47 protein-coding genes (2 of these 47 only partly in view) are annotated in these 57,671 nt (G+C 47.5%); 28 read left to right on the top strand and 19 right to left on the bottom strand.

The window, feature by feature from the left end; genetic code table 11:
• Positions 1–1,255: the 5' portion of a molecular chaperone HtpG gene (gene htpG, locus T433_RS0113220; RefSeq protein WP_027456130.1), read on the bottom strand. It extends 800 nt beyond the left edge of the window; only the first 1,255 of its 2,055 coding nucleotides appear in the window; its start codon is at positions 1,253–1,255; the stop codon falls past the left edge of the window.
• A 171-nt stretch (positions 1,256–1,426) separates the two neighbouring features.
• Between htpG and T433_RS0113225 the strand changes: the two genes are divergently transcribed.
• Both T433_RS0113225 and T433_RS15565 read left to right on the top strand, forming a co-directional pair.
• Complete coding sequence (locus T433_RS0113225) at positions 1,427–1,987, top strand: NADH peroxidase (protein WP_027449708.1); 561 nt, start codon at positions 1,427–1,429, stop codon at positions 1,985–1,987.
• A 103-nt stretch (positions 1,988–2,090) separates the two neighbouring features.
• Positions 2,091–3,371 carry a right-handed parallel beta-helix repeat-containing protein gene (locus tag T433_RS15565; RefSeq protein WP_162164210.1) on the top strand — a complete coding sequence of 427 codons (1,281 nt, stop codon included), beginning with the start codon at positions 2,091–2,093 and terminating at the stop codon, positions 3,369–3,371.
• Here T433_RS15565 and T433_RS0113235 read toward each other — a convergent pair.
• Positions 3,368–3,970 carry a helix-turn-helix transcriptional regulator gene (locus T433_RS0113235; protein WP_027456131.1) on the bottom strand — a complete coding sequence of 201 codons (603 nt, stop codon included), beginning with the start codon at positions 3,968–3,970 and terminating at the stop codon, positions 3,368–3,370. The two genes, T433_RS15565 and T433_RS0113235, sit on opposite strands and share 4 nt — an antisense overlap.
• Before the next feature lie 558 nt (positions 3,971–4,528).
• Positions 4,529–8,830: a translocation/assembly module TamB domain-containing protein gene (locus T433_RS15570; RefSeq protein ID WP_052357158.1), complete on the bottom strand. Its 4,302-nt coding sequence runs from the start codon at positions 8,828–8,830 to the stop codon at positions 4,529–4,531.
• Positions 8,831–9,118: 288 nt separating this feature from the next.
• Between T433_RS15570 and T433_RS0113245 the strand changes: the two genes are divergently transcribed.
• The 15 genes from T433_RS0113245 to T433_RS16340 all read left to right on the top strand — a co-directional run bounded on the left by T433_RS0113245 (position 9,119) and on the right by T433_RS16340 (position 21,254).
• Positions 9,119–10,483: a Na(+)-translocating NADH-quinone reductase subunit A gene (locus T433_RS0113245; RefSeq protein ID WP_027456132.1), complete on the top strand. Its 1,365-nt coding sequence runs from the start codon at positions 9,119–9,121 to the stop codon at positions 10,481–10,483.
• Positions 10,484–10,489: 6 nt separating this feature from the next.
• Positions 10,490–11,632, top strand: coding sequence for an NADH:ubiquinone reductase (Na(+)-transporting) subunit B (locus T433_RS0113250; protein ID WP_027449711.1), 1,143 nt, complete (start codon positions 10,490–10,492; stop codon positions 11,630–11,632).
• A gap of 2 nt (positions 11,633–11,634) precedes the next feature.
• Entirely contained in the window at positions 11,635–12,243 is a 609-nt protein-coding gene (locus tag T433_RS0113255) for an FMN-binding protein (protein ID WP_027449712.1), read from the top strand.
• A 4-nt stretch (positions 12,244–12,247) separates the two neighbouring features.
• Positions 12,248–12,856 (top strand): NADH:ubiquinone reductase (Na(+)-transporting) subunit D, encoded by a 609-nt coding sequence (locus T433_RS0113260; protein WP_027449713.1) that lies wholly within the window; start codon positions 12,248–12,250, stop codon positions 12,854–12,856.
• A gap of 3 nt (positions 12,857–12,859) precedes the next feature.
• Positions 12,860–13,483 (top strand): NADH:ubiquinone reductase (Na(+)-transporting) subunit E, encoded by a 624-nt coding sequence (gene nqrE / locus T433_RS0113265; RefSeq protein WP_027449714.1) that lies wholly within the window; start codon positions 12,860–12,862, stop codon positions 13,481–13,483.
• 12 nt (positions 13,484–13,495) lie between these two features.
• Complete coding sequence (gene nqrF / locus T433_RS0113270) at positions 13,496–14,758, top strand: NADH:ubiquinone reductase (Na(+)-transporting) subunit F (protein WP_027449715.1); 1,263 nt, start codon at positions 13,496–13,498, stop codon at positions 14,756–14,758.
• 149 nt (positions 14,759–14,907) lie between these two features.
• Entirely contained in the window at positions 14,908–15,402 is a 495-nt protein-coding gene (locus tag T433_RS0113275; RefSeq protein WP_027449716.1) for a Fur family transcriptional regulator, read from the top strand.
• Between the two features lie 19 nt (positions 15,403–15,421).
• Positions 15,422–16,699, top strand: a complete 1,278-nt coding sequence (locus T433_RS0113280; protein ID WP_027449717.1) for an adenylosuccinate synthase — start codon at positions 15,422–15,424, stop codon at positions 16,697–16,699.
• Positions 16,689–18,053 carry a histidine--tRNA ligase gene (hisS, locus tag T433_RS0113285; RefSeq protein ID WP_027456133.1) on the top strand — a complete coding sequence of 455 codons (1,365 nt, stop codon included), beginning with the start codon at positions 16,689–16,691 and terminating at the stop codon, positions 18,051–18,053. Before T433_RS0113280 ends, hisS begins: the two co-directional genes overlap by 11 nt.
• Positions 18,054–18,066: 13 nt before the next feature.
• Complete coding sequence (gene map / locus T433_RS0113290) at positions 18,067–18,924, top strand: type I methionyl aminopeptidase (RefSeq protein ID WP_027456134.1); 858 nt, start codon at positions 18,067–18,069, stop codon at positions 18,922–18,924.
• On the top strand, positions 18,924–19,955 hold the full coding sequence (gene tsaD / locus T433_RS0113295; RefSeq protein ID WP_027456135.1) for a tRNA (adenosine(37)-N6)-threonylcarbamoyltransferase complex transferase subunit TsaD: 1,032 nt from the start codon (positions 18,924–18,926) through the stop codon (positions 19,953–19,955). The genes map and tsaD overlap by 1 nt, the downstream gene beginning before the upstream one ends.
• 33 nt (positions 19,956–19,988) lie before the next feature.
• Positions 19,989–20,504: a CinA family protein gene (locus tag T433_RS0113300; protein WP_027449721.1), complete on the top strand. Its 516-nt coding sequence runs from the start codon at positions 19,989–19,991 to the stop codon at positions 20,502–20,504.
• Positions 20,505–20,621: 117 nt separating this feature from the next.
• Positions 20,622–20,885, top strand: a complete 264-nt coding sequence (rpmB, locus tag T433_RS0113305; protein WP_027449722.1) for a 50S ribosomal protein L28 — start codon at positions 20,622–20,624, stop codon at positions 20,883–20,885.
• Between the two features lie 6 nt (positions 20,886–20,891).
• On the top strand, positions 20,892–21,083 hold the full coding sequence (gene rpmG, locus T433_RS0113310; protein WP_027449723.1) for a 50S ribosomal protein L33: 192 nt from the start codon (positions 20,892–20,894) through the stop codon (positions 21,081–21,083).
• A 12-nt stretch (positions 21,084–21,095) separates the two neighbouring features.
• A complete protein-coding gene (locus tag T433_RS16340) occupies positions 21,096–21,254 on the top strand; it encodes a DUF4295 domain-containing protein (RefSeq protein WP_081778508.1) in 159 nt (52 codons plus the stop codon).
• 156 nt (positions 21,255–21,410) lie between these two features.
• Here T433_RS16340 and T433_RS0113320 read toward each other — a convergent pair whose 3' ends face one another.
• The 3 genes from T433_RS0113320 to T433_RS0113330 form a co-directional block, all read right to left on the bottom strand.
• On the bottom strand, positions 21,411–22,550 hold the full coding sequence (locus tag T433_RS0113320) for a glycosyltransferase family protein (RefSeq protein WP_027456136.1): 1,140 nt from the start codon (positions 22,548–22,550) through the stop codon (positions 21,411–21,413).
• A gap of 71 nt (positions 22,551–22,621) precedes the next feature.
• Positions 22,622–23,611: a glycosyltransferase family 2 protein gene (locus T433_RS0113325; protein WP_027456137.1), complete on the bottom strand. Its 990-nt coding sequence runs from the start codon at positions 23,609–23,611 to the stop codon at positions 22,622–22,624.
• The gene (locus tag T433_RS0113330; protein ID WP_027449726.1) at positions 23,566–24,468 is read right to left on the bottom strand and encodes a glycosyltransferase family 2 protein; all 903 of its coding nucleotides are present in this window, start codon (positions 24,466–24,468) and stop codon (positions 23,566–23,568) included. Before T433_RS0113330 ends, T433_RS0113325 begins: the two co-directional genes overlap by 46 nt.
• Positions 24,469–24,551: 83 nt before the next feature.
• Here T433_RS0113330 and T433_RS0113335 point away from each other — a divergent pair, with 83 nt between their 5' ends.
• From T433_RS0113335 to T433_RS0113360, 6 genes are all read left to right on the top strand, one after another.
• Entirely contained in the window at positions 24,552–26,051 is a 1,500-nt protein-coding gene (locus T433_RS0113335; protein WP_027456138.1) for an MATE family efflux transporter, read from the top strand.
• Positions 26,044–27,030 carry a glycosyltransferase family 2 protein gene (locus tag T433_RS0113340; RefSeq protein WP_027456139.1) on the top strand — a complete coding sequence of 329 codons (987 nt, stop codon included), beginning with the start codon at positions 26,044–26,046 and terminating at the stop codon, positions 27,028–27,030. The genes T433_RS0113335 and T433_RS0113340 overlap by 8 nt, the downstream gene beginning before the upstream one ends.
• Before the next feature lie 52 nt (positions 27,031–27,082).
• Positions 27,083–29,428 carry an ATP-dependent helicase gene (locus T433_RS0113345; protein WP_027456140.1) on the top strand — a complete coding sequence of 782 codons (2,346 nt, stop codon included), beginning with the start codon at positions 27,083–27,085 and terminating at the stop codon, positions 29,426–29,428.
• Positions 29,429–29,898: 470 nt separating this feature from the next.
• A complete protein-coding gene (locus T433_RS0113350; protein WP_162164211.1) occupies positions 29,899–32,391 on the top strand; it encodes a C10 family peptidase in 2,493 nt (830 codons plus the stop codon).
• A 527-nt stretch (positions 32,392–32,918) separates the two neighbouring features.
• Positions 32,919–33,386, top strand: coding sequence for a class I SAM-dependent methyltransferase (locus T433_RS15575; protein WP_248616533.1), 468 nt, complete (start codon positions 32,919–32,921; stop codon positions 33,384–33,386).
• A gap of 128 nt (positions 33,387–33,514) precedes the next feature.
• Positions 33,515–34,648, top strand: a complete 1,134-nt coding sequence (locus T433_RS0113360) for a hypothetical protein (RefSeq protein ID WP_027456142.1) — start codon at positions 33,515–33,517, stop codon at positions 34,646–34,648.
• A gap of 114 nt (positions 34,649–34,762) precedes the next feature.
• On the opposite strand, the gene rpiB is transcribed toward T433_RS0113360, so the two are convergent.
• The 8 genes from rpiB to T433_RS0113400 form a co-directional block, all read right to left on the bottom strand.
• Entirely contained in the window at positions 34,763–35,203 is a 441-nt protein-coding gene (rpiB, locus tag T433_RS0113365) for a ribose 5-phosphate isomerase B (RefSeq protein WP_027456143.1), read from the bottom strand.
• A 104-nt stretch (positions 35,204–35,307) separates the two neighbouring features.
• Positions 35,308–37,320, bottom strand: a complete 2,013-nt coding sequence (locus T433_RS0113370; RefSeq protein WP_027449734.1) for a transketolase family protein — start codon at positions 37,318–37,320, stop codon at positions 35,308–35,310.
• Between the two features lie 84 nt (positions 37,321–37,404).
• Positions 37,405–38,997 carry a xylulokinase gene (locus T433_RS0113375; protein WP_044110018.1) on the bottom strand — a complete coding sequence of 531 codons (1,593 nt, stop codon included), beginning with the start codon at positions 38,995–38,997 and terminating at the stop codon, positions 37,405–37,407.
• Between the two features lie 108 nt (positions 38,998–39,105).
• Positions 39,106–40,647 carry an L-arabinose isomerase gene (araA, locus tag T433_RS0113380; protein WP_027449736.1) on the bottom strand — a complete coding sequence of 514 codons (1,542 nt, stop codon included), beginning with the start codon at positions 40,645–40,647 and terminating at the stop codon, positions 39,106–39,108.
• Between the two features lie 101 nt (positions 40,648–40,748).
• Positions 40,749–41,459, bottom strand: coding sequence for an L-ribulose-5-phosphate 4-epimerase (locus T433_RS0113385; protein ID WP_027456145.1), 711 nt, complete (start codon positions 41,457–41,459; stop codon positions 40,749–40,751).
• 45 nt (positions 41,460–41,504) lie between these two features.
• On the bottom strand, positions 41,505–42,179 hold the full coding sequence (locus T433_RS0113390; protein WP_027456146.1) for an NUDIX hydrolase: 675 nt from the start codon (positions 42,177–42,179) through the stop codon (positions 41,505–41,507).
• Between the two features lie 15 nt (positions 42,180–42,194).
• Positions 42,195–43,940 (bottom strand): sodium:solute symporter, encoded by a 1,746-nt coding sequence (locus T433_RS0113395; RefSeq protein ID WP_027449739.1) that lies wholly within the window; start codon positions 43,938–43,940, stop codon positions 42,195–42,197.
• 53 nt (positions 43,941–43,993) lie between these two features.
• Entirely contained in the window at positions 43,994–45,175 is a 1,182-nt protein-coding gene (locus T433_RS0113400; protein WP_027456147.1) for an aldose epimerase family protein, read from the bottom strand.
• A gap of 578 nt (positions 45,176–45,753) precedes the next feature.
• Between T433_RS0113400 and T433_RS0113405 the strand changes: the two genes are divergently transcribed.
• The 5 genes from T433_RS0113405 to T433_RS0113425 are packed head-to-tail and all read left to right on the top strand — an operon-like array spanning position 45,754 to position 51,539.
• Entirely contained in the window at positions 45,754–46,260 is a 507-nt protein-coding gene (locus T433_RS0113405) for a DMP19 family protein (RefSeq protein WP_027449741.1), read from the top strand.
• Positions 46,257–46,739 carry an SsrA-binding protein SmpB gene (smpB, locus tag T433_RS0113410; RefSeq protein WP_027449742.1) on the top strand — a complete coding sequence of 161 codons (483 nt, stop codon included), beginning with the start codon at positions 46,257–46,259 and terminating at the stop codon, positions 46,737–46,739. The genes T433_RS0113405 and smpB overlap by 4 nt, the downstream gene beginning before the upstream one ends.
• Positions 46,736–49,444, top strand: coding sequence for a methionine synthase (gene metH, locus T433_RS15580; RefSeq protein ID WP_052357161.1), 2,709 nt, complete (start codon positions 46,736–46,738; stop codon positions 49,442–49,444). Before smpB ends, metH begins: the two co-directional genes overlap by 4 nt.
• On the top strand, positions 49,441–50,061 hold the full coding sequence (locus T433_RS0113420) for an HAD family hydrolase (protein ID WP_027456148.1): 621 nt from the start codon (positions 49,441–49,443) through the stop codon (positions 50,059–50,061). The genes metH and T433_RS0113420 overlap by 4 nt, the downstream gene beginning before the upstream one ends.
• Positions 50,058–51,539, top strand: a complete 1,482-nt coding sequence (locus T433_RS0113425; RefSeq protein ID WP_027456149.1) for a glycoside hydrolase family 10-like protein — start codon at positions 50,058–50,060, stop codon at positions 51,537–51,539. The genes T433_RS0113420 and T433_RS0113425 overlap by 4 nt, the downstream gene beginning before the upstream one ends.
• Positions 51,540–51,650: 111 nt before the next feature.
• On the opposite strand, the gene rpmA is transcribed toward T433_RS0113425, so the two are convergent.
• The 5 genes from rpmA to miaA form a co-directional block, all read right to left on the bottom strand.
• A complete protein-coding gene (gene rpmA / locus T433_RS0113430) occupies positions 51,651–51,914 on the bottom strand; it encodes a 50S ribosomal protein L27 (protein WP_027449745.1) in 264 nt (87 codons plus the stop codon).
• 19 nt (positions 51,915–51,933) lie between these two features.
• Positions 51,934–52,251 carry a 50S ribosomal protein L21 gene (gene rplU / locus T433_RS0113435; protein ID WP_027449746.1) on the bottom strand — a complete coding sequence of 106 codons (318 nt, stop codon included), beginning with the start codon at positions 52,249–52,251 and terminating at the stop codon, positions 51,934–51,936.
• Positions 52,252–52,634: 383 nt separating this feature from the next.
• Positions 52,635–54,368, bottom strand: a complete 1,734-nt coding sequence (locus T433_RS16600) for an ATP-dependent DNA helicase (protein ID WP_027456150.1) — start codon at positions 54,366–54,368, stop codon at positions 52,635–52,637.
• A 9-nt stretch (positions 54,369–54,377) separates the two neighbouring features.
• A complete protein-coding gene (locus T433_RS16605; protein ID WP_155808519.1) occupies positions 54,378–56,798 on the bottom strand; it encodes a transglycosylase domain-containing protein in 2,421 nt (806 codons plus the stop codon).
• A protein-coding gene (gene miaA / locus T433_RS0113450) for a tRNA (adenosine(37)-N6)-dimethylallyltransferase MiaA (protein WP_027456151.1) crosses the window boundary here: on the bottom strand, positions 56,795–57,671 show its 3' portion. The gene runs 44 nt beyond the window's last position; only the last 877 of its 921 coding nucleotides appear in the window; the start codon falls outside the window, past its right edge; it ends in the stop codon at positions 56,795–56,797. Before miaA ends, T433_RS16605 begins: the two co-directional genes overlap by 4 nt.

Genomic DNA, 57,671 nt, shown 5'->3' on the forward strand with positions numbered 1-57,671 from the left:
CCTTATCTTTCTGTGTAGTCTCAATCAGGGTCTTGTATTCATCAAAGGTGAAGTACTTGCCTTCGCTGTCCTTAAACAGAGAGAAGTCTTTGGCACGATCATAGAAGTTCTCCTCGGTAAGGATGCCGTAGTTGATAAAGATCTTGAGGTTGTCCCATTTCTCCTCAAAGGCCTTGCGGTCTTCGTTGAAGATAGCCTTAAGTCTATCAGAAACCTTCTTGGTGATATAGGTCGAAATCTTCTTTACCTCACGGTCGCTCTGCAGGTATGAACGGCTCACGTTCAGAGGAATATCTGGCGAGTCGATAACACCATGAAGCAGGGTGAGGAACTCAGGTACAATGCCTTCAACCTGATCTGTTACAAATACTTGGTTGCAGTAAAGCTGAATCTTGTTCTTCTGAAGTTCCAAACTGTTCTTGACCTTGGGGAAGTAAAGGATACCTGTCAGGTTGAATGGGTAGTCAACATTCAGGTGGATCCAGAACAAGGGTTCGTCCTGCATGGGGTAGAGTGTGCGATAGAATGACTTGTAATCCTCGTCTTTCAGCGTAGATGGAGTCTTTGTCCACAGAGGCTCTACATTATTGATGATGTTGTCTTCGTCAGTGTCAACCTGCTTGCCGTCTTTCCATTCGGTCTTCTTTCCAAAAGCCACTGGGATGGGCAGGAACTTACAGTATTTGTTCAGCAGACCTTCCAACTTGTTCTTCTCAAGGAAGTCCTTGTTGTCATCGTCGATGTAGAGGATAATGTCTGAACCATGATCTGCACGTTCGGCATCGTCAATCTCGTAGGCAGGACTGCCATCGCAGCTCCATTTCACGGCCTTTGAACCTTCCTTCCACGACTTAGTGATAATTTCTACCTTCTTTGATACCATGAAAGAAGAGTAGAAACCCAATCCGAAGTGACCGATGATGTTGTTGGCATTATCTTTATACTTCTCCAGGAATTCGGTGACGCCCGAGAAAGCAATCTGGTTGATATATTTGTCGATCTCCTCCTCAGTCATTCCGATACCATGATCACTAATGGTAATAGTACCTTTCTCGGTGTCAAGGTTCACGCGAACTGTCAGGTCGCCAAGTTCTTCTTTGTATTCACCCTTTTCGGCAAGTGTCTTCAACTTCTGTGTGGCGTCAACAGCATTGCTGACCATCTCACGAAGGAATATTTCCTGATCGCTATAGAGAAACTTTTTGATGACGGGGAAAATGTTCTCTGTCGTAACCCCGATGTTACCTTTTTGCATGATATAATTAATTTAACGTCTGCTCAAGTCTTTGCAAATACCGTGCCAAAGACAGGAGTTGAAAGTTGAAATAAAAAAAGAAAGAAAAAGTGCTTTTTGTTTTGTGATTTTGATTATAATGTTTATCTTTGCAACATAGATTTAAATGCTAACCAACTAAATTTATATTTTATGAAGAAGAAATTTATATGCGCTGTTTGTGGATATATCTATGAAGGCGAGTCAGCACCCGAGAAGTGTCCTATTTGTAAAGCACCAGCTTCTAAGTTCTCTGAGTTAAAAGAGCAGGCCGGCGAAGTGACATATGCTACTGTTCACCGTCTGGGTGATGGTAAGATTGAGGGCGTGCCCGAAGAAATGATTAATGAGTTGCGCAACAACTATCACGCAGAATGCAGCGAGGTTGGTATGTATCTGGCCATGGCTCGTCAGGCTGATCGTGAAGGTTATCCTGAAATTGCCGAAGCCTACAAGCGTTATGCTTTCGAGGAGGCTGATCATGCTAGTCGTTTTGCAGAACTGCTGGGCGAAGTGGTCTTCGATACCAAGACTAATTTGGAGAAGCGTGCCGCTGCAGAGGAAGGCGCTTGTGCCGATAAGTTTGAGCTGGCAAAGCAGGCCAAGGCAATGGGCTTCGATGCTATCCATGACACCGTTCATGAGATGGCAAAAGACGAGGCTCGTCATGGAGCAGGCTTCTCTGGTTTGCTAAAGCGCTACTTTGGTAAGTAATTATATAATAAAATAAGGAATAATCCGTTTTGTCTATATGATGAAACGGATTTTTTTATTCTCAATTATACTGTCAGCACTATTCTCCTGCTCAGATGATGACTTGTTTACCACAAGTCAGTCGGCTTTGTTGAACTTCTCAACAGACACCGTTAAGGTAGATACCGTCTTTACGTCTATCGGTTCGCGGATGTATGACTTTTGGGTCTATAACTCCAATAAGGAAGGTGTTCGATTAAAAACGGTACGACTGCGAAATGGCAACCAATCGGGTTTTCGTGTAAATGTAGATGGTAGCTACCTCGACAATTCTTTAGGTTCCGTGGTATCTGATTTAGAAATTCGTAAGGGTGACAGTATTCGTGTGTTCGTAGAGTTGACAGCACCAGAGAACAAAAGCACAATGCCGCAAACGATAGAGGATGATATCCTGTTTCAGTTGGAAAGTGGCATCCAGCAAAAGGTGAACCTTAGAGCCGTTTCATGGGATGCTGATATAAAAAAAGATTGGGTCATAAAGTCAGATACCGTCGTAGAAAGCGCTCGTCCTATCGTGATTTATGGCAGTTTGACAGTAGATAGCGCCGCTTTATTGAACATCAGGAATACCACACTATACTTTCATGATGGTGCTGGGGTAGAAGTCTATGGTACGATGTTTGCCAAAAACGTGGTCTTTCGTGGCGACAGACAAGATCATATGTTCGATTATCTGCCGTATGATCGCGTGAGTGGTCAGTGGAAAGGTATTCGTTTACATAGCTCATCAACGGAAAATGTGATTCTGAATTCCGAGATTCGTAATGCCGTCAATGGCCTGGTGTGTGACTCTGCTGAATATACCGAGAGCGACTGCCGGTTGTATATGAATCATACCATCGTGCACAATAGCAAGGGACATGGGGTAGAGCTTTTTAATGCTTATGCAGAGTTTTTGAATTGTCAGTTTACCAATGCTCAGGGAGATTGCTTCTCTGTTCATGGTGGATTGGCTTTGATAGACTCATGTACTTTTGGACAATTCTATCCATTTGCTGGCGGCAGAGGCGCCGCTCTTCGCTTCTCCAATTATTATAAAGACTATAATTATCCGCTTTTAGGTCTGCAAATGAAAAATTCTATTGTCACGGGCTATGATGAGGATGTGGTGATGGGCGAGTCGAAAGATACTACTGTGGCATATAGTTATTACTTCGAGAATACACTTCTTCGTACGCCAGAGATCAAAGACTCTGTATTTCAGACTTTTGTCAACGTGAAATGGGAGAGTCCTAAAGATTCTATTCAGGGAAAACAACACTTTGTGCTGATTGATGAAGATAATCTAAAGTACGATTTCCATCTTGATTCTCTCTCGACGGCAAAAGGAATGGGCTGCTATTAAATCTTGTTGATATCTACATATCCATGCATCACGGCATAGATCGTAAGAGCCGAAACACTCTTAAAGCCTAGCTTGTCCATGATGTTTTTCCTGTGTGTAACAACAGTGGCTAACCCAATGTGTAGCTTCTCTGCTATTTCCTTGTTGATATAACCTTGCACAATCAAGGAAATAACTTCGATTTCTCGGGTGGAAAGGATGTTCTTTCTAAGTGCCTCAGGCATCTCTGGCAGATTTTTCCCGTGACTATGACCATGCTGCTCGAGCATGAGTAGAGATCTTACCAATTCGTGTTCTGGCACGTTGATACACATCGAGTGGAATTCCTTGAGCTGGCTGCTGTCTTCTCGTGACATCGTAAGAACAATCGTCTTTCTCCTGTATTCTCGGAAAAAGTCAATATGCTCAAGGACTATATTCATAGATACAAAAAAGTGCGCATATTTTTCGTGGTGATTGGCTGCCAGTTCTGCCAAAGAATTGTATGTGTCAATCTTTAAAATTGGCAATACATTCTGCAGCAACTGTTTCAGTCCTAAAACAGCTAATGTGTTCGAATCAACGATTGCAATATGTGGACGTTCCTTGTATGAATTCATAATCAGTTTGCAAAGGTACTACTTTTTTCAATTTGTACCAAGAATGTTGTTTTGAAAAAATATAAAAAAGTAGCCTAATCATTAAATTATATTAAATATCATATTGGTGGAGTGCAAAAATGTTGGAGGCTATAATAAAAATGTATATATTTGCACCGTGTTTTTCATGGTATTAGATTATTAAGGTTAATTTTGAAGATTGTGAGTCGTGAGACAGACAATCTTCTTTCGAAACCATTTGCATCGATTCTTTGAATGCAAAGGTAACAAAAGAGGAAACCTGTGAAGGTTTCCTCTTATTTCTTTTTATCAACTTTGAAATCGGGGCAGAAGCATTGGTTTCGCATGACAAAAGCGGCATGGTTAATGTTCAATACTCATTGTTTAATGAGGTAAAAGTGGAGCTATTGCGATGTTATTCGATAAGTTTTGTGTCGAATCTAGACTCTATAACGAGTGATTCTAGAGTCTAGATCTGATTATTCTAAAGTCTGGAACTAGCTATTCTAGAGTCTAGAATCACGCGTTCTAAAGTATAGGATAGGAGCAAAGGCTAAACTATTCTTTTGTTTCTTTAGTCTCTTTAGCTTTCTGTTCGTCTTGTTTTCTGGGCTTACTGATGCGGAACAGATCGCGAATACCATTAAAGTCCTTCTTCATGATGAGACCTATGCCCTGGGTGTTAAGTGAAGAACGTGTGAAATATCTATCGTTTGTTTGATTATACACCTTGAGAGCTAAGTTACCATTAGGGTACAGCAGGTAGCGCAGGCTGAAGTCGCCAATGAATGAGGGCGTTGCCTGCTTGGCATTGTCGCGGTAGCCAAACTGACCATTCACGAGTAAGCGGTTGTTGAGCATCTTACCGCTAACCAGACCTTCGTACTCGGCGTTGTTCCAACCTTCGTTGCCTGTTGAGATGTTAGCACCAAAGTTCCAGTCGTTGGAATTGACAACCTGAGACAAGAGTTGGTTAATCTGTGTAGATACCGTACCAGACAAGAAACTCTGCATCGCAAGCTGAGTTTGTCCATACTGCTGTTGTTCTGCATTATTAGCTCCTTGTGTATAGAAACGGCCTATACCTAATAGATAAAGTACTTGCTGATTCATTTCTTGTTCGCTGGTAATCACCGAACGAATCATCTGCTTTTCCTCGCTATTGACATTAGGTATGTCTAAGTCGAAGTCAATGCGCGGAGAACCGGCTGTTCCGGTGATGTTCATCAGACAGTTGACCCTTACGGTATTAGAGAAGGAGTTACCGATGTTCAAATCGGAAAGTGAAACGCCATTCACGGTGTATAGTGCCTGGAGGTTCAGGTTGGCTTCGAAAGGATCTCCTCTGAAACTAATAGTTCCGTTGGGCTGGAAGTTGAATGTTTTCTTGATGATGTTTTGTATGGTTATACCATAGGTACCTTCCTCAACACCATAGGTTCCAAACATGGTGAATGCGCCTTTGTTATAGAACTGTGCTCTCAGTATGCCATTGCCCCTAAGTGAGATGTTGTCACCAGTATTCTGGTCCATTAGAAGCTTCAGTGTGGCATCAGGTGTGGCGTTGATCAGAAAGTTGATATAAAGGTTCGATTGGTTGTTCTGGTTTGTCGAGCCCTGCTGAATCTCTACAAAGTCGTCTGTCAGGTCTTTGTTTCTCGAAGACCAAGTGATGAAGTTCTGCTGATTGATAGCATCGGGGTTTGCAGCGTTATAGCTGAAAGTAGAACCACGAGTGGGGGTCACGTTGCAATTGATAACGATTTCATCATTGTGTCCGTGCAGGTCAACTTTTCCATTCGCATAAACTGTACCGCAGATGGTGCTTCCGTCCTCATAAGTCGGGAAATCGTATGCCAGCAAGTTGTCTGCCTCAATGTCAAAATCGAATGTGAAGTTTGAGATGTGGTCGTGATGAACACCACCAGTCAGTCTTCCTACGTGATGATTGGTGTCGAAGATTTTAAAGTCCTTAAACTGAATATCGTTTTCTACTAGATGAACGGTGTCGCCCTCAATGGTATAGGTAGTGCCTAAGGCTGTTACAGAAACTTTACCATCTACGGCAACATCACCCAGTAGGTTCATTTCGCCAAACGATCCCACTACTTCAACAAAGCCATGACCTCGTCCAGAGATGTCTTTCAGAAAACTGGAGGTGAACGACTTACAGAATTCAAGACTGGTGCCTTCGGCGTTTATCTTGAGGTCGATATTGCTGTGGACAGGTGATACGTAGCCTTTGATTTTTGTTCTAGCTAGCAGGCTCTCAATGCTTACGGCGTCAATATCGATTTGCTGCTTCTGCTTGTTCCATTCTGCTTTTGCAAAGAGTGTTCCCATGCCGCCATTTTGGAAATGGAAGTCTGCTACTTCCAGATCAGCTTTTGCACCGAATTCGCCAAAGATGTTATTCGCATAGACCTTTCCAGAGGCTTTACCCGCGAAATCTACCGAATGGAAGTTGACCAAGTCAAGAATGTATTCAACGTCCATTTGATTTAGGTCCAGCGTAATGGTATCAGCAGGATTGTTTGAAGCAACACCGTCGATGTTGAGATGCTGCTCTCCATGCGATATATTAAAATGGTCGATGATCAAGTGATTGTCTGAGTACAGAATATCACATGGCTCAAGATTCCAGTCGGCTCCTCTTAGGTGCATCAATGACGGAAGCACACGTACTTGGGCTTCGGCTTTGCCTGTCTCGTTGGTGTAAAGCTGTGTAATGGTGTTGATGGTGCCATACATAGCCTGGGTGTGGTCACTGCTCCAGCGTGTGCTGTTGTCCCATGTTAAGGAATTTGTAATCAGGTTGTCGGACGCCTTGGATGTTAGCGATAATAAAGTACGGCGTCCGTTGTCCATGATTTTATTGAGTTCTAATTCGCAGAAAGCGGTATCTTTTTCTGTCGTCAGATGAATGAATCCATCCTGATATGGAGCGTCGTTATAGGTGAAAGAGGGGAACTGACCATAGATGTCTAACTCGTTGGAAAGATCATTGAGCTTGGCTTGAAGGTGCGCAGGCTTGTTAATTATTATGTGTATGCCCAATAACTTTTCAAGCCATTCGGTTTCTGTCAGATATATCTCTAGTTCAAAGTCGTTGTGGGGTTGGGACTTGGACTGAGGTAATCCGGGTAGAGTGGGGAGCTTAGATGCAATATAATTAATGAAACTCTGGGGCAAGGTCTGCCATTCAAAGTGACCTTTGAGTAAGATCTCGCCCATGTCTCCCTTAATGTTTAGGAAGTGGTTCTTGTCTTCGTTATAGCCTGATGTAATATTAAGATTCTCAATATTATAAATTCTTTTTGATAAAGAATCATTTGTGGTCATCAGAAAGTTGCTGATGTTGATATTTCCTTCTGCATTGTTGGGGTTGGTAGCCCGGAAGTTAGCGTCGATTGATGTGGAGAAAGATACGTTCCCCCACTGGTTGGATAAGTTGAGTGCTTCGGGGGCCAGTTTGGCGATAAGACCGCTAAGTCTGAAGTTGGATTTTGCTGACTTGTTCCATGCACCATTGAGGTTAACTTGTAAATTATGATCATTAATTTGAATGGCACCATCTATTTCTGTAGGACGATATGTACCATTGATGTTGATGTTGTGATAGCTATAGTTGTTGTAATCGAACCTCGATATATCAGCGTTCACTTTTGCTTGTGTAGTTGTTCCGCTGATATTGATGTTTGAAGATATAAGCCCCAGGTGATTATCGTTCAGGAGTTTTCCAAGGTTTAAACTGTCTGACTTGATAACGGATGTAATTTTTTTATCGGGCGAAATAGAACCTTTTATTGTTGCGTGACCAATGCCGGTTTGGATGGTGCCTTTAGCCTCCAAAAGACCGTTGTGTGATTGTCTAGCCTCTCCAGATATGTTGATGTCATTGAGACGCACCAATAATTCTGGAATCTCTTTGAAGTTTTCGTGCAGCTTTACGATGAGGGAATTGTCTATGCGTAGGTTGTTGATTCGTGTCTGCCACGCCAGTTTTTTAGCTTTCCAGTCTATTTGTCCGTCGCCCTCAAAGCGCAGTTCTTCAGGGATAGAGATCTTAGTGCTTTGAAGAGATACATAGTGTGAGCCACCAATGATGGTTGTCTCAAAGTCTATGGGCTCGTTGAATGGCTTTAACTTCTTGTCAATACTTGCAAGGTCAGACAGCGTGATATGCGAATGACTGAACGCACCTTGCATGTTCTTCATGTTTCCACCTTCGTAATTGATGGTCCATTGGGGGGCCAGAATGTTGGTGTTAGGCAGTTCTAAACGGAAATTACGAATAGTAGCTTGGTGATCGTTGGCTTCGTATAATGACGAGATGCGACTTACAACCAGTCCTGACTGCTCGTTGAACGTCAGTCGTTTCAGGTTGACGTTGATAGAGTCCTTCGACAGACTCTTCAACATGACGTGTGCGCTCACATCATTAATATATAGATGGTTTAAGTTTAGTTGCCCAGGTGTTACTGGCTTGTCATATCGGTCGTATTTGATGCTTGAACGCCTTACTATCAAAGATTTGATTATAAGGTCGAGTTTTGACGAAGAATTATCATCTTTAGAAGATAGAGAGTCGATGACAAACTGATAGTTGGGAACTGTCAAAGAGTCCTTCTGGTACAATACTGCGTTTGCATTGAAAAGTTGAGCGGAAGAGATCTGCAGTTTTCCTTCCATCAATGATAGCGGGTTGAACTTCACGGATAAGCGTCCTGCCTTTAGCATCTCGGTATTCTGCTGATCTTTCACCACCACGTCATCGATGATGATACGTGTGAAAAAGCCTAGGTCAACTCGTCCTATAGATACCTCTGTGCCAATCTTTTGACCTAAAAAAGAAGCCATTCTCCTTCCAATGCCATCCTGAATTACTGGCATCTGAATGAGAACTAAAAGAGACATATAGAGCGCCACGATGCTCCATATTGTCCAGTTGGTTATATGTTTAAGCCGCTTCAAACTGATAAACCGAGATAGCAAAAGTTTTGCTTTCGTCTTTTTTCAGTTGCAAAATTACGACAAAAAGTTTTTATTCCCACATTTTTCGGTGAATATTTGTTCCCTATATTACTAATTTTTATTAATTTTGCACCGCTAAAAGAATAGACTTTAATTAATTCTCATTGATTATATATGGCAAATGTTATTAAGCTACGCAAAGGCTTAGACATTCATCTTCAGGGGAAAGCGAAGGAAACGAAACTGGACCTCAAATCGAACGGCAAGTATGCTTTGGTACCCGGCGATTTTGAGGGAGTTACGCCCAAAGTGATTGTCCGTGAAGGTGACGTTGTCAAGGCCGGGGATGCCTTGTTTGTAAACAAGCTCTATCCCGAAGTTCGTTTTGCCTCTCCAGTCAGTGGTAAAGTTACCGCAGTGGAACGTGGCGAACGTCGCAAGGTGCTCTGTGTGAAAGTAGAGGCCGATGCTCAACAACAGTATGTGGATTTTGGTAAGAAGGACGTGTCAAAGATGGACGGCAAGGCCGTTGTTGACGCTCTGCTCGAAGCTGGTATCTTTGGATACATCAATCAGCTTCCTTATGCCATCTCCACCAATCCCTCGGTGATGCCGAAGGCTATCTTTGTTTCTGCACTTCGTGACAAGCCCTTAGCTGGCAGTTTTGATTTCGAAGTGAAAGGTCAGGAGCAAGATTTCGTAACTGGTTTGCAGGCATTGTCTAAGATTGCTAAGACTTATTTGGGTCTTGGTGTTCAGCCCGACCTTCAGTCTAAGTTGCAGCAGATGAACGTTGAAAAGGACGTCGAGGTAACTGTGTTTGACGGCAAATGCCCTGCAGGTAACGTAGGCGTTCAGGTTAATCACCTTAATCCAGTAAACAAAGGTGAGATCGTTTGGACTATTGGTGATCCTACAGTAGTTCTCTTTATTGGTCGTCTTTTCAATACTGGCAAGGTTGATCTTACTCGTACTGTTGCTCTTTGTGGTAGCGAAGTGACCAACCCCTGCTATGTTGATATGAAGGTGGGAGAGGAGTTGTCAACGTTGCTCAGCAACAGTTATGACAATTCTCATTCTGTTCGTGTAATCAATGGTAACGTGCTGACGGGTCGCCAGACTTCAAAAGATGGCTTCCTCGGAGCTCATACTTCAGAGATTACTGTTATCCCCGAGGGTGACGACAACGATGAGATGCTGGGATGGATTATGCCCCGCTTTAATCAGTTCTCTGTAAACCGCAGCTATTTCTCTTGGCTGTTTGGTAAGAAAGAGTATGCTTTGGATGCCCGTGTTAAGGGTGGCGAGCGTCACATGATTATGAGTGGAGAGTATGACAAAGTGCTGCCTATGGATATCTATGGCGAATACCTGATCAAGGCGATCATTGCTGGCGACATCGACAAGATGGAGCAGTTGGGTATCTACGAGGTTGCTCCCGAGGACTTTGCGCTTGCTGAGTTTGTTGACTCTTCAAAACTTGAACTTCAGCGCATCGTTCGTGAAGGTTTGAATAATTTACGTAAAGAAAACGCATAATAGACGATGAAAGCAATAAGAAATTACTTAAATAAGATTAAGCCGAACTTCGAAGAGGGCGGCAAGCTGCACGCTTTCCGTAGTCTGTTCGATGGTTTCGAGACCTTCCTCTATGTGCCTAACACCACATCGACGAAAGGTGTACACATCCACGATGCCATCGACTCGAAGCGTATTATGAGTATGGTGGTTATCGCTCTGATGCCTGCTATGCTGTTCGGTATGTATAATGTGGGATATCAGAATGCCATTGCCTCAGGTTTGGATGCTTCCTTCATGGATATGTTCATCTTTGGCTTCCTGGCTGTTCTTCCCAAAATCCTCGTTTCTTACATCGTAGGTCTGGGTATCGAGTTTGCCTGGGCACAGTGGAAGGGCGAGGAGATCCAGGAAGGCTTCCTTGTAAGTGGTATCCTGATTCCTCTGATTGTTCCTGTAAACTTGCCTCTTTGGATGCTGGCTATCGCCGTTGCTTTTGCCGTTGTTATTGGTAAGGAGATCTTCGGTGGTACAGGTATGAACATCTTTAACCCCGCATTAATGGCACGTGCCTTCCTGTTCTTTGCCTATCCTCAGAAAATGACAGGTGATCAGGCTTGGATTGCTAATAGTCCTATCTTTGGTTTTGGTGGTCAGGTGCCCGACGGATTCTCTGGAGCTACACCTCTTTCACACCTGGATAGCTATGCCTTCAATATGGATGCTGTAACAGGTTTGATTCCTGGTTCAATTGGTGAGACTAGCGTTATTGCTATTGCCATTGGTGCAGTTATTCTTCTCTACACAGGCATCGCTTCTTGGAAGACCATGTTCAGCGTCTTCGCTGGTGGTATTCTGGCAGGTTTGCTGTTCGAGAGCCTTGAAATGACTCCAATTCATTGGTACGAGCACATCGTCCTGGGCGGTTTCTGTTTCGGTGCTGTGTTCATGGCGACCGATCCTGTTACCTCATGTCGCACGGAGTGTGGTAAGTGGATCTATGGCTTCCTCATTGGTGTTGTTGCCATTGTGGTTCGTGTCATGAATCCTGGTTTCCCCGAGGGCATGATGTTGGCTATCCTGCTGATGAATATGTTTGCTCCTACGATTGACTACTTCGTGGTTGACCGCAATATTACGAAACGTTTGAAGAGAGGAGGTAATAAATGAAACTGAATACAAATTCCAATACGTACATTATTGTATATAGTACGGTGCTTGTACTGATTGTGGCTTTCCTCTTGGCCTTCGTGTCGCAGAGCTTGAAGCCTCAGCAGGACAAGAATGTGGCTCTCGATCAGGAGAAGCAGATTCTGAATTCACTGAACCTTCGTGGTCTTTCAGACGACGAAGCACATGCTACCTATGAGAAGATTGTGACCTTCGACGAGGCGCAGAATGTATATGTCTGCACTTTGGAGAATGGTGATGTGAAGTATGTTCTTCCTTTGAAGGGACAGGGCATGTGGGGTGGCATCAGTGCATTCCTGTCAGTAGATAGTGATAAGAACACCATCTATGGAGCCTATTTCAATCATGAAAGTGAGACAGCTGGTCTTGGTGCTGAAATCAAGGATAACCCTGATTGGCAGGCTAAGTTCCATGGCAAGAAGATTTTTGCCGATGAGAGCAAAGAGACACTTGCATTGTCTGTCGAGAAAAACGTGAACAACGAGACAACGGTTGATGCTGTTACAGGTGCTACCGTGACCTCTACTGCTGTGAGCAAGATGCTGCAGGAGCAGTTGACTAAGAAGTACTTGGACTTTTTAAAGAACTAAGACTATGGCACTATTAAGTAAGCAAAACAAAGAGGCTTTCACTAATCCGTTGAACCTCGATCATCCCATATTGGTGCAGGTACTGGGTATCTGTTCTGCACTTGCTGTAACCAGCCAGCTGAAGCCGGCTATCGTGATGGGTCTAGCTGTGACTGTTATTACAGCCTTCTCTAATGTGATTATCTCAATTATTCGTAACACCATTCCTAACCGTATCCGTATTGTGGTACAGTTGGTTGTTGTTGCAGCGCTGGTAACCATTGTTTCTCAGGTGCTCAAAGCCTACGTTTATGACGTAAGTGTACAGCTCTCAGTATATGTTGGTTTGATTATTACCAACTGTATTCTGATGGGTCGTCTTGAGGCTTTCGCTATGCAGAACAAGCCATGGCCTTCGTTCCTCGATGGTGTGGGTAATGGTATCGGCTATGCTATGATTTTGGTTGTCGTGGGAGCTTTCCGTGAGTTCTTCGGACGTGGCTCATTGCTGGGCTTCCAGATCATTGACTGTAAGGACTTTAACAATGGTATGATGACAATGCCTGCCATGGCTCTGATTTTGGTGGGATGCGTCATCTGGATACATCGTGCATATTTTTATAAGGAGAAGTAATTTATGGAACACGCAATATCATTATTCTTTAGGTCGATCTTTGTCGACAATATGATTTTCGCATTCTTCTTGGGGATGTGCTCGTTCCTTGCCGTTTCGAAGAATGTTAAGACATCGCTCGGATTGGGTATGGCAGTTACTTTTGTGCTGCTGGTCACTGTCCCAGTTGATTATCTGCTCCAGACCAAGGTGCTTAGTGAAAACGGCATCTTCGGCATGGACCTCTCTTATCTGTCGTTCATCCTCTTTATCGCTGTTATCGCAGGTATCGTGCAGTTGGTAGAGATGGTGGTTGAGAAATACTCACCATCACTTTATGCAGCCTTGGGTATCTTCTTGCCCCTGATTGCTGTGAACTGTGCCATCATGGGTGCATCACTCTTCATGCAGCAGCGCATCCTGCTCGACCCCTCAGAGACTAAGGCCATCACCAGCGTTGTTGACGCTTTGGTTTACGCTTTTGGTTCAGGTATCGGTTGGACAATAGCTATCGTGGCTATGGGTGCTATTCGTGAGAAGATGCAGTACAGCGATGTTCCCAAGCCTTTGCAGGGACTCGGAATTACGTTTATCACCGTTGGCTTGATGGCTATGGCTATGATGTGCTTCAGCGGACTTAAAATTTAAGAGGAGGACAGTATGTTTATTTTAAATAGCATTATCGTGTTTCTGGTGACGATCATTGCCATCGTCATCATCCTGCTCGTTGCGAAGAAATATCTGTCTCCCTCGGGCAATGTGAATATTGAGATCAATGGCGAGCGCACTATCAATGTGCCTCAGGGTAACAACCTGATGGCTACACTCAATCAGAATGGCATCTTCCTGCCTTCTGCCTGTGGTGGTAAGGCATCATGCGGCCAGTGTAAGGTACAGGTTCTTGAGGGCGGTGGCGAGATTCTCGACTCAGAGAAGCCTCACTTCACCCGTAAGGAGATCAAGGATCACTGGCGTCTGGGATGTCAGTGCAAGGTGAAGGGCGACCTGAAGATTCATGTAGATGAGTCAATTCTGGGTGTTAAAGAGTACGAGTGTACTGTTATCTCTAACAAGAACGTGGCTACCTTCATCAAGGAGTTCAAAGTGCAGCTGCCTGCAGGTGCTCACATGGACTTCCTGCCTGGTTCTTATGCTCAGATTAAGATTCCTGCATTCGACTGCATCGACTATGATAAGGACATCGACAAGAGCCTGATTGGTGATGAGTATCTGCCTGCTTGGGAGAAGTTCGGTTTGTTCCCACTCAAGTGTAAAAACCCTGAACCTACTATCCGTGCTTACTCAATGGCAAACTATCCTGCCGAGGGCGATGTGTTCATGTTGACAGTTCGTATTGCCACACCTCCTTTCAAGGCCGATCGTTCAGGCTTTATGGAGGTTAACCCTGGTATCGCTTCGTCTTATATCTTCTCACTGAAACCCGGTGACAAGGTTATCATGAGTGGTCCTTTCGGTGACTTCCATCCACACTTCGACTCGAAGAAGGAGATGATTTGGGTAGGTGGTGGTGCCGGTATGGCTCCTCTGCGCGCTCAGATTATGCACATGACCAAAACGCTTCACACCACCGATCGCGAGATGCACTACTTCTATGGTGCACGTGCGCTGAATGAGGTGTTCTATCTCGAGGACTTCCTCGGATTGGAGAAGGAGTATCCCAACTTCCACTTCCACTTGGCTTTGGACCGTCCAGACCCCGCAGCCGATGCTGCTGGCGTAAAGTACACTCCAGGTTTTGTTCACAACGTGATGTTCGAGACCTATCTGAAGGACCACGAGGCTCCCGAGGATATCGAGTACTACATGTGCGGTCCTGGTCCTATGTCAAAGGCCGTTGTCGGCATGCTCGACTCTCTGGGTGTAGATCCCGAGAGCATCATGTATGATAACTTCGGTGGTTAATGTTTGAAATAGCGTAACTATTATCAAATAAAAGGGCAACTTTACGACTGGTAAAGTTGCCCTTTTCCGTTCTAGTTCAGTAATTTTTGTTTTTTTCAACTTTTAGATTTTTCTATTCACTCCTTTTTTATTAACTTTGCAAGCGGTTTATGAAAGCAACAGAGAAGAAGGACAGTGTGCGATTGGCTGTAGAGCGCATACTGACTAGTTATTTGGAGATGAATAATCATCGCAAGACGCCAGAACGCTTTGCGATATTAGAGGCTGTTTACAGTTTCAAGGGCCACTTCACACTCGAGGAACTTGGCCAAAAGTTGAACGATGTTTATAAGTTTCCAGTTAGCCGTGCAACCCTCTACAACACCATCAATCTCTTTTTGGAATTGCGACTCGTGGTACGTCACAGTTTTCAGGGCGCTACAAAATATGAAGCCTGTTATGCCGATGATAGCCATTGTCACCAGGTATGTACCGTTTGTGGAAAGGTGACCGAAGTCCGCGCTCCCGAGATATCAATGGCCATTGATCAGATGAAGCTAAAGCGATTCCATAAAGATGGATTTACGCTATATATTTATGGCATCTGTTCTACTTGTCAGGCTGCTCTGACCAGAAAACGTAATAGTATGAATGTTAAACATTAAAATTAAACGATAGATTTCGATGAACACAGGTAAGGTAGATGTCCTGCTGGGTTTGCAGTGGGGCGATGAAGGTAAAGGAAAGGTAGTTGATGTGCTGACTCCCAAGTATGATGTGGTGGCCCGCTTCCAGGGTGGTCCTAACGCTGGTCATACCCTTGAATTCAATGGTGAGAAGTATGTGCTACGCTCTATTCCTTCAGGTATTTTCCAGGGTGGCAAAGTGAATATTATTGGTAATGGTGTCGTTTTGGCTCCAGACCTTTTTATGGACGAGGCTAAAGCCCTCGAGGCAAGTGGACATCCACTTCGTCAGCGCCTTCATATTTCAAAGAAGGCCCATTTGATCATGCCAACCCATCGTGTTCTTGATGCTGCCTACGAGGCACAAAAGGGAAAAAATAAGGTAGGTACCACTGGTAAGGGTATCGGTCCTACCTATACGGATAAAGTTAGCCGCACAGGTCTTCGCGTAGGCGATATCTTGGAGAACTTCGAGGAGAAGTATGCCGCTGCAAAGGCTCGTCATGAGGCTATCCTGAAGTCGCTCAACTTTGAGTATGACATTACTGAGGTTGAGAAGAAGTGGATGGAGGGCGTTGAATATCTTCGTCAGTTCCCCATCGTTGATTCAGAACACGAGCTTAATAAGTTGCTTGCCGATGGTAAGAGCGTACTTTGTGAGGGTGCTCAGGGCACGATGCTCGATGTGGACTTCGGTTCTTATCCCTTCGTGACTTCTTCAAACACTATTTGTGCTGGTGCCTGCACCGGCCTCGGTATCGGTCCTAACAAGATTGGTGAGGTATTTGGCATCATGAAGGCCTACTGCACACGTGTTGGTGCTGGTCCTTTCCCCACTGAGCTCTTTGACGAGACAGGCAAGAAGATTCGTGACCTCGGCCATGAGTATGGAGCAGTAACAGGCCGTGAGCGTCGCTGCGGTTGGATAGACCTTGTGGCACTGCGCTATTCTATCATGGTCAATGGCGTTACTCAGCTCATCATGATGAAGAGCGACGTGCTCGATGGCTTCGATACCATCAAGGCTTGCACCGCCTATAAAGTGAACGGACAGTTGACACGCGATTTCCCCTATAATATTGAAGAGGGCATTGAGCCTGTATATCAGGAGATGCCAGGATGGAAGACCGACATGACTCGTTTCACCAGCGAGAGTCAGTTCCCTAAAGAATTCAATGACTATATCGACTTCCTCGAGAAACAACTGGAGACACCAATCACCATTATCAGCATTGGTCCAGATCGTGAACAAACTATCATAAGAAATGGCAAATAAACCAAGCATACCCAAAGGAACACGCGACTTCGGCCCTGTAGAAATGGCCAAGCGCAATTATATCTTCAATACAATCCGTAGTGTCTATGAACTCTACGGATTTCAACAGATTGAAACCCCTGCACAGGAGACCCTTCAGACGTTGATGGGCAAGTATGGCGAAGAGGGTGATAAACTGCTTTTCAAGATTCTGAACAGTGGCGATTATCTGTCAAAGATCGACGATGCCGAACTGCAAGAGCGCAACACGTTGCGTCTGGCATCAAAGATTTGCGAAAAGGGCCTGCGCTATGACTTGACAGTGCCCTTCGCACGCTATGTGGTGATGCACCGTGAAGAACTGCAGTTGCCTTTCAAACGCTATCAGATGCAGCCTGTATGGCGCGCCGATCGTCCTCAGAAAGGTCGCTATCGCGAGTTCTATCAGTTTGATGGCGATGTGGTTGGCTCAGACTCACTCTTAAACGAGGTTGAGCTGATGCAGATAGAGGACGAGGTATTTACACGCCTGGGCGTACGCGTACAGATTAAGATTAATAACCGTAAGATTCTGACGGGTATTGCCGAGGTTATTGGAGCTGCCGATAAGATCGTTGACATTACCGTTGCTATTGATAAGCTCGATAAGATTGGCGTCGATGGTGTTAATGCCGAACTGCGCCAGGATGGTCTGACTGAGGAGCAAATCGCTAAAATTCAGCCTATTATTGCTCTCGAGGGAACTAACGAAGAGAAACTTAATGTAATCGCCGAGGTACTGAAAGAGAGTGAGGTAGGGCAGAAGGGTATTGAGGAAACCAAGTTTATTCTTGGCACCCTGAACACCCTTGGCACCCTGCGCAATGAGATTCAGCTTGACCTGACTTTGGCTCGCGGATTGAGCTATTACACAGGTGCAATCTTTGAAGTAAAAGCACTCGATACACCCATGGGCAGTATCTCTGGTGGTGGACGTTACGATAACCTCACCGGTATCTTTGGTATGCCAGGTCTCTCGGGTGTCGGTATCTCTTTCGGTGTGGACCGCATCTACGATGTGCTCAATGCTCTCGACCTTTATCCAAAAGATTCGCTTCAGACCTCTCGTCTGCTTTTCATCAACTTTGGTGAACGCGAGACGGCCTATTGTCTGCCTATCATCTCAAAGGTTCGTGCCCGTGGCATCCGTACCGAGCTCTATCCCGATGCTGCAAAGATGAAGAAGCAGATGTCGTATGCCAATGCCAAGCAGATACCATTTGTTGCTCTGGCTGGCGAAAGCGAAATCGAACAAGGTAAGGTGACTCTGAAAAATATGGAGACGGGCGAACAGTTCTGTCTTGATGTTGATGAGTTGATAAACAAGGTGTTATAATTTAATTTTCAGAATGCAGAAGAAACGCAGATGGCATTGTCTGTCGGGACAAGAACCCACGGAACTTGACAAGCAGGTTATGTATTGGGAGAACAAGGGAAAACTTGTTCCCACACGTGACTTGATTAAAACGCCAGAACAAATTGAAGGTATCAGAAAAGCAGGTGTTGTGAATACAGGTGTGCTTGATGCTGTAGCAGCAAAGATTCATGCCGGTATGAGCACGCTTGAGATTGACCAAATCTGTCGCACGTATTGCGAGGAGCATGGTGGTATTCCTGCATGTCTTAACTATGAGGGCTTCCCAATGAGCGTCTGCACCAGCATCAACGAGGTGGTTTGTCATGGTATTCCTAAAGAGGAGGATATCCTTGAGGAAGGTGACATCATCAATGTTGACTTTACCACCATTCTTGATGGCTATTATGCTGACGCATCGCGTATGTTCATCATCGGTAAGACAACCCCCGAAAAGGAACAGTTGGTGCGTGTGGCCAAAGAATGTTTGGAAATCGGTATGGAAGCAGCAAAGCCATATAGCTTTGTTGGCGACATCGGCCATGCCATTGAGAAACATTGTAAGAAGTATGGATATGGCATCGTCCGCGATCTGGCCGGTCATGGCGTAGGACTTCAGTTCCATGAAGAGCCCGATGTCAATCATTATGGACATCGCGGTACTGGCATGTTGCTCGTACCTGGCATGGTGTTCACCATCGAGCCCATGATTAATATGGGCACATGGCGCGTGTTCATCGATGCTGACGACCCATACGGATGGGAAGTCATCACAGAAGACGAGAAACCTTCTGCTCAGTGGGAGCATACGCTCGTTATGACAGAACATGGAGTTGAAATACTGACTTACTAATGGAAGAAAAAGATATTTATATATTAGGAATAGAAAGCTCCTGCGACGATACCTCTGCCGCAGTTCTGAAGAACGGCATCTTGCTGTCTAACGTGACCGCCTCTCAGGCTGTTCACGAAGCTTATGGCGGTGTGGTTCCTGAATTGGCTTCAAGAGCCCACCAGCAGAATGTGGTGCCTGTTGTAGATCAGGCCATCAAGCGTGCCGGTATTACCAAAGAGCAGCTCACAGCTATTGCCTTTACACGCGGTCCGGGTTTGATGGGCTCGCTGTTGGTAGGCGTCAGCTTTGCCAAAGGTTTCGCACGCTCGCTGGGCATTCCTCTTATAGATGTCAATCATCTCCAGGGACATGTGATGGCACACTTCATCCGCGAGGCCGACGATGACCACGCATTGCCACCATTGCCATTCCTCTGTCTGCTTGTTAGTGGCGGTAACTCTCAGATAGTAAAGGTGAATGCCTACAATGATATGGAAGTCCTGGGACAGACCATTGACGATGCCGCAGGCGAAGCGATCGACAAATGCTCGAAGGTGATGGGGCTGGGCTATCCTGGTGGACCCATCATCGACCGATTGGCGCGTCAGGGCAATCCAAAGGCCTATCAGTTCTCTGAACCGCATATCCCAGGTCTGGACTACAGTTTCTCGGGTCTAAAGACCTCTTTCCTTTACAACCTTCGTAAGTGGGTAGAGGACGATCCGGACTTTGTGGAACATCATAAGGAAGACTTGGCTGCTTCGCTCGAGTGGACCATTGTGGATATACTTATGAAGAAGTTACGCCTAGCCGTGAAACAGACTGGTATTAAGCATGTTGCGGTGGCAGGTGGCGTGAGTGCCAACAATGGACTTCGTAACGCTTTCTACGATCATGCTAAGCGTTTCGGGTGGACTGTCTATATACCTAAGTTCAGCTACACCACTGATAATGCAGCCATGATAGGTATCGTTGGACATTATAAATATTTGGACGGCGAGTTCTGTTCTATTGATGCACCAACCTTTAGTAAAGTGACTTTTAAGTGAATCAACTAACAATCAAACATAGATTTCAGTAATATGGATTTTGAAGGAAAAATCATCAGTCGCGACGTTAGTCAGTTGCTGTGGGAAATGGAGAAAACTGTAAGTACAGCCGAGAGTTGTACTGGCGGTCGTATCGCAGAAACTATCATGGGCGTTCCTGGCGCTTCTAAATATTTCAAGGGCGGTATCATCTGCTATGTTAACGAGGTTAAAGAAAATCTTCTCGGTGTTTCTCACGAACTCTTGGAAGAGAAGACAGCCGTTTGCGAAGAGGTCGCTATCGAGATGGTGAAAGGAGCTTGTCAAACGCTGAATACCGATTATGCTGTGGCAGCTACAGGTCTGGCTGGTCCTGGCGGCGGTTCTAAGGAAATCCCTGTTGGCACCATCTGGCTGGCAGTAGGAAATGCCGAAAAAACTGTTACCACAAAGATTGTCGAGGATCATGGTCGCGACATCAATATTGCCATTGCTACCAATACTGCCATGCAGATGCTTCGTGATTTTCTGACTCAGGAAAATAAAGAGGAAGAAGCTGCGGAGAGTTAAAAAACATTAATGATTAAGTGATTATTTTGCATTAATTCTCATTTTACAATAAAAATTCGTACCTTTGCACCCTGTTTGGAGTAAGTATCAAAAGTACACATTTTAAAGTAGATAGAGATGTCTAAGATTTGTCAAATCACAGGAAAGAAGGCACAGATCGGTAATAACGTGTCTCACTCAAAGCATCGCACTAAGAGAAGCTTTGATGTAAACCTGTTCAGCAAGAAGTTCTACTACGTAGAGGAGAATTGCTGGATTCAGTTGAAGATCAGCGCCGCTGGCCTTCGTATGATTAATAAAGTAGGTCTTGACGCCGCTTTGAAGCAGGCTGTTGCCAATGGCTTCGTGGATTGGAAAGACATTAAAGTAATAGGAGACTAATAGACCATGGCAAGCAAGAAAGCAAAGGGCAACCGCGTCCAGGTAGTTCTGGAGTGCACCGAGATGAAAAGCAGCGGTCTTCCTGGCACCAGCCGTTACATTACGACCAAGAATCGTAAGAATACGCCTGAGCGCATGGAGCTGATGAAGTATAACCCCATCCTGAAGAAGATGACTCTTCATAAGGAGATTAAGTAATAGTAAGACAGAATGGCAAAGAAAACCGTCGCTACCCTCCACGAAGGCTCAAAGGATGGTCGCGCTTACTCAAAGGTTATCAAGATGGTTCGCAGCCCCAAGACTGGCGCGTACATCTTCGATGAGCAGATGGTTCCCAATGAAGCCGTTAAGGACTTCTTCAAGAACTAATCTTATTTGAACGATTATTTTAATCAAATATTAAAGAGAGATGCGTTGTGAAGATGCATCTCTCTTTTTTTGTTTCTCTCTTATTTCTTTATTTTCCCCTTTTTTTCTTATCTATTTCGAGCTTGTTTATTGCTTCTCTCTCTCTAGTTCCTTCCGTTAGCGATATACTTGTTCGTATTGTTTTGCCACCTTCAGATAGTCGTGATGGCGCTTGACGTATTCTATGCTTTGCTTTTTCAGCATGGGGATGCGAGAGGGATTGAGTATGAGCTGCTCTAACTCGTTGTAAACGCTCTCGTAGGTGGGCTGTACGTTGATGATGGGGCGTAGCTCGTGCTCATTGATGATCTCGTAGTTTTCGGGTTCACCGCCGCCTATGCAGATGATGCCTTTCGACATGGCTAGTAGGGGGTTCATGGAAGGAGTGTAACTATAGAGCTGGTCTAGGATGGCATCGCTGCCGTCCATCATATGTTGGTATTCGGCAAATGGCACGCCTTCAGCTTTCATCAACTCCATCTTGTCGGGGTATTTGCGCAGAAGGTCTTCGGCAGCTTTCAGCATGATGTCTGTTCCCTTATAGGCGCTACGTCCTTTGCTGATACCGATAAACACCTTCAGTTTAGTGTGGTCTTGTTTGGTGAATGAAGTAGGTGTTGTCGACAGACTCGTTGACTCGTTCTGAACTAGAGTAGTCTGCTCGTCTGAAGGCATTTTGATGGGTAGGGGAATGTAAGTCAGTTTTTGGCTGAAATACGGCTGGTAGCAGATATGGTCATCGTAGAGGCCAGACACGATAGCGTCGCAATCTTCGGCAATTAGCTTGTTCAGTTGCTCTTTGGGCGTGCCCAACCAGTCTTGCTGGTCTTTTATCACGTGCGGTTCGGTGCGCACCTGGTCGCCAATGTTGAAGTCGCTATAGCGCATAGGTTTGTTGTATGTGCTCTCGTGCACCCAGTAGTAGTCCATGCCCATGGCACATAGCACCATTTTCTTGTTGTGCTTGCGCAGGTAGCGGTATATGGGGAAGATGCGTTCTGCCTTTAGTTCCACGAACATAGGGTTGATAAGCTGAACCACGTCGTAGTTGCGCCAAGTGGGAAGTAGTGCGTATATCTTTGCCATTAGGGCGATGCCTCCCAGTTTGCCTTCCTTTCTTGCCAGGTCGATGTCACGTGGGTAGTTTTTCCAGAAGTCACCATTTGAAGCCACTGTGACCTCGTGCCCCAATGCCCTTAGGCCTTCGGCCAGTGTGGCGTGCACATTGCTATATTCTCCAAGCAGAAGTATTCTCATTGTTCGTGGTTATTGCTGAGGTTTTCCTGGTGTAAGACGTTTGTTGTTGAGCTTCCTATGTGAAAGAATACTTATCGTTCGCGGCTCATCAAAGGTAGGGTATGTATCAAGACCGTCAGCCCTACTTCGGAGTTTGTCATTCTGCGAAACCATTTATATTTGTTGGTATAGTCGCGCTCGGGTAGGGGGAAGAGATTCTTGTTCTTTAGGTCTTCCAGGCGGTTTTCTACCTCCGTTCTGCTTTTTGTTTCAACGATGGTTTGGTAGATATAATCCATTGTCAGCTGATCTACACGCCTTGTCAGGGCTGTGCGTTCATCGGTGGGCGAATGCTGAGCCAGCTCGCGCAGATCCTCGATGACGTGTAGCTTATCATTCAGGCGTTTGGCAATAGCTTCTGGCGTTCTCTTTGTTATTGTCGAGTCCGTCCTTATGTTGTAGAAGTAAGCCTTGGCGTCTGTTATGATGATTCTTTTAGCTTTCAGTAGTAACCTGGGTGTGAAGTCTTCGTCTTCGTGTATGATTCCTTCGATAAATCTCAGGCCGCCGATAATGTCGCGTCTGCATATGTAGTTACACGCGGTTCCGTAGATGTTGCAGTTGGTCATGTAGTCGATGCCGGTTCTCTCGTCGTTGTCCTTGAACAGCGCTTGTCGCTTCTCCTTGCTAGTGAAATCGAAGACCACCATTTCTGGCTTTTTAAATCTCACCAGATCCAAGCAGTGCTCATATACCGGCGTTATCAGTCTGTCGTCGCTATCCACAAACTGCACATATTTTCCGGAAGCCATTTTCAGCCCCACGTTTCTAGCTGCACTTTGTCCCTGGTTTCTCTGTCGGATATAGATGATGTCTTCTTTCAACTCGTCCAGTTCGTCGATGACACACCTTTGCGAGCCATCATCCACGAGGATGATTTCTCGTTCGGTGGGCCTTAGCGATAAAGACAGGATGCTGTTCAGGCAGTCTTTTATCATCCAGTTTGGCACGTTGTAAGTCGGTATAATAAAACTTACTAGCGGCGTCCTAAGTTGTTGTGTATGGCTTTGTTCAGAATACATATACCTTTGATTCCAAAAATGTCTTGCATGAGGGCTTTTACTCTCTGCATGGGTGTCAGGCTGCGGTCGAAGGGCGATATATATCTGAATCTCAGCATGGGCTCTTTTCCCGTGAGTTCATAGACATCCATTTGTGTGTTCAGTATCCTCATGTAGTACGCGGGCGTGTACCAATGTTTTAATGCGGCCAAGTGTGCGTCCAGCAGCATCTCCAGTTCAGGTCCTTTGGCTGTTGCCGTGATGCCCTTTTCGTTCATGCAGTAGTGGTACAGCCCTTTCGAAGATGTTTTGACACGGTGGGCGTTCAGCAGTAGACGGCGCAATGTGTGTATATCTTCAAACACGCGTCCTACGGGGAACTTGATATTCTCAAACAGTTCTCTGCGATACAGCTTGTTCCAAGCGTAACAGTGATCGAAGACCTCTTCGTTTATCCAGTAGTCCAGCATGTTGTCGTAGGTGCGGTCTTGCAGGCTTAGATCGCTCGTTTTTTCACCGTTCACGCTTTTCTCTACGGGATATTCCAGTATGTCGCAGTCTTCCATCAGCGGCAGTAGCTGGAGGTAGGTGTTAGGCTCCAGGTAGTCGTCTGAATCCACAAACGTCAGATACTCGCCTGTAGCTCGTTTGATGCCGGCGTTGCGAGCGTCGCTCAGTCCGCCGTTTCGTTTGTGTATGACGCAGACGCGGCTGTCTCGCTCTTGCCATTGGTTGCACAACACGGGGCACGCGTCGTCAGACCCATCGTCCACGAGTATGACCTCCATGTTAGCGATGTTCTGGTTTAACACGCTCTCCACGCATTTGTCTAGCGTGGCTTCCACGCGATATACGGGTATAATGACACTTAGTTTCATATCTTATTCGGTTGACAAAAGTACAATAAAATATCGGATAATCAAAATAAAAGTTGTAATTTTGCATTTTAATAATATAATTCATGAAAGTCGAAGGCGAAGATAGCTACGCCCATGTGCTGAAATACACGGGCATTTTTGGTGGTGTGCAGGGATTGAACATCTTTATCAATTTGGTGCGCACCAAGGTGGTGGCCATGTTTCTTGGTCCATCGGGTATGGGTTTGGCTTCGCTTTTTGGCTCAGTGGTGACGTTTGTTTCTCAGACCACCAATTTTGGCATCTCTTTCAGTGCTGTGCGCCATGTGTCCGAGCTCTTTGACAAGGGCAACGAGGATCAGATACAGCATTTTGTCAAGGTGGTGCGTGCCTGGAGTTTACTCACAGCCCTTTTGGGCATGCTGGTGTGTGTGGCTGCCGGTCCTTTGCTCAGCAAGTACACCTTCTCGTGGGGCGACCACACCCTCCACTTTGTTCTCCTGTCGTTTGCCGTGGGCTTGTTGGCCATCACGGGTGGCGAGTCGGCCATTCTCAAGGGTGCCCGCCGCCTGAAGTCGCTGGCTCTGATTCAGTTGTTCAATGTTCTGTTGGCATTGATCATCACCGTGCCCATCTACTACTTCTTTGGCGAGAGTGGCATTGTGCCAGTCATCGTGCTCACCGCTTTCTCGGCTATGCTCACCACAATCTATATGTCTTACCGCCTTTATCCCCTTCGGTTGCGAGGCTGCAAGGGCATTCTTGGTGAGGGTATGGGCATGGTGCGCCTGGGAGTGGCCTATGTGCTGGCAGGTATTCTAGGCAGTGGAGCCGAGATGCTGATCCGTGCCCATCTGAATGTGGCGGGCGAGCTCGATGTGGTGGGCCTCTATAATGCAGGTTTCGTCCTCACCATCACCTATGCCGGTATGGTTTTTTCGGCTATGGAGACCGACTATTTTCCCCGTATTTCCGCGGTGATGAACGATGGTGCTGACACGATATCTGACGTGGTCAACAAGCAGATTGAGGTGTCTTTCCTGTTGGTATCGCCCATGCTGGCCGTGTTCATCTTGTTGCTGCCAGAGCTGTTGCCCCTGCTCACGCGTACCGATTTTACGCCTGCCGTCCCTATGGCCCAGGCTGCATCGTTCTCCATGTATCTGCGTGCACTCTCGCTACCCATGTCGTTCATGGTGCTGGCCAAGGGAGACTCGCTGGCCTATCTGCTCATCGAGGGCTTCGACTCTATTTTGCTGTTCTTCCTTGTGGTGTTAGGCTTTCGCTATTACGGACTGGTTGGCACAGGTCTGGCACTCGATGTGTCCTATGCCGTGGACCTCGTCATCATTTTCTTCTTCACCAGCCGCCGCTATGGCTATCGTTTCTCGTTGTCATTACTCCAGATGGTACTGGTGCAGTTGCCTTTAGGCGTGTGCATCTACCTGCTGTCCCAGCTAGACCATCCTTGGTTGGGAGTGGTGCTGAGCTATGTGTTGGCCTTTGTCAGCATCGTCTTCTCGCTCACCATTCTTCATCAGAAGACCTCGTTGTGGCTGTCGCTAAAGCAACGTTTGCAATCCAAATTCCGTCGCCATGAGTAGTAAGAAGGTCTCCGTGTTAGTGGCTGTCTATAATGCCGAGAAGTGGTTGCCGCGCTGTCTTGACTCGTTGCTGGCGCAGACCCATCGCAACGTGCAGGTGCTGTGCATCGACGATGCCTCTAGCGATGGCTCGCTGGCGCTGCTCCACCAGTATCAGCAACAGGACGATCGCATCACCGTTATTACCCTCGACAGTAACCATGGTCAGGCCTACGCCCGCAATCAGGGCTTGCTGCAGGCCGATGGCGACTATGTATGCTTTCTCGATGCCGACGACTGGTATTCGCCCGATGCTATAGCCCAGGCGGTGGACGTGTTCCAGCAGTATGATGATACCGACTGCGTGCTCTTTGATGTGGACTACGTCTATCCCAGCCATTCTGAGCTCTACGCAATGCCTCCTTTCACGTCGCTCACGGGCGAAGAGGCTTTCCGATTGAGTCTCGACTGGACCATTCATGGGGTCTATATGGTGCGCCGCGAGTTGCATCAGCGCTATCCCTACGACGACACCTGCCGCTCGTATAGCGACGACAACACCACACGCCTGCACTATCTGGCCTCGCGCCGGGTGCGCCGTTGCCAGGGTGTTTACCACTATTTGCAGCACGCCGCTTCAGTCACCCATGCCTGCGATGTGCGTCGGTTCGACTTCCTGCGGGCGGGCGAGAGTATGAAGCGCCAGTTGCAGGCCTTAGGGATGGGGACCGACGTGATGCGTCTGTGGGAGACCCAGCGCATGCTCACGCTGGTAGATCTGTGTATGTTCTACCATTGCCACTCTCGTGAGCTGCCACCAGCTGATGCGGCCTACGGACTGCAGGAGCTGAGACGCGTCAGGGCAACCATAGAGCCTTGCTTGCTCGATCCCGCTCGTACCCGTAAGTTTGGCTATCGGCTCATGCCCTCGTGGGTGCTGTTCCGCCTTCAGGAGTGGCTCTATTTCACCCTTCGTGGCTTCTTGGGGAAGAATCGCTGAGTTCTCCCACCTCTTATTTATTAATCCGAAAAAAAGAATACGATAGATATATATGGAAGACCTACTTTCACAACTTAACGCCGGGCAGCGTGCTGCCGTGGAGTATAACGATGGTGCCTCGCTGGTTATTGCGGGTGCCGGCTCGGGCAAGACACGTGTGCTCACCTACAAGATTGCCTACCTGCTGCAACAGGGACTGAAGCCCTGGAACATCTTGGCATTGACCTTCACCAACAAGGCCGCGCGCGAGATGAAAGAGCGCATAGGCCGACTGGTGGGCTCAGAGCAGGCACGCTATCTGCAGATGGGTACCTTCCATTCGGTGTTTGCCCGCATCCTGCGTGCCGAGGCCGACAAGTTGGGCTTTCAGTCTAACTTCACCATCTACGACCAGAGCGACGCCCGCTCGCTGGTGAAGAGCATCGTCAAAGAGATGCAGTTGGATGATAAGGCCTACAAGCCCAATAGTGTGAGCGACCAGATTTCAATGGCCAAGAACCATTTGGTATTGCCCAGCGGCTTTGCCCAATGTTCGATTTACGACAGCAAGAAACCTGCCGTGGCCGAGGTCTATTGTCGCTATGTGGAGCGCTGTCATCAGGCCAACGCGATGGACTTCGATGACCTGCTAGTACAGACATATCTGCTGTTTCTTAATCATGAGGATGTGCGAAGGAAATATGTTGAGAAATTCCACTTCGTGCTGGTCGATGAGTATCAGGATACGAACTATGCTCAACAGCAGATAGTACTGCAGCTTACGCGCGAACGTCAGCGCGTCTGCGTGGTGGGCGATGATGCTCAGAGTATTTATAGTTTTCGTGGAGCAAATATTGATAATATACTGAATTTTAGACAGTCGTATGATGATGCTCGATTGTTTAAACTGGAGCAGAACTACCGCTCTACGCAGCTTATCGTACAGGCAGCCAATAGTTTGATTCGCAAGAACGAGCGTCAGATACCAAAGGAGGTGTTTAGTGAAAATGAGCACGGAGAAAAGTTGACACTCAAGCCTGCCTACAGCGACAAGGAAGAGGCGCTCATCGTGTGCAACGACATACTGCGCATCAAGCGTCAGGAACATTGCGAGTTTAGCGATTTTGCCATACTCTATCGCACCAATTCGCAGAGCCGATCCTTCGAGGAATATATGCGCAAGATGAACATCCCGTATCGCATCTATGGCGGACTGAGCTTCTATCAGCGCAAGGAAATCAAAGACGTGATAGCCTATTTCCGCGTAGTGGTGAACCCCAACGACGAGGAGGCCCTAAAGCGCATCATCAACTATCCCACACGTGGCATCGGCGACACCACGCTCTCTAAGATCGTGGATACCGCCTCGCAAGATGGTGTGTCGCTCTGGGACGTGATGACCCGCCCGGCTCATCTCAACGTGAGCAAGGCCACGCTCACCAAGATTTCCAACTTCTGTCAGCTCATCGATGGCTGGCGTATGCGCCTTGATGGCGAGGATGCCTATCAGCTGGGCCATGCCATCATCATGGAGAGCGGCATCTCGCGCGACATCTATAGTGGACGCAACCCGGAAGACATCTCCCGACAGGAGAACCTCGAGGAGTTTCTCGGAGGTATGCAGGACTTTGTGGAGAGTAGGCGAGAGGAGGACATGGGCGATGCCGTGTCGCTGGGCGACTTCCTGCAGGAGGTGGCGCTGCTCACCGACCTGGATAGCGATAGCGATGAGGAGCAAGCCAAGGTGTCGCTGATGACCATCCATGCAGCCAAAGGACTGGAGTTTCCCACGGTCTTTGTGGTGGGACTGGAGGAGAACATCTTCCCATCGCCCATGTGCACCGATTCGATGCGTGCGCTCGAAGAGGAGCGCCGCCTGCTCTATGTGGCCATTACGCGTGCCGAGAAACATTGCATCCTGACCTGTGCGCAGAACCGCTTCCGCTTTGGGCGCGTGGAGTACGACACGCCCTCGCGCTTCATTCGAGATATCGATCCGTCGTTGCTGCGTGTCGATTCGGCCAAAGAAGTGCCCGAGCAGGACTATGGCACCAAGCGCTTGCCATGGACGCAGAACCCGCGCCCTGTGGCGTCGCAGTTCAAGGCCGACCCCATGCCACGCCAGGTGGCACCCCGTCGCGCCGAGGCGCCTGTAGACCCCTTCTCCGAGGGCTTCAAGAGAAAGCTTGTCGGCGAGAGTGGTGGACGTTTCAAACCTGTTCGTGCGCAGGCTCCGTCGTCGGCAGTTGGTTCGTCGTCGCTTCGCGAGGGGGCAGTCATCGAGCATCAGCGTTTCGGCATAGGTACCGTCGTCAAGGTAGAGGGAAGTGGTGAGAACGAGAAGGCCACCGTGGAGTTCCGCAACCTGGGCACTAAACAGTTGCTGCTGAAGTTTGCAAAATTCAAAGTCGTGTCTTGAGACATAATAACGGGGGTAAAGACATAATAACAGACGAACATACTTTTTTACGAACATACTTTTTTACGAACATACTTTTTTTTACGAACACACCTTTTTACAAACATACATACATGTTCGGCATCGTTGTTTTCTTTAAAAAACATAGTGCTGGGAGGTACCATTGGGGGTAGTTTCAGTACCGCCATTTGGTAGTCTCAGTACTTGGCGTTGGTAGCCCGACTACCTGGCGTTGGTAGTGTGACTACCGCGGCTTGGTAGCCTCAGTACCAGCGCCTGGTACGACCAGTACCAAAACGTGGTACTCTTTTTGGTACTGAGATGTAAAGTTAACTCGTGTTAAACTTTAATACATCCATTGCCCTTTTTGAAAAATTGACTATTTTTGTTCCCGAATTGATACAAGTCAATTTGTAACCTAAAACCTTTTATTTAATTATTTTTTTTTTATGGTTAAACATCTTTACCTAGTGCTTGCATTATTGCTTGCATCAGAGAGTGTTGATGCTGCGCCCATCTCGAAAGACGCAGCGCGTAAGAAAGCGGAAACCTTTGCTGTCAGAAAAGGACGTACGCTTAGTTTCACTAAAAGTGCTGTTCACAAGGCTCCACAAGCCAAAGAACAGGAAACCTCACCTTACTATGTGTTTGATATGGCTCAAGATGGCGGCTTTGTGATTGTTTCTGGCGATGACCGCACACGCAGCATTATCGGATACACAGAGAAGGGCTGCTATGATGAAGGCACACTGCCTGAAAACATGAAGTCGTGGTTGCAAATGGTTGCTGACCGCATCACGTCGCTCGGCGATGCAACAGCCACAACGAGTCAAAGCAAGCATGTCAAGTCTGCACGAGCAGCTGCGGCCACGGTGGTCATTCCACCACTGTTGTCGAGCACGTGGAATCAGGGTACTCCCTATTGGGACAACTGTCCCTTCCGTGATGGACAGCGTTGCTACACAGGCTGTACAGCTACTGCCTTTGCTCAGGTGATGTACTATTACCGCTGGCCTGAGAGTGCGACAACATCGGTGCCAGGCTATTCGGACGACGGACTGAATTATAGCTCGTTGCCTGCCACTACCTTCGATTGGAACCTGATGAAGAATAGCTATGGCGACGGCGATAGCGGCTCGAGCAGTGGCAATGCCGTAGCCAAGCTGATGCACTATGTGGGCAAGGGGGCTTTGATGCATTATACAGGTGGAGGCTCAGGAGCAGCTTTTGTCAATGCAATCAATGCACTCAAGAATTATTTTGGTTATCCTCAGGATATCTATGAGATATATAAGGACAACTATAGCAGTAGTGACTGGGTTAATGCTGTCTATGCAGAGCTCTACTATGGACGTCCAGTACTGATAGAGGGTTACTCAGACATCAACTGGGGCGGTGGACATGCCTTTGTTTGTGATGGCTATCGCGACGATGGCTGCTTCCACATCAACTGGGGCTGGGGCGGCTGGTGCGACGGCTATTTCAGTCTTGACGTGCTGAATCCCGATGATCACAGTGGCATGGGCGCAGCTCCTGGTGGAAATGGTTATTATTGGCACGAGGGTGCTGTTATGAATGTGCGCCGTCCTGACGGCATCGGTGGTGGAACAAACTCGGGCGGTGTACCAGTGGCCACGTTCTATCAGGACATTAACTACGGTGGCTATGCTGTACAGCTTAGCGAGGGCACCTATACACAGTCGCAACTGGAGGCTCGGGGCATCCGAAACAATGACATCACCTCGCTGAAGGTATTGGCTGGATTCAAGGTGACTGTTTTTGATGGCTCGTCTTTCAATGGTGATAGCAAGACGCTGTCGGCTGATTGTAGTTGGATTGGTGGCGACTGGAACGACCGAGCCAGTTCTATCAAGATTGAACCCAATGGCGTGAGCGGTCTGGGTGGCATCCATAAGCTGAAGAATTATCACAGTGGCAAGTTTATGGATCTGGATGGTAATAGCACTAACAATGGCACCGCTATCGTGCAGTGGGACGACGAGGGTACTGAGCTCTATCAGCAATGGCGCTTCAACGAGATAGAGCCAGGTGTCTATACGATTCAGGCTGCTGCCACGCAGAGCCGAGGGCTCGACATTATCAACCGTGGCACTGCCAACGGCACGCAAGTCATTCTTTACGACTATCTAAATGGTGCTCATCAGCAGTTCATCGTCTTTGACAAGGGCGCTGGCTGGTATCAGCTGGTGGCACGCAATTGTGGACGTGTCGTGGAAATGCCTAATGCCAGCACCACTTCGGGCGAACATGTGCAGATCTGGGACAATAATAATCAGATATGTTCGTGGTGGCAGCTGGCGGTGGCTTACACGACGGCTGATTTGACCGATCTCGGTGGCTCATGCGAGGTGTCGCATGCGGCTGTGAACGGCAATGAGTCAGCTACAAAGCTATTTGACAACAATTCAAATACCAAATATTGTGCATTTGTCGGTTCTACAGACGAGGTCTCAATGACCTTCCACTCAACAAGAAGTGCCCGACTGACTAGCTACACCATTACTTCGGCCAACGACTTCGAAGGCCGCGACCCGAAGAACTGGCGATTGGAGGGTTCGACCAACGGCACTACGTGGGAGACTATTGACACGCGTAGCAACGAAATATTCACGGCGCGTTTCCAAAAGAAAACTTTTAGTGTCAATCCTTCAAACAGCTACAGTCATTATCGATTAGTGGTTACTCAACGCCGGGATGCTCAGTCCACGGTATTCCAGATTGCCGAGATCGAATATTTTGCTCTTGTGGCTCAAGGACAGTATGCACCAGCCAATGCTCAAGTGCTGAGCATTGATTCTAATATTCTTGATGGACACTCGTCCGAGCATACCTTTGATATCTACTCCGTGGATGGAAAGCTTGTAAAGAGAGCTGTCACCAATCTCGAAGGAATGCCTAAGGGTGTGTATGTGGTTAATCGCAAAAAGGTGATGATTAGATAAAAAAACAAAGTAGGGAAGAACCTCGAGTTCTTCTCTACTTGTTTCATTGTGTAATTTTAGCTAGTTAAGCGTGCCACACTTGTGAGTGTATCCTTGTGTACATGTTAATCCAGTCCATAGTTTTGTTAAGCATGCTCCTTCCATTTATCACTTTTTTATTTAAAGTGCTTACTGGGACAGGCTAATGGTCCACTTGCCTTACAGGCAGTGTAATGGACGAAAAAAAAAGAGGGGGGCTGGATACCCATAAATGGTTAATATTTTGTGAGGCTTATGGAGCTATGACGGAGCGAAAAAACACCATGATTTGAGTATTGCGCTCTTGGGCTTTTTAGGCTATCTTTGCAACGATAATCTATCGTTGAATAAATGTATTAGCTATTATGGGATTAGTAAGTAAGTTTTTCACTAATTGCGCTTACCCTAAGGGAACAATGGGGCGCATGATGCTTAGGGTTATGAATGCGTGTCATGCACCGCTGACCAATTGGGGACTGTCGTTTGTGACGTTTAAAGAGGGATGAACCATGCTTGACATTGGCTGTGGCGGTGGTGCTACGCTGAGACGCCTGCTGAAACGGAGCAAGAACGGCGTAGCTTATGGCATCGACATCTCAGAGGAAAGTGTGGCAAAGGCACGTAAGGTTAATGCTAAGGTGATAGACCGGCAGGTGTTCGTCGGTCAGGGCTCGGCTGTGAAACTGTCTTATGAAGACGAGAAGTTTGAACTGGTGACAGCTGTGGAAACGGTCTATTTCTGGCCAGAGTTGCCTGTGTGCTTGCAGGAGGTGCGTCGTGTGCTGAAGCATGGCGGACGCTTTGTAATTATGGTAGAGGTGGTGGACAGCTGCTCAAAATGGATTGACGTGGTGGAGGGTATGACGGCTTATCCGCCTGAGCAGCTGAAAGAGATGCTTGATGAGGCTGGATTCGTGAAAACGGAAATACACAGAAAGCGTCCTTCATATGCTGCCATTGTGGGGGTAAAGTCTTGATGTGTCTGGGACTGACGAGAAAAATAGGGACTGACGAGAAAATCTCATGCCAAAAGGGTGGCATGGGATTTTTTTGTGGTATCTTTGCAAATTGAAAAATGGAACTTAACTAAAGAGAATATAAAAGCATGGGTAAGAGTCTATGGCAATGGCAAAAGGAAGGTACTTCGTGGAGGGGCATCGGCATTTATCACGTCACGCTGACGGTGCCGTCAAGGCAACCGTTGTTAGGACGTTTGGTCGTGACGGATAGCGCCCCTTCTAAGGCTCGAGTGGAAAGAACGGAGCTGGGCAGACTCTTGTTGGAGTGTCAGCGGTCTGTGCCTGTGTTTCATCCCGAGATTCAGATCTTGCAGTATTGTCTTATGCCTGATCACTTGCACATGGTCTGGTACGTTCGCCGTCCGATGGAAAAGAGTATTAGACAGGTGGCGCAAGGGTTCTGGCAGGCTGTCAAGAAACTGGGGCGTGCATATAGCTATATCGTGGAGGGCGAAAGTGATGCCTGCCTTACAGGCGGCACAATGAACGAAAGGGATGGGGCTGTTGATGCTTGCCTTACAGACGGCACAATGAACGAAAGAGGTGGGGCGTTGAGGCTTTCGTCGATTGTTGAGGCTGATAGCCAGAAGAATTCTCTTTGTCTGGCTATTGGTAAGGAACGCTATTGTCGGCTGGACCCTGTATTCATAGAGCGACCTTTTCTGCGGCCATTATCACGTCGTGGGCAGTTGCATGCGATGATTCGATATGTGCAGATGAACCCTCAACGATTGGCTACGAAACGGATGATGCCGGGCTTCTTTTGCGTGCAGCAGGGCATTGAGCTAGGCGAGCGTATCTATAGTGGGGTGGGGAATGTGAAGTTGCTATCTATGGAGCACTTTGCTGCGGTGCATGTGCGTGGCATGTGGGTGAGGGCTGCAGAAAGGGGCGACCGTCAGCAACTGCGCAACTATATGAATGGCTGTGTGATTGAGGCTCGTAAGGGGTGTGTGATGGTGTCGCCATTCATCTCGCCACAGGAGAAGCAAGTGATGCGGGTTCTGTTAGATGAAAAACATCCGTTTATCCTTTTGGCAGACAATGGCTTTCGCAATTACTACAAACCGTCGGATGCTCTTTTTGAGGCATGTGCAGAGGGACGCGTGCTGATACTTAGTCCATGGACCTATGATGCTGACAAACGCCATGTGACGCGTGAGGAGTGTGTGGCTCTAAATGAAATGACTGCGGAGTTAGTGAAGTTATTGAATGAATGATAAAAAAAGCGGGGCTCAAGGCCTCGCTTTCTTGTTATTGCGTTCGCTTAATCGCAACTTGACCTTGCGGTCGAGATTGCTCACGCTCGAAAATAAATGCAAGCATTCATTTTCTCACTTAATCGCAATTTTATCGACGCGCTTCTGGTGGCGACCACCTTCGAAGGTGGCGGTGAAAAACTCGTCCATGATCTTGCGTGCCATGTTGTTGTCGATAAAGCGACCGGGCATCACCAGCACGTTGGCATCGTTGTGCTGACGAATGAGATGGGCTATCTCGGGAATCCAGCAGAGACCAGCACGTACCTGCTGGTGCTTGTTGAGCGTCATAGAGATGCCCTCGCCACTGCCGCAGATGGCTATGCCAGGATATACCTCGCCACGCTCGATGCCCTCGGCCAGGGCATGGCCAAAGTCGGGATAATCTACGCTGGCATCGCTATAGGTGCCGTAGTCCTTGTAGGGGTAACCTTTCTCCTCGAGATACTCGAGTACGAACTTCTTGAGTGCAAAACCTGCGTGGTCGCAGGCTACGCCAACAGTCTTTACTTCCATAAGCAATAGGTATTAAATTATAAAAAAGAGAGAGACACAGGCGGACAGAGATTGGCTTGTAGTCGCACTCTGTGCCCCCTGTATCTCTTTGTGGATTAATGATATTAAGCCAGGAGTTTCTTTACCTGATTATATACATTCTCGCCTGTGAAGCCGAGTTTCTCGTCGAGTACCTTGTAGGGCGCAGAGAAACCGAAGCTCTCCAAGCCCCATACGCAACCGTCGGCACCAACAAGGCCTTCGAGGTTGACGGGCAGACCGGCGGTGAGGCCGAACTTCTTCTTGCCAGCGGGCAGCACACTCTGCTGATACTCCTTGCTCTGTGAGCGGAAGAGACCTTCAGAAGGCACGCTGACGATGCGGCACTTCACACCATCCTTGCGCAGCAGCTGTGCACCGGCCTCGAGGGTAGAAACCTCTGAACCTGAAGCCAGCAGGATGACATCGTAGTCTTCGTCTGAACCAGCTACGACATAGGCACCCTTGGTGGCCTGTGTGTAGTCGTTGCCAGCGGGCAGCATGTCGATGTTCTGACGTGAGAAGATAAGCGCTGTAGGCGTATCGATGTTCTCCATAGCCATGCGCCAGCAAACGGTGGTCTCCTCGGCATCGGCAGGACGAACCACGAGGACTGAGTTCTTGCCATGGTGGTTCTTCAGCTTCTCCATCAGTCGGATCTGAGCTTCCTGCTCTACGGGCTCGTGGGTAGGTCCGTCCTCACCAACGCGGAAGGCGTCGTGGGTCCAGATGAACTTCACGGGCAGCTCCATCAGGGCAGCCATACGTACGGCGGGCTTCATGTAGTCGGAGAACACGAAGAAGGTGCCGCAAGCGGGGATGACACCACCGTGCAGAGCCATACCGATGCAGCAGCAAGCCATGGTGAGCTCGGCAACACCGGCCTCGAAGAATGCTCCGCTGAAGTCACCGCGAACGATGTCGTGGGTCTTCTTGAGGAAGCCATCGGTCTTGTCTGAATTAGACAGGTCGGCAGAAGCACAGATCATGTTGGGCACCTGCTCGGCAAGTACGCCCAGTACGGTAGCCGAAGCGCCACGGGTGGCAGCGCCAGCCTTCTGCTCTACCTTGCTCCAGTCAATCTTAGGAGCCTTGCCGCTGAACCACTCTTCCAGCTGAGCAGCCTTCTCGGGGTTGGCCTTGGCCCAAGCAGCCTTCTCGGCATAGCGCTCGGCCACGATCTTCTTCAGCTCCTCAGCACGCTTAGCATAGAGCTCTTGTACCTCGGGGAAGATCTGGAAGGGATTCTCGGGATCAGCACCCAAGTTCTTCATGGTGTTGATATATGCATCGCCACCAAGTGGTGCACCGTGGGTGGCGCAGTTGCTCTCGTATGATGAGTTGTCGGCCTTGCGGGCACCCTTACCCATCACGCAGTGGCCAATGATCAGGCTGGGGCGAGCGGTCTCGGCCTGTGCCTTCTTGATGGCCTCGCGAATCTGATCTACGTTGTTACCATCAATGGTCTGTACGTACCATCCCCATGCCTCATACTTCTTGGCGGTATCCTCAGAGGTCACCACCTCGGTCTTGGTAGAGAGCTGGATGTCGTTAGCGTCGTAGAACATGATGAGGTTGTCCAAGCCCAGATTGCCGGCAATACGGCCAGCACCCTGTGAGATCTCCTCCTGCACGCCACCATCGCTGATGTAAGCATAGATGGTCTGATTCATGACGTTGCCCAGACGAGCCTTCAGGAACTTGGCAGCGATGGCAGCACCAACGGCGAAGCAGTGGCCCTGGCCCAGAGGACCAGAGGTGTTCTCGATGCCGCGCTCAATCTCGCGCTCGGGGTGGCCAGGGGTTACAGAGCCCCACTGGCGCAGGTTTTTCAGGTCGTCGATGCTGAACTTGCCGATGAGGGCCAGCTGAGAGTAGAGCATGGGTGCCATGTGACCAGGATCCAGGAAGAAACGGTCGCGACCCTCCCATGTGGGGTTCTCGGGGTCATAGACCAGGAACTCGCTGTAGAGGGTGTTGATGAAGTCGGCACCACCCATGGCACCACCGGGGTGTCCACTCTTGGCTTTCTCGACCATAGATGCAGCAAGGATGCGGATGTTGTCCGCTGCAAGGTTCATAATCTTGTTGTCGTTCATAATACTGTAATGAATAAATGTCTAATTTGTCTGCAAAGTTAAGCAAAATTGTTGAATAGACAAAGAAATGACTGCGATAATGCGTTATTTCTTGTTGTCAACGGCGCATTGCTCCACGGGCAGACAACGCTTGTAATTCTCGATATAGCGCTCGAAACCAGCCACATCCTCGGCCGTGGGAGCAATGCTGACACCCTTGTTGCCAGCAAAGACAACGGTCTCAAGATAGTCGGCCAGCGAAAGCTTCTGGGCGTTGTTCACCATGAAGCCTGCCAGCAGGGCAATACCCCAGGCACCGCCTTCTCCAGCAGTCTCCATCACAGAGATGGGGCTGTTGAGGGCAGCAGCCAGCATGCGCTGACCCACACCAGCGGTCTTGAAGTAGCCACCATGACCGGTGATGCGGTCCACCTTGATGTTTTCTTGTTTGAACAGGATGTCGTTGCCAATCTTCAGCACACCAATGGCACCATAAAGGTGGGCACGCATGAAGTTGGCCAGATTGAATTTATCATTAGCAGAACGAATGAACATGGGGCGACCCTCAGAGAGTCCCGTCACGGGCTCGCCAGAGACGTAGTTGTAGGCCATCAGTCCACCACAGTCGGTGTCACCCTCGAGGGCGCGGTTGAACAGCTTACCATAGAGCTCGTTCATATCTACGGGGATGCCCAGTAACTGCTGGTACTCCTTGAACAGGCCCACCCAGGCGTTGATGTCGCTGGTGCAGTTGTTGCAATGAACCATGGCCACGAGTGAACCATCGGGTGTGGTCACCATGTCGATCATCTCGTAGGGCTTGGAGAGCTCCTTCTCGAGTACAATCATTGAGAATGACGAGGTGCCGGCAGATACGTTACCCGTGCGCTGCTTCACTGCATTGGTGGCTACCATGCCGGTGCCTGCGTCGCCCTCGGGAGGACAAACGGGGATGCCGGCCTTCAGGTGGCCAGAGACGTCGAGTTTCTTGGCACCATCGGGAGTCAGGAAACCGGCATTCTCACCTGCGTTGAGCGACTTAGGCAGAATGTCGAGCAGTTTCCACGAGAAGCCCTTTGGAGCGATGAGCTCGTCGAACTTCTTGACCATCGTGGCGTCGTAGGTCTTGGTCTTGGGGTCAACGGGAATCATGCCTGATGCATCGCCTACGCCCAGCACGAACTGACCCGTCACCTGCCAGTGGACATAGCCGGCGAGGGTGGTGAGGTACTTGATGTCGCCCACGTGCTCCTCGTTGTCGAGGATGGCCTCATAGAGGTGGCTGATGCTCCAGCGCAGAGGAATGTTGTAGTTGAACAACTCAGAGAGCTTAGCTGCAGCCTTGCCCGTATTGGTGTTGCGCCAAGTGCGGAAGGGCACCAAGATGTCTTGCTTCTCGTTGAAAGCCATGTAGCCGTGCATCATGGCGCTGAAGCCAATGGCGGCCAGGCTCTCAATCTCGCAGTCGTACTGCTTCAGCACGTCCTTGCGCAGTTCGGCATAGCAGTCCTGCAGACCATACCAGATAGCTTCGGTAGAGTAGGTCCAAAGACCGTCAACCAGCTGGTTCTCCCACTCGTGTGAGCCCTGTGCTATAGGCTTGTTGTTCTCGTCGATGAGAACGGCCTTGATGCGGGTAGAGCCGAACTCGATGCCGAGGATGGCCTTACCTGCTTCGATCGTTTGTTTTGGTGTCATAGTGATTTTGTTATTTGTAGAAAAACAAAGGCACGAAGGAACGAAGGTGGCAGGATGCCTCAGTGGTGAAGCCCCATTGTCTCTTCGTTTCTTCGTGCTCAGATAATATTATTTCAATGCCTTGTTAAGCATGAAGTAAACCTCGTTGTTGCGCAGAGTCTGCTTGAAATCAGCAATATTTGTCTGCTTGTTGATCTTGACATACTCGATGCCCAGCATCTCGGCAAAGTCTTCCCAGTACTCCTCGTTGATGTCATAAGAGAAAGCACTGTGGTGAGTACCACCAGCCAGAATCCATGCGGCAGCGCCAACCTCGAAGCTGGGCTGAGGAATCCACAGGGCTGAAGCCACGGGGAGCTTAGGCATGGGCTTGGGCTCGATGCACTCTACCTCCTGAGAAATCAGGCGGAAGCGGTTGCCCAGGTCAACAACAGTAGCCTTGATACCTGCACCGGTCTTTGAAGTGAACACCAGACGGGCGGTCTGCTGCTTGCGGATACCGATGCCGAGGAAGTGAACCTCGAGTTTGGGCTTGTCGGTAGCAATGAGAGGGCATACCTCGAGCATGTGGCTCTGCAGGCAAGAGCTCTTATCGCCAGCGAAGTTGAGGGTGTAGTCCTCGAGGAACGAGCAGCCGGTAGGCATACCCTGCTGAATCACCCACAGTGTGCGATAGAGGCAAGCTGTCTTCCAGTCGCCCTCGGCACCGAAACCGTAGCCTTCCTGCATCAGGCGCTGAGAGGCCAGGCCAGGAATCTGGTCGAAACCACAGAAGTTGGGATCGTCGATGTTGGCATCGCCCAGGTCGTCGAAGTTGGTGGTGAAGGCAGTAGCGCCCTCATCCTTCAGCACGCGGCGCAGAGCAATCTCGGCCTTGGCAGCGTTCTTCACCTTCTCCCAGTAAACCTGCTCGCCGCTCTCATCGATCTTGATGGTGTAGAGTTTCTTATACTCCTCAACCAGGGCGTCGGCCTCGGCATCGGTCACCTTCTTGAAGTACTCCATCAGTGAGCTAACGGGGTAGTAGTCAACGTGGTAACCCAGACGCTGCTCAAACTCTACACGGTCGCCATCGGTCACAGCTACGTTGTTCATGTTCATACCGAACATCAGACAGCGCACATTGTGAGCATCAGCAACACCAGCTGCTACGCGAGCCCAAACGGCAATCTGCTTCTGAGCCTTCTCGTCTTTCCAGTAGCCGCAAACCACCTTGCGAGCAACGCGCATGCGAGTGCAGATGTGGCCGAACTCGATGTCACCATGAGCACTCTGGTTCAGGTTCATGAAGTCCATGTCAATGTCGCTCCAGGGTATCTCGGCATTATACTGGGTGTGGAAGTGGCACAGAGGCTTCTGCAACTGCTGCAGACCCTTGATCCACATCTTGGCGGGCGAGAAGGTGTGCATCCATGTGATGATACCTACGCACTTCTCGTCGTTGTTGGCAGCCAGCATGATCTGCTCTACCTCTTTAGAGCTGTTGGCTGTGCCCTTATATACAATCTTGACGGGGATGTTGCCGCTCTTGTTCAGGCCGTCAACCATCTCTTTTGAGTGTCCGTCGACTGCAACTACAGCGTCGCCTCCGTAAAGGAGCTGAGCGCCAGTTACCCACCAAATCTCGAAATTGTCAAATGCTTTAATCATAATATTGTTAGTTTTTAATTAATAATTAGTAGCTTATTTGATTAATAATAAGTAGCTTATTGAATTAACAAAGTAGCTGTTTCGTTTGTCTTTATTGTAGCTTAATGCTTCTGGCCCTTCTGGCCATAGTAGGCGTTAGGACCGTGCTTGCGCATGTAGTGCTTCTCTACCAGGAGTGGGTTCATGGTGAGATTGGGATTCACTGAGAATGCAATGAAGGCCATCTTGGCGCACTGCTCCATCACCTTGGCGTTGTAAACGGCGTTGTCGGGTGATGTACCCCATGAGAAAGGACCATGGTTCTTTACCAGCACAGCGGGTGTGTGATCGGGGTTGATCTTGCGGATGTTCAGTATCTCATCTACAATCACGTTGCCCGTCTCCAACTCGTACTGTCCTTTTACCTCGGCTTCAGTCATATCGCGTGTGCAGGGGATGTCCTGATAGAAATAGTCAGCATGAGTGGTGCCAATGTTGGGAATGTCGCGACCAGCCTGAGCAAAGGCAGTGGCATAGGTAGAGTGGGTGTGAACCACGCCCTGGATATTGGGGAATGCCTTATATAATATAAGGTGTGTGGGCGTGTCGCTCGAAGGATTGAGCTCGCCTTCCACCACCTTGCCTGTCTCGAGGTCTACGACCACCATGTCTTCAGCCTTCATCTCGTCGTAGCTCACGCCACTGGGCTTGATGACAACAAGACCTTTCTCGCGGTCGATACCAGATACGTTACCCCATGTGAAGATGACTAAGCCTTGCTTAACAAGGTCAAGATTGGCCTTGAATACTTTTTGTTTTAGTGATTCTAACATGTTTGTTATACGTTTTAATGAGGAAACCTCAATTTGTTCTGTTCGTTATAGTTTGAAGTTTGGATCTTCCGAGTAAGCCTTCTTGTTGAATCGATAGAGGGCTGCACCGCGTTTAGATGTCACCTTGTCGATGAGTTCGGTCTTCTCAATAAAGTCCATATCCTTGATGCGCTTGCGGAAGTTGCGCTTGTCAATCTCTTCTCCTAGCACGGCCTCGTAGAGCTTCTGCAGCTGGGTGAGCGTAAAGAGCGGGGGAAGCAGACGGAAACTGATGGGCTCAGTCTTGATCTTCTGTCGCATCATGCGGAGTGCCTTGTCCACCATCTCGTTGTGGTCTGAATAGAGGTGAGGCAACTCGTTGATGTCCACCCATTCCACGTCGTGTTCCTTGCGGAGTTTCTCGTCGTAGTCCTTGACGTTGATAAGTGCGTAGTAAGCAATTGAGATAACGCGCTCGCCAGGATCACGATCTACAGCACCAAAGGCACCCACCTGACGCATATAGAGTTTGCTGAGTCCAGTCAGTTCGTTGAGTGTGTTGGCTGCACAGTCGTCGATACTTTCGTCGGGGCCAACGAAGCCTCCGTAGAGGCTCCATTCGCCACGACCCGGGTCCATCTTACGACGACCTATGAGTACTTTCAGCTTGCCATTCTCGAAACCAAAGATGATACAGTCTACTGACACCCAGGCTTTAGCATGTTCTTGATAGAATGTCATTGCGTTCTTCTTTTATTACCAGAAATATACATAGAAACAAGCGCAAAGGCCAATCACTACCAGTGTGCCGATGATATCCCATGCACCCCAGCTCTCCTTGATAGACTTCTTGAAGTCTGAAGAGAAGGTGATGGCATCAACCTGTGCCTTAGAAGGAGCTGGTGTGAAGCAGCTGACAACTACCATCAGCAGGATGATGAATACCAACAGCCAGCACTCGAAGATAAGCCAGTTGGTCTGCCAGAACCATGCAGTGTTCTCCCAGAAGGCGCCGTCCATCACGGCTTTACCTGAATCAGTGACTACGTTGGTCACCAAGCGCAGCATACCAATGAGGAAACCGCCAATCAAGCCCCACTCACCTGCCTTTGGTGTAATCTTCTTAGAGAAGATACCCAGCGTGAAGACAGCTACCATAGCGGGAGCAATAAGTGACTGGATGTCCTGCAGGTAAGAATAAAGGTTGCCCATGTTCATCATGATAGGCATCCAGGCTAGACCCAGTAGTACGACAACAACGGTTGCCATTCGACCTACGAATACGTAGTGGGCTTCGCTCATACCTTTCTTCATGGGCTTGTAGAAGTCCTCGGTGAAGAGGGTGGCACAGCTATTGAAGAAGGCAGCCAGCGAAGCTACAAGCGCGCAAACGAAACCGATGGTCACGATACCCTTGACACCTGCAGGCAGAATGTTCTTAACCATCATGGCAAAGGCACCGTCAGTTGACTCGTGATTGGTGATATCCATCACGATGCCGCTATCGGGATTCTGTGAGAGGGCATAGGCAATCATACCAGGGATAAGGAACATAAAGCAAGGCAGAATCTTGAAGAAACCTGCTGCAATGGTGCCGCGACGGGCACGCTTGATAACTTCGGCGTTGTCCTCGCCAGGCACCTGACCAAGTACACGCTGAACGATGTGCTGGTCGGTACACCAGTACCAGAAACCGATGATTGAGGCACCTAGGAATACTACATAGCCAGGGAACTGAGGATACATGGGATCACCGGGCTCGGTGTGGAACATGTGAGTAGTTCCGAAACCATCGTGTGCAGCATTACATGCAGCCATCATGTTTTCCCAACCGGCCACGATGCTGCCATCGCCCAGTGCTGACAATCCAAGGAAGAGAACAAGGAAAGAACCGATAATAAGAATCGGGGTCTGGATGGTAGAGAGAGTCATTACGCCCTTCATGCCACCAAACACGGTGAACACGGCTGTGATGACAATCAAGCCAATGGCGCCATACCAGAAGGGGATACCCAAGAGGAATTTGAAGAAGATACCACCAGTGAAGGCTGTGACTGAAACCTTTGTCAGTACGTAGGCCACCAGTGTGATGATGCTGAGCCATGAACCTGTGCGCTGGGTGTAGCGGAACTTCAGGAAGTCGGGCATGGTGATGATTTTGCCCATCTTGTTGATTAGCAACTGGTAGAAGGGCACGAACAGCCAACCCAGGATGAGGATCATCCAACCCTGCATCTCCCAGTGGGCCATACCCACACCGTCTTTAGCACCAGTACCAGCCAAACCAACAAGGTGTTCGGAACCGATATTGGCTGCGAAAATGGCCATACCGATCACGTACCAAGGCTCGCCTTTACCAAAAAGGTAGGCAGATGAGTCTTCACCCTGCTGCGCTTTCTTATCTTTCCAAATAGCATACCATACGGCTGCCACTACTCCTAAAAGGCCGACGGCAAGAATGGTCCAGTCGAGCCATATAAATTCATGAGAACTCCAATTCATAGTTGTATTAGTAATTATTGTAGTTAGTTTGTTTGTAGTTTTTCGAGACTCCCTTATTTCACAGAGAACTTGAATACCAAGTGACTGTAGTACTTCTCACCAGGATTCAGGAATGGACTTGGCCACTCGGGATGGTTGGGTGAGTTGGGGTACTTCTGGCTCTCAAGACATACAGAAGGACGCTGTGGGTACTTCACGCCACCCTTGCGAACCTTGTCCTGCTCGCCGTTGATGCCTTGGAAGTTGCCAGTGTAAACCTGCATGCCGGGCTCGTTGGTGAAGGCCTCGAGCAGAATTCCAGTCTTTGGAGAGTAGAGTGATGCAGCAACCTGTGTGTCGTCGCCCTTACCGTCCTTATAGGTGTTCAGAATCCAATTGTGGTCGAAACCATTGCCAAACTTTACCTGCTCGAAGTCCATGCGCAGAGAGTCCTGGATGGCATGGGCTGTGCGGAAGTCCATAGGTGTGCCGGCCACCTCGCAGATTTCGCCAGTAGGCATAAAGGTAGAGTCAGCTGGTGTGAACTTGTCGGCGTTGATATAAAGCTCCATGTCCATAGCGGGCTGGGTGGGGTCGCCGTTCAGGTTGAAGTAAGAGTGGTTAGTCATATTGACAATAGTGGGCTGATCGGTCTCGGCCTCCATCTTGATGTCAATGGCGTTGTCACTGGTCAGCGTGTAGGTGACGGTGGCTTTTACCTCGCCGGGGAAGTTGTTGTCGCCATCGGGGCTGACAAGTGTGAGCTTCAATGTGGTAGAGTCAATCTGCTCGGCATCGAAAATCTGATACTGCCATCCGGTGGGACCACCGTGCAGGCAATGGCCGAAATTGTTCTGGGGCAACTGAATGGTAGAGTCGCCAATGCAGAACTGACCGTTCTTGATGCGGTTGGCATAGCGACCAATAGAGGCGCCAAAGTCGCTACCGAAGTTTTCTGCGTCGGCATACTGGGCAATGTTGTCGTAGCCTAAAACGACGTCGGTGAGCTTGCCGTCACGATCAGGGACCATCAATGAAACCAGACGGGCACCAAAATTGGTGATACATGCCTCCACACCATTCTCGTTGACAAGGGTGTAGAGCTTCACGGGTTTCTCGTTGATTACGGTGTCAAACTTTTCAGGGTTCAGTCCCGAAACAGTCAGATTTGCAGCTTCTTGGCTGCCACTACATGCACAAAACGCGAGCGCCATCGATGCGCCGAGTCCGAACAAACTAGCTTTTAATGCTTTCATTGGTTTTGGGTTTTAATTATAATAAAATCTGTTGTAGGTTTCCAAATTTGGGTGTAAAATTACAACATTCTTTTAAATTAGCCAAATATATTCATGTGTTTTTTACTCCTTATTGTTTATTTTAACAATATCCGTTTGTTGCTACTTCTGTGCAGAATAAAGGAAAATGAGAGGTTTTTTGTGAAACTGAGCTGTTGAAAAGTGTAAAGAAAACTTTCTTTGTATTGTTCTCTGTTTTGAGAAGTGAGGTAGGGGGGTATATCTGTTGTTTTGCTATATTGCTTAATATGTTTTGTGTGGTTATTCAATCACTTTTGGCTTGTAATAGTTGCCGTCTTGTCTCCTTGTTTGGCCGCTTTTGTTGTCTTATTCGAACCCTTTTAGCTGTCAATAGTTCTTTCTTTATGTCTTTAATGACTTTTAAATAAATATCCATGTTATTTCCACTTTTTGTATGCCCTAGCTTTGGCTTTTGCTTTAGTCGGTGCTTTTCTAAGATAACAAGTTCTACAGGCTTGATGTTTCACGGGTGCGTGAAAAAATTTGGTGGTTCCGAAAATTAATATTACCTTTGCACTATGAAACAGATTATCGTAAAAGATGCCGATTTGAGCAATGCTGCTCTTGAAGGAATGGATGCTTTCTTGCAGGTTTTTATTGACGCCCTGCGCGAGGCTGTTGGAGGCGAACCAAGTGCTGAAGCTATTCAGGAATTGAATGCCGACCAGATGACGCTGCTTTGCTGGGATACGTTGCATCAGGAAGTGATGGATGGTGGTTTCGTACAGTTGATACACAATGGCTACGGACCTTTCATTTTCAAGAATCCCTTTGCTAAGGCGCTTAATAAGATGTGGCATATGCGCGACCTGTCGAAGATGCTTTACGAGGTGCATACGCTGTGGTTGGAAAACCGCGAAGCGCTGGAGGCCGACTGCAGTGATGAGGAATTTATGGCACTCTTTGAACAGTATCCACAGTTCGACGACTACGATGATATGTTTGTAGAAAATGAAGAGATGTGGACAGAGCAGATTGCCCACTATGTGGATGAGAACATTGAGAAATTTGCAACAGTAGAATGAATAAGCAAGAACAGGAACTCCGTAAAAAGAGTCCCGTGCAGATAAAAAACAAGAAAGCGGCTTTCGAGTACTTCTTTATAGAAGAGTTTACGGCCGGTATTGTTCTTACGGGCACAGAGATTAAGTCTATAAGAGCAGGAAAAGCAAGCTTGGTAGATACGTATTGTACGATTATTCACGGCGAACTGTGGGTGAAAGGAATGTCTATTAGTCCTTACTTCTATGGTTCATATAATAACCATGAACAGAAGCGTGACCGCAAGCTGTTGCTGACACGCCGTGAGATCAACAGACTGGAGAGCGCTACTAAGCAGACAGGATACACCATCGTGCCAACCTTGGTGTTTATCGATGATAATGGTCGCGCTAAGATGGATTTGGCTTTGTGTAAAGGTAAGAAAGCCTATGACAAACGCCAGACGCTGAAAGAGAAGGAAGACAGACGCGAAATGGATCGCGCAATGAAAGTATATAAATGATACACAACGAAATAACTAAACGAATACTGGTGCTCGACGGTGCTATGGGAACCGTTGTTCAGGAGTATGGACTTGACGAGAAAGACTTTAGAGGAGAACGTTTTCAGGACATCGAAGGGCAACTGAAGGGCAATAATGATGTGCTCTGCTTGACGCGCCCTGACGTGATAGCCGATATTCACCGACGATACCTTGAGGCTGGGGCTGATATAATCACCACCAATACGTTTAATGCTCAACGTATCTCGCAAAGTGACTATCATCTACAATCATACTCAAAAGAGATGAATATTGCTGGCGCCCGTTTGGCTCGCCAGTGTGCTGACGCGTTCTCAACGCTAGATAAGCCACGCTTTGTGGCTGGCTCTATTGGACCCACCAATAAGACGTGCTCAATGTCGCCCGATGTGTCGGATCCGGCACGCCGCGAACTGACCTATGATGAGCTGTTTGAGGCTTATACCGAACAGATAGAAGGACTCATCGAGGGTGGGGCGGACTTGTTGCTCATAGAGACTATTTTCGATTCGCTGAATGCGAAAGTTGCCATTGATGCGGCTGTTCAAGCTCGTGGTAGTCGCGACATTCCCATTATGCTCTCGGTGACTGTTAGCGATGCTGCAGGTCGTACGCTGAGTGGACAAACGTTGGATGCCTTTATGGCTTCGGTTTCTTCATATCCCATTTTCAGCATAGGACTCAACTGCTCGTTTGGCGCTCGCCAGATGAAACCTTATCTGAAGGAACTGGCACGCAGAGCCCCTTATTATGTCAGTGCCTATCCCAATGCGGGTCTTCCCAATTCTTTGGGCCTTTATGATGAAACACCTACGTCGATGGCTCCCCAGATAGCTGAGTTTATTGATGAGGAATTGGTAAACATCGTTGGCGGCTGTTGCGGAACGACGCCAGATTTTATCCGTGAATACGTGCCCCTAACAGTAGGAAAGACGCCCCGTCAGCCAGCTCCAAAATCTGGTAAAATCCAACTTTCGGGTCTCGATCTGCTCGAGCCAATGGCTTTCACCAATGTGGGTGAGCGCTGTAATGTGGCAGGCTCGCGCAAGTTTCTGCGACTGATAAAAGAAAAAAACTACGATGAGGCACTGCAGATAGCGCGCAAGCAGGTAGAAGATGGAGCAATGGTGCTGGATATCAATATGGACGATGCCCTTTTGGATGCAAAAGCCGAAATGGTGATGTTTCTTAATTTGATAGCCTCAGAACCGGAAATTGCTCGTGTGCCTGTGATGATTGACTCCAGTAAATGGGATGTCATCATGGCGGGTTTGAAGTGTGTGCAAGGCAAAAGCATCGTGAACAGTATTTCGCTGAAAGAGGGCGAGGAGGTGTTCTTGAGTCATGCTGCTGATGTGAAGCGTATGGGTGCCGCTGTCGTCGTAATGTGTTTCGACGAGAAGGGGCAGGCTACGACCTACGAACGTCGATTGGAAATTGCCGAGAGAGCCTATCGTCTCTTGACCGAAAGGTTGGCATTCGCTCCACAAGATATTATCTTCGACCCTAATGTGTTGGCAGTGGCTACCGGTATGGAGGAACATAATGCATATGCGATCGATTTTATAAGAGCAGCAGAATGGATTAAAAAGAACCTGCCTGGTGCGCATGTCAGTGGAGGCGTGAGCAACCTCTCGTTCTCGTTTCGTGGCAACAATTATATTCGTGAGGCAATGCATGCCGTATTCCTCTATCACGGCATTCATGTAGGCATGGACTTTGGTATCGTAAACCCTTCTACGAAGGTTACTTACGACGACATACCAGAAGATCTCTTAGAGTTGCTTGAAGATGTGGTCCTGAATCGCCGTCAGGATGCTGCCGAACGCCTATTGAACTCGGAATATGCAGCCAATAAAGAGACTGTACAAGGCAGCGAAAAGACACAAGCGGCTGTTCAGGAACAGCGCACTGTAGAGGAGCGATTACAAGAGGCGCTTATTCGTGGTACTAACGAGACACTGGCTGCTGATTTACAAGAGGCTGTCGCAAAATATCCTCGGGCGGTGGACATCATTGAAGGACCCTTGATGGCTGGCATGAACGAGGTAGGACGACGTTTTGGTCAAGGAAAGATGTTCTTGCCTCAGGTCGTAAAGACGGCTAGAACTATGAAGCAAGCCGTGGAAATACTGCAACCTTTCATTGATTCTGGAAAGCAAGGCAATTCAACGAAGTCGGGAAAAGTACTTTTGGCCACGGTTAAGGGCGATGTACACGACATAGGAAAGAATATCGTAAGTGTTATCATGGCGTGCAATGGGTATGAAGTCATTGATATGGGCGTGATGGTGCCTGCCGACCAGATCGTTCAGAAAGCTATAGAGGAACAGGTGGATATGATAGGTCTATCTGGACTGATAACCCCCAGTCTGGAAGAAATGGTGAATGTTGCCAAGGAACTGCGCAAGGCAGGTCTTGATATCCCCATCATGATAGGTGGCGCGACCACTAGTGAACTGCATGTGGCGCTGAAGATTGCCCCGGTCTATGGCGGTCCTGTGGTATGGTTAAAGGATGCCTCTCAGAATCCTATTGTGGCGCAGCGACTGATGAAAGAGGCAAAGGCTTATTCCGAAGAGCTAAATGAGGAATACGAACACATGCGCGAACAATATAATAACGAACAACAGCAGTTGCTCTCTTTAGAGGAGGCACGGCGTAATAAACCAAACTTGTTTGAATGATTAAAAACATTATTTTTGACCTCGGTGGTGTTGTCATCACTTTGGATCAGTCGCAAGCCATCAGGAGGTTTGAAGCCCTGGGACTGAAAGATGCTGCGCAACGACTGGATGCCTACACGCAAGAGGGAATCTTTGGAGACTTGGAAGGTGGTAGAATAGATGCGGAGACGTTTCGTCTGGAACTCTCTAAACTGGTGGGCAATGAGGTGACTCATGAACAATGTGCCTATGCATGGCAAGGCTATGCGAAAGAGCTGCCGGCACGTAATCTGGAGGCTCTGATACGTCTTCGTCAGGAGGGCTATCGACTGCTGCTGCTTTCTAACACCAATCCCTACATGATGGAGTGGGTCGGTTCGGAGAAGTTTGACGGTCGTGGTCATAGTGTGGACTACTATTTCGATAACTTATATTTGAGCTATCGTATGAAGTTGATGAAACCAAATCCCGAGATATTCGGTAATTTGCTGATGGCCGAGCAGTTAAGACCATCTGAATGCTTGTTTCTTGATGATAGTCCGCGCAACGTGGCTGCTGCCAGCCAGATGGGTATCAAAACGTTCTGCCCTGAGAATGGGGCAGACTGGACAAAGGATATATATCAATTTATAAAATGAGAAACATACTATTACTACTTGCTTTGCTGCTGACATCAACGGCAAATGCACAACAGAAAAGGGAATTTCGTGGTGCCTGGATACAATGTGTCAACGGCCAGTTTCAGGGCATGGGCACTAAGAAAATGCAGGAGACCCTGGTTTACCAGTTGAACGAACTGCAAAAGGATGGTGTGAATGCCATCATCTTCCAGGTTCGTCCTGAGTGCGATGCGCTCTATCCAAGCAAATTCGAACCGTGGAGTCGTTTTCTCACAGGACAGCAGGGTAAGGCTCCTAGTCCTTATTGGGATCCTCTGCAGTGGATGATTGACCAGTGTCATGCTCGTGGTATGGAGTTGCATGCTTGGATTAATCCTTATCGTGCTAAGACGAAGGGTACTACAGCTCTTGCTACGAGTCATGTGGCTATTCAGCACCCTGAGCGTTGCTTTGATTACGATGGGCTGAAGATTCTGAATCCTGGCATCCCAGAGAACCGCGACTTTATCTGTATGGTGGCAAAGGATATCGTTTCGCGTTATGATATCGACGGTATCCATATGGACGACTATTTCTATCCTTATCCTGCCCCAGGCCAGATTATCCCTGATGATGCACAGTATCGTCAGCATTCAAATGGAATCATGGACCGTGGAGATTGGCGAAGATATAACGTGAACCTATTTATCAAGCAGTTCTATGAAACAGTTCACGAAACGAAGCCATGGGTAAAAGTGGGTATCTCACCATTCGGCATCTATCGTAACAAGAAAAATGCTGCTATCGGTAGCAACACCAATGGTCTGCAGAACTATGATGATCTATATGCAGATGTGTTATTATGGATTAATAATGGCTGGTTGGACTATTGTGTACCTCAGATTTATTGGGAGATTGGAAATCGTGCAGCTGACTATGATACATTGATTCGCTGGTGGAATCAGTATGCAGGAGGACGTCCCCTGTTTATTGGTGAGGATATTGAAAGAACCGTAAAACATGCTGATCCTAGTAATCCAAGTCAGAATCAGCAGCTAGCTAAGCAGCGCCTTCATCAGCAGATGCGCAACGTGAAAGGTACGGTCTTGTGGTATGCAAAAGCTGCTGTAGATAATACGGGAAACTATGCCACTCAGCTTCGTCAGAATTACTGGCGCTATCCTGCACTACAACCAGAGATGCCATTTTTGGATAAGAAGGCACCCGGTAAACCTCGTAAAGTAAAGCCAGTTTGGACTCAGGATGGTTATGTGCTGTTTTGGACTGCTCCAAAAGGCAAACAGTGGGGTGATGTGGCAACAAAGTATGTCGTATATTGTTTTGCTAAAGGAGAAAAGTTGAATACCAATGACCCTTCAAAGATCGTAACAATCACAACGAATACGTTTTATAAGCTTCCTTACAAGAACGGAAATCAAGCCTATACCTATGTGGTGACAGCTCTTGACCGTATGCAAAATGAGAGTAAGGTGGCTAAGAAAACAGTAAAGCTATAACCTTGGACAAGTTTTACGAAATTAAGTTTTAAAGTATATATAAAGTAGAAGCCCTGCCAAAAGGCAGGGCTCTATTGTTTGTTTGGAATAAGTGTTTTGTTTGTAAGTTGGTTAAGCTTCAGCTGCTGGAATTACTGAAACAACGCTCTTATCGCGCTTGCCCTTGTGGAAGTTAACTGTTCCATCAATGAGAGCGTACAGAGTATCGTCTTTACCAATACCAACGCCGTTACCGGGATTGTGCTTTGTACCGCGCTGGCGAACAATAATGTTGCCTGCTTCTACTTTCTGGCCACCCCAGATCTTAACGCCAAGTCGCTGAGCAGCACTCTCGCGACCGTTCTTAGAACTACCTACACCTTTTTTATGTGCCATTTTCTGTTCCTCCTACGTTTTAAGCGACTACCTGCTTGATTACTACTTCTGTGAACTGTTCGCGGTGACCGTTCTTCTTGCGGAAGTCCTTGCGGCGCTTCATCTTGAAAACGATGACCTTGTCGCCCTTAACGAGCGGGTTCACTACTTCTACTACTACCTTTGCACCTTCTACGGTGGGTGCGCCAACCTTGACAGCGCCGTCGGTATCAACGAGCAGCACCTTGTCAAATTCAACAGTCTTGCCTGCCTCTACATCCTTGATGTGATGCACGAAGAGCTTTTTGCCCTCCTCAGCCTTGAACTGCTGACCCTGAATTTCTACAATTGCGTACATTATGTTTTTATTTGTAAATAGGGGTTTTTCCGCAAGGCGGTGTACGTTCGTACACACTTCACCCAGCCTCCACGGACTCTTTCGGGGTGCAAAGGTACTGCTTTTATTCCATTATACAAGGTGTGTAATTGATATTTTTTATTAGTATTAGTATTATTTAACTTAAAATCCATATATAAAGCGAAAGCGATGGACTTCACAGTCAATCGCTTTATCTTCAATAGGTATTAGCTCTTTTAAGGTAAAAAGATTGTTTTCAGGATAACGTTGACAAAGGTATGTTTTTTTTTTGAAGTCTCCAAACTTTTCTTTAATTATTTTTTGTTTTTTTTATTGTGTGGGAACACAATATCTTGATTTATGATTTGGAGACGTGAAAAAAATTATTTTTTGTTTTTATTGAGCTTTTTGAGTCTGCGTTGGGCATCCCCGCACTCAGGATAGAGCTCTAATGCTTTCTGGTAATTACGTATAGCAGCCTCTGTCATGTGCTCCTGTTCGCACTCTTTACCCAGTAGTGTATATTCTGCGGCTAAGCGTCTCAAGATGGCCTGTTGGGCATCTAGTTGTGACTTAAGCGTCGCTATTTCATCTTTCTGTTTATTAATGATTTCCAGCTTATGGCGTATATATCGCTGTGCAGTGGGTTTCTCTATGTCGTAGCGACTATGGATAGCTTTGAAAAAGTTGTCCAAAAAACGTTTGAAATCACCGCGGTCAAATGCATGGATGGCATCGCGATATTCTCGATCGGCCTTTCCTGCCTGTAGGGCTTGGTTGATCAATGTCTGATTGTTGTATTGTCGAGCAAACTGTACGACTTCGGCTCTGACGAAGATGTCTTGTTGACGAATAGGGGCCACCAGTGAAATGCCTTGTAATGATGTGCATCGCGACAAGGCTACATAGGTTTGTCCCCCAGCGAAGGCGCCACTAGTGAAGTCGATAGATACTCTGTTGAAAGTGAGGCCCTGACTCTTATGGACGGTGATGGCCCATGCCAAGCGAATGGGAAACTGTTCGTAGGTGCCCAGCAGTTGCTCTTCAATCTTCTGCTCTTTTTCATTGAAAGTATAGCGCATGTTCTCCCATATCTCGCGTTCTACATCGAAGTCGTGTCCTTCTTCGTCAGCAATGCTGATGATGCCTGTTTCCTCATCGATACCAGTGATGATGCCAAGAGTGCCATTGACCCATCGTTTTTCCTTGTCGTTCTTGATAAAGATAATTTGAGCCCCAAGTTTTAGTTGTAGTTCCATGGGGGTGGGGAGGGACGACTCAGGGAAGTCTCCCTTGATATTGCCATAGAACACGCTTGGCAGGCCCTCTAGTTTGCTAAGATGTTGCTCGTTGATGTAGTCAACAGTATCTCTGCGTGTAGCCAATGTAATGGATAGACGATGCTCTTGAGCTGTATTTTCTTCTTCTGCATACTTAACTCTTTCATTAAGTGCTGCCAGATCTTGTCTTGTCGTCTGGTTCTGCCTAATGCGGTCCAGCATTGCAATAAAGTTGCTATCTTTTTGTCTATAGACCTTGATAAGTTCTATGCTAACAAGTTGAATGTTTTGCCATACTTTTGCATTGAAGAAATAGGCCGAAGGATAGAAGGGATACATCAATTGGCGTTCCTCTTCCTTAAGAACGGGCTCCAACTGATAGATGTCGCCTACAAGTAAAAGTTGCTTGCCTCCAAATGGATCGTTATTTCGGGTGTAGATACGTAGCACTTTGTCAATGAAGTCGATGATGTCTGCACGTACCATTGAAATTTCATCGATGATGATGAGTTCTATCTCGCGAATGAGTTTCCTTTGTTCACTTGTATATTTCAATGTCTCTTTGATGTGCCGACGGTCGTATCTGGTATCGTTTGGTAGCAATGGATGAAACGGTAGCTTAAAGAAACTATGTAATGTGGATCCACCAGCATTAATGGCAGCAATACCTGTTGGCGCAAGAATAACATTCTTTTTCTTTGTATGTTTGGCTACGTAACGCAAGAACGTAGATTTACCGGTGCCCGCTTTTCCTGTGAGAAAAAGAGAGCACCGGGTATGATTGATAATTTGAAGGGCATCCTGCCACTCCTTATTGTCTAAGTCAAGTTCTTCCATGTAGCGGTGTTATTCCGTTGTTGATGGGGTGTTTCCTTCGTTTGCAGATGCTTTGGCGGCATCAATATCCTCATTTATTTGTTCGTCGACAGCAGTCGAGTCTTCTTGAAGGCTATCGGGTACTTCGTAGTAGTAGCCTCCCTCGTACATACTTGGAGTTATATTTTTATCGTGACAAGGATTAAACTTGGTTCGATAATCTTTGAAAGCAGGATCGCTGAGAACAGCTTTGTAAAACTTGCCGCAAATTGGTAGAGCCGTGACTCCACCTTGGCCAAGTGCACCAGTGCGGAAGTGAATGGCGCGATATTCGCCACCAACCCAAGCACCGCAAACAAGTTTTGGACTGACGCCTACAAACCATGCATCAGAATGATTGTTGGAAGTTCCGGTCTTGCCACCAAAATCGGTGTCTGTAAATTGGCTGACATACTGATTCAAAGCCCAACTGGTTCCGTGCAAGCCTCCCATCAACATTTGTTGCATGAAGAAGGAACTGCGATAGCTTACAGCCTCTTGAGTCTTCTCTTTTGACTTGTATATCTCGTTGCCATCACGATCCAGAATGCGTGTAACAAAGACAGGTTCGTGCATTTGTCCGTCGTTGGCGATGGTGGCATACGAATTTACCAGTTCCAGTAGGTTTACGTCGCTAGCACCCAGAGCTAAGGCTGGTACTACCTGAAGATTGCTCTTGATTCCCATTCGATGAGCCGTTTTTGCAACTTTGTCAATGCCAACCTCCTGTCCCAGTCTTGCAGCAATCGTATTGATACTCTTGGCAAAAGCTGCTTTCAGCGGCATGTCAGCTCCAGAGGTGATGCCATCGGCATTGTGTGGCATCCAGTTAACCTCTTGATTTTTCTCTTTGTCCCATACTTTGATGCTGAGATACGTGTCTGTACGTGTATCGACGGGGGTGAGCCCCTGGTTCATAGCTTCTGTATAAACAAAGAGTTTAAAGGTTGAGCCAGGTTGACGCATAGCGGTAACCTTGTCGTATTTCCAGGATTTAAAATCCAAGTCGCCAACCCATGCTTTGATATGTCCGGTGTGTGGCTCCATTGCCACAAATCCACAATGCATGAAATGTACCATGTAGCGGATGCTATCCAGGGTGCTCATTTCGCGTTCAATCTCTCCATCGTAGCTAAACAGCTTTACGGGGTGAGGTTGATTCAAATAGTATTCAATTGAGTCAGGGTCATTGGGAAATTTGTTTTTCAGAGCCTTGTAATGTGAGGTTCTCTTTGCAATATTCTCAATGAAATTGGGTATTTCCCTATTTTGTTCGTCGCGCCAAGGATTGGTGTTGCCCCAGTGATTGTTAAAGCTGGTCTGCACATGTTTCATTTGTTCCAAGGCAGCATCCTCAGCATATTTCTGCATGCGGGTGTCAATGGTGGTATAGATTTTCAAACCATCGGTGTAGAGATCATATCCATTTTCGTTGCACCAATCTTTCAGATGGCTTGCCAATGCTTCGCGGAAATAGTTCGCCTGTCCGTCATAGGCATTTTCAACTGAATAGTCCAGATCAATGTTTTTTACGCTTAACGTGTCGAACTGTTCTTTGGTCAGATGTCCATGCTGAAGCATGTTGTCAAGTACTACATTTCTGCGATTCAAACTATTTTGTGGGTTCAGTCTGGGATTGTAGTAAGTTGTGGCTTTCAGCATACCAACCAGGATGGCAGCTTGTTCTGGCTTCAGATTTTTAGGCGTAATGCCAAAGTAAGTCTTACATGCCGTCTTAATACCATAGGCGTTTGAGCCAAAATCTACCGTATTGGCATACATGGTAAGTATTTCGTTCTTGTCGAAATAGACCTCTAATTTAACAGCAGTAATCCATTCCTTTGTCTTCATTATCAGCATCTTAACGCCAGGAATGTTTCCCAGTAATCCAGTAGAGTATTCGGTGCGAACACGGAAGAGGTTCTTGGCCAACTGTTGGGTGATGGTTGAAGCACCGCGTGCTTCACCATGGATGACATAGTCTTTTAGTGCAGCGCCAAAAGCAGGGAAGTCGATGCCGAAGTGATGGTAGTAGCGCTCGTCCTCGGTGTCAATCAGAGCTTGCCAGAATACAGGATTGACATCTTCAAATGTGACGGGGGTTCTATTCTCGCTAAAGAATTTACCAATCAACACATCATCAGCACTGTAAATCTCAGATGCTTGCGCAGGACGAGTGTTTATGATCGTTGACATGCTTGGCGATTTGCCGAACAGCCAGAATAAATTGATATCCACAGCTCCCATGTATAACAGCATAAGAACGATGAAGGATCCAATGGTCGATACCATTTTGATATACCAGGGGCGTCCCTTGAATATACCAATGTACCAAGAGATAAATTTTTTAGAGTAGAACTTCCCCTTTTCTATGATCTGTTTTGTCTTGTTCACGACTTCTGTTCTATTCATGATTGCTGAATGATATAATTATAAATGTCGTCTTCTATGTTTTGAATTTGTTTGTTGCTGTCGAGTGTGAACCACTTCATCTCTGGATCTTTCTTGTACCAGGTGAGTTGCTTGCGGGCATATCTTCGGGTATTGCCTTTAATGCGTTCTACGGCTTCATCTAGTGACCAAGTGCCTTCCAAATATGTAAATAGCTCTTTGTAGCCAACGGTATTTAGCGCGTTAAGGTCTCTCTCTGCGTATAGCATTTTAGCCTCCTCTAGAAAACCGTCTTGCATCATGTTATCTACACGCTGATTGATGCGACTATACAACTCCTCACGATCTCTTGTTAGACCGATCTTTATAATTTTAAATGGGCGCTCTCGTTTCTGATTTGTGCGGAATGAAGAATAAGTACGTCCCGTCATGTGACATATCTCCAGAGCATGTACAACACGTCGTGGATTCTGTTTGTCCACGATGGCATAATGCTCTGGGTCTAAACTCTTCAACTCCTCACAGAGCTTTTCCAACCCCTCCTCTGCCAGACGTCGCTTCAATAGATTACGTGTCTCGTCGTCAACAGTAGGGATGTCGTCAATGCCATTGCATACGGCATCAATATACATCATGCTGCCACCTGTGAGTAGGGCATAATCAGATGTTTTAAAGAGTTCTTGAAGAAGTTTTAAAACATCTTCTTCGTACATAGAAGCGCTGTAGTAATCCTCTAGGTTTAGTTGGCCAACAAAATAATGTCGCACCTGCTGAAGTTGTGCTTCAGTAGGTGCGGCAGTGCCAATAGATAGCTTGCGGAATATTTGTCGAGAGTCAGCATTGATAATAGGAATGCCAAATCTTTTGGCAATTTCAATGCACAACTCAGTCTTT

This window comes from Xylanibacter brevis ATCC 19188 (assembly GCF_000621725.1).
GTDB lineage: Bacteria > Bacteroidota > Bacteroidia > Bacteroidales > Bacteroidaceae > Prevotella > Prevotella brevis.

Bases quoted from the DNA above. Each gene is read 5' to 3' on its own strand.
- araA (WP_027449736.1), bottom strand. From the start codon at position 40,647: ATGATTAAAGCATTTGACAATTTCGAGATTTGGTGGGTAACTGGCGCT.
- rpmA (WP_027449745.1), bottom strand. From the start codon at position 51,914: ATGGCACATAAAAAAGGTGTAGGTAGTTCTAAGAACGGTCGCGAGAGT.
- T433_RS0113260 (WP_027449713.1), top strand. From the start codon at position 12,248: ATGGCACTATTAAGTAAGCAAAACAAAGAGGCTTTCACTAATCCGTTG.
- smpB (WP_027449742.1), top strand. From the start codon at position 46,257: ATGAATAAGCAAGAACAGGAACTCCGTAAAAAGAGTCCCGTGCAGATA.
- hisS (WP_027456133.1), top strand. From the start codon at position 16,689: ATGGCAAATAAACCAAGCATACCCAAAGGAACACGCGACTTCGGCCCT.
- nqrF (WP_027449715.1), top strand. From the start codon at position 13,496: ATGTTTATTTTAAATAGCATTATCGTGTTTCTGGTGACGATCATTGCC.
- T433_RS15575 (WP_248616533.1), top strand. From the start codon at position 32,919: ATGCTTGACATTGGCTGTGGCGGTGGTGCTACGCTGAGACGCCTGCTG.
- T433_RS0113275 (WP_027449716.1), top strand. From the start codon at position 14,908: ATGAAAGCAACAGAGAAGAAGGACAGTGTGCGATTGGCTGTAGAGCGC.
- T433_RS15570 (WP_052357158.1), bottom strand. From the start codon at position 8,830: ATGGCTTCTTTTTTAGGTCAAAAGATTGGCACAGAGGTATCTATAGGA.
- T433_RS0113370 (WP_027449734.1), bottom strand. From the start codon at position 37,320: ATGAACGACAACAAGATTATGAACCTTGCAGCGGACAACATCCGCATC.
- T433_RS0113320 (WP_027456136.1), bottom strand. From the start codon at position 22,550: ATGAGAATACTTCTGCTTGGAGAATATAGCAATGTGCACGCCACACTG.
- T433_RS0113335 (WP_027456138.1), top strand. From the start codon at position 24,552: ATGAAAGTCGAAGGCGAAGATAGCTACGCCCATGTGCTGAAATACACG.
- T433_RS16605 (WP_155808519.1), bottom strand. From the start codon at position 56,798: ATGAATAGAACAGAAGTCGTGAACAAGACAAAACAGATCATAGAAAAG.
- T433_RS0113245 (WP_027456132.1), top strand. From the start codon at position 9,119: ATGGCAAATGTTATTAAGCTACGCAAAGGCTTAGACATTCATCTTCAG.
- tsaD (WP_027456135.1), top strand. From the start codon at position 18,924: ATGGAAGAAAAAGATATTTATATATTAGGAATAGAAAGCTCCTGCGAC.
- rplU (WP_027449746.1), bottom strand. From the start codon at position 52,251: ATGTACGCAATTGTAGAAATTCAGGGTCAGCAGTTCAAGGCTGAGGAG.
- T433_RS0113420 (WP_027456148.1), top strand. From the start codon at position 49,441: ATGATTAAAAACATTATTTTTGACCTCGGTGGTGTTGTCATCACTTTG.
- T433_RS0113250 (WP_027449711.1), top strand. From the start codon at position 10,490: ATGAAAGCAATAAGAAATTACTTAAATAAGATTAAGCCGAACTTCGAA.
- T433_RS0113405 (WP_027449741.1), top strand. From the start codon at position 45,754: ATGAAACAGATTATCGTAAAAGATGCCGATTTGAGCAATGCTGCTCTT.
- T433_RS0113345 (WP_027456140.1), top strand. From the start codon at position 27,083: ATGGAAGACCTACTTTCACAACTTAACGCCGGGCAGCGTGCTGCCGTG.
- T433_RS0113390 (WP_027456146.1), bottom strand. From the start codon at position 42,179: ATGACATTCTATCAAGAACATGCTAAAGCCTGGGTGTCAGTAGACTGT.
- T433_RS0113330 (WP_027449726.1), bottom strand. From the start codon at position 24,468: ATGAAACTAAGTGTCATTATACCCGTATATCGCGTGGAAGCCACGCTA.
- rpmB (WP_027449722.1), top strand. From the start codon at position 20,622: ATGTCTAAGATTTGTCAAATCACAGGAAAGAAGGCACAGATCGGTAAT.
- T433_RS0113325 (WP_027456137.1), bottom strand. From the start codon at position 23,611: ATGTATTCTGAACAAAGCCATACACAACAACTTAGGACGCCGCTAGTA.
- metH (WP_052357161.1), top strand. From the start codon at position 46,736: ATGATACACAACGAAATAACTAAACGAATACTGGTGCTCGACGGTGCT.
- T433_RS16340 (WP_081778508.1), top strand. From the start codon at position 21,096: ATGGCAAAGAAAACCGTCGCTACCCTCCACGAAGGCTCAAAGGATGGT.
- T433_RS0113340 (WP_027456139.1), top strand. From the start codon at position 26,044: ATGAGTAGTAAGAAGGTCTCCGTGTTAGTGGCTGTCTATAATGCCGAG.
- T433_RS0113400 (WP_027456147.1), bottom strand. From the start codon at position 45,175: ATGAAAGCATTAAAAGCTAGTTTGTTCGGACTCGGCGCATCGATGGCG.
- T433_RS0113280 (WP_027449717.1), top strand. From the start codon at position 15,422: ATGAACACAGGTAAGGTAGATGTCCTGCTGGGTTTGCAGTGGGGCGAT.
- T433_RS0113235 (WP_027456131.1), bottom strand. From the start codon at position 3,970: ATGAATTCATACAAGGAACGTCCACATATTGCAATCGTTGATTCGAAC.
- rpmG (WP_027449723.1), top strand. From the start codon at position 20,892: ATGGCAAGCAAGAAAGCAAAGGGCAACCGCGTCCAGGTAGTTCTGGAG.
- T433_RS0113360 (WP_027456142.1), top strand. From the start codon at position 33,515: ATGGGTAAGAGTCTATGGCAATGGCAAAAGGAAGGTACTTCGTGGAGG.
- T433_RS0113395 (WP_027449739.1), bottom strand. From the start codon at position 43,940: ATGAATTGGAGTTCTCATGAATTTATATGGCTCGACTGGACCATTCTT.
- T433_RS0113300 (WP_027449721.1), top strand. From the start codon at position 19,989: ATGGATTTTGAAGGAAAAATCATCAGTCGCGACGTTAGTCAGTTGCTG.
- T433_RS0113375 (WP_044110018.1), bottom strand. From the start codon at position 38,997: ATGACACCAAAACAAACGATCGAAGCAGGTAAGGCCATCCTCGGCATC.
- T433_RS16600 (WP_027456150.1), bottom strand. From the start codon at position 54,368: ATGGAAGAACTTGACTTAGACAATAAGGAGTGGCAGGATGCCCTTCAA.
- nqrE (WP_027449714.1), top strand. From the start codon at position 12,860: ATGGAACACGCAATATCATTATTCTTTAGGTCGATCTTTGTCGACAAT.
- map (WP_027456134.1), top strand. From the start codon at position 18,067: ATGCAGAAGAAACGCAGATGGCATTGTCTGTCGGGACAAGAACCCACG.
- rpiB (WP_027456143.1), bottom strand. From the start codon at position 35,203: ATGGAAGTAAAGACTGTTGGCGTAGCCTGCGACCACGCAGGTTTTGCA.
- T433_RS0113225 (WP_027449708.1), top strand. From the start codon at position 1,427: ATGAAGAAGAAATTTATATGCGCTGTTTGTGGATATATCTATGAAGGC.
- T433_RS0113385 (WP_027456145.1), bottom strand. From the start codon at position 41,459: ATGTTAGAATCACTAAAACAAAAAGTATTCAAGGCCAATCTTGACCTT.
- T433_RS0113425 (WP_027456149.1), top strand. From the start codon at position 50,058: ATGAGAAACATACTATTACTACTTGCTTTGCTGCTGACATCAACGGCA.